The following is a 56,506-nucleotide window of genomic DNA, read 5'->3' as shown; positions in this document are numbered from 1 at the left end:
CCTGGAACGACGTGCGAGTGGATCATCAGCAAGTTGTCCGCGACGTCACCGTCCGTCTGCCGATGGCGTCGACCACGCCGGAAGCCTGTCGGTGGACCGTCACCGCGTTGTCCCGCCACACCTCGGCGACGATCTCCGTGCTGCTCGAAGTCCAGGAGCGGCTGCGCTGCATCGCGGCAACCGGAGCGTGGCAGGTGTTCGCCACCGTGCCGGCCCGCACCGGCATCGTCGGCCGGGTGTACGCAACAGGCGTCACGGCGGTCGTCCCCGACGTCACCGTCGATCCGGACTACCTCCCGGTACGCCCCGACGTGACCGCCGAGCTGTGCGTACCGGTCACCGACCCGGACGGCCGGACCATCGGCGTACTCGACCTGCAGTGGACCGACCCGGTCGACCTGAGCCCGTGGCGGGAGATCGCGCAGCGGTTGGCCGCCCGGCTCGGCGCGCGGATCACCGCCCTCGGCGGCCCGCCGGCGGAGAGCCGCAGTGAGAAGCTGCTCCGGCACGCCGCCGCGCTCTCCTCCGCGCCCACCGAGGGTGACGTGCTGGGCGTGGCCACCTGCGCCGCCCGGGAGGTCTCCACCCTCTCCACGGCAGTGCTGCTGATCGCCGACGCGGGCGAGGTCCGGATCGGGCCGGCGCCGCTGGATCCGAACGGGTTGGAGACCCGGATCCGGGAGGAGCTGACCGAGGCGGAACCCGCGGCGCTCGCCCGGATGATCGAGCGGGCGCACCGGTACGGCGCCGGCTACACCCTCGGTGAGGCGGGGCACCCGCCGACTGAGGACTACCAGCCGCTGACCCGGGCCGGGGTACGCACACTTGTCGCCGTCCCGGTCGGGCCACCCGGCGCCGGCGGGGTGCTGCTGGTCGCCGACGAACGGTCCCTGCGCCCGGACCCGACAACCGTCAGCCTCATGGAGCTGCTGGCCGGGCAGGCCTGGACGACCCTGGACCGGCTGCGCACCCTCGCCCGCCTGCGGGAACAGGCCAGCTCGGACCCGTTGACCGGGCTGCGGCACACCGGCCCGTTCGGGCAGCGGATCGCGGCGGCCACCCCGGGGCGTACGGCTCTGCTGGCGATCGACGTGGACGGCTTCAAGACGGTGAACGACACGTACGGCCACCAAGCCGGCGACCAGGTGCTGGTCGGGTTGGCCCGGGCCCTGGAGGGCGCGCTGCGGCACGGCGACGAGCTGTACCGGATCGGCGGGGACGAGTTCGTCGCGGTGATCGAGGTGAGCCGCCCGGAGGAGGCGGTCCGGATCGCGGAGCGGCTCACCGAGGCGGCCCGGCGCGTCGGCCGCACCATCAGCGTGGGTGTCGCGCTGCCCCGTCCGGGCGAGTCACCCGATCGCACGCTCCGCAGGGCGGACCAGGCCCTCTACGCGGTGAAACGCCAGGGCAGGGACGGCGTGCAGTTGTCCGCCGCCTGACCCCGCCTCTCGGGTCAGGAGGTCTTCAACTCCTTGGCCAGCAGCTCGGCGATCTGGGCGGTGTTGAGGGCCGCGCCCTTGCGCAGGTTGTCGCCGGTGACGAAGAAGTCAAGCGCGCGGGGGTCGTCCAGGGCGCGGCGGATCCGGCCGACCCAGGACGGGTCGGTGCCGACCGCGTCGATCGGCATCGGGAACTCGCCCGCGGCGGGGTCGTCGACGACGATCACCCCGGGGGCGTTACGCAGTGCCTCGCGAGCGCCCTCGGCGTCCACCTCGGTGGCGAAGACCGCGTGTACGGCCACCGAGTGGGCGGTCACCACCGGCACGCGTACGCAGGTGGCGGACACCTTGAGGTCGGGCAGGCCGAGGATCTTGCGAGACTCGTTGCGGATCTTCATCTCCTCGGACGACCAGCCGCTGTCGGCCGCCGAGCCGGCCCAGGGGACCACGTTGAGTGCTAGCGGCGCGGGGAACGGGCCCAGGTCGTCGCCGACCGCCTGCCGCACGTCGCCGGTACGCGAGCCGAGCAGGCGGTCGCCGGCGACCTTGGCGAGCTGGTCGTGCAGGATCTCGACGCCGGCCTGCCCGGAGCCGGAGACCGCCTGGTAGGAGGCGAGGACCAGCTCCCGTAGGCCGTACTCACGGTGCAGCGGAGCCACCGCGATGATCATCGCGAGGGTGGTGCAGTTGGCGTTCGCGATGATGCCCCGGGGCCGGTTGCGGACCTGCTCGGGGTTGATCTCCGGAACGACGAGCGGGACGTCCCGGTCCATCCGGAACGCGCCTGAGTTGTCCACCACTATCGCGCCCCGGCCGACCGCGACAGGTGCCCACTCGGCGGAGACCTCGTCCGGCACGTCGAACATCGCCACATCGACGCCGTCGAACGCCTCCGGGGTCAGCGCCTGGACGACGAGTTCCTCGCCCCGGCAGCGGACCCGCCGCCCGACCGAGCGTTCGGAGGCGAGCAGACGGATCTCACCCCAGACGTTGCGGCGACCGGTGAGCAGCTCACACATCACGGTGCCGACGGCACCTGTCGCTCCGACCACGGCGAGGGTGGGCAGCGCCGTCATCGGCGCTACCTACCCGTCCCCGCGTAGACCACGGCTTCGGTGTCGCCGCCCAACTCGAACTGGTCGTGGATGGCGCGTACGGCGGCGTCGAGGTCGGTGTCGCGGCAGACCACGGAGACCCGGATCTCCGAGGTGGAGATCATCTCGATGTTGACCCCTGCCGCACCGAGGGCGGCGAAGAAGCCGGCGGCCACACCGGGGTGCGAGCGCATGCCGGCGCCGATGAGCGAGACCTTGCCGACGTGGTCGTCGTACAGCAGGCCCTTGAACTTGACCGGCTCCTGGATCTTGCTGAGCGCCGCCATCGCGGTCGGGCCGTCGGCCTTGGGCAGGGTGAAGGAGATGTCCGTGCGGCCGGTGCCCTCGGTGGAGACGTTCTGCACGATCATGTCGATGTTGATCTCGGCGCCGGCGACGGTGTCGAAGATCCGCGCGGCGGCACCCGGCTCGTCGGGCACCCCGACGATCGTGATCTTGGCCTCGCTACGGTCGTGCGCGACCCCGGTGATCAGTGCCTGCTCCACGGAAGGGTCCTCCATCGATCCGGTGACCATCGTGCCGGTGTTGGTCGAGTATGACGAACGGACGTGGATCGGCAACCCCGCCCGCCGGGCGTACTCCACGCTACGCAGGTGCAGCACCTTCGCGCCGCACGCGGCCAGCTCCAGCATCTCCTCGTAGGTGATCTGCTGGATGTGCCGGGCGTTGGGGACGATCCGGGGGTCGGCGGTGAAGATGCCGTCCACGTCGGTGTAGATCTCGCACACGTCGGCGTGCAGCGCGGCGGCGAGCGCCACCGCAGTGGTGTCCGAACCGCCGCGGCCCAGGGTGGTGACGTCCTTGGTGTCCTGCGAGACGCCCTGGAAGCCGGCCACGATGACCACCGAACCCTCGTCCAGCGCGCCCTTGAGCCGCCCCGGGGTGACGTCGATGATCCGTGCGCGGCCGTGCACCGACGTGGTGATCACGCCGGCCTGCGAGCCGGTGAACGAGCGGGCCTCGTACCCCAGGTTGTGGATGGCCATGGCCAGCAGGGCCATCGAGATCCGTTCCCCGGCGGTGAGCAGCATGTCCAGTTCGCGGCCCGGCGGCAGCGGGCTGACCTGGTTGGCCAGGTCGAGCAGTTCGTCGGTGGTGTCACCCATCGCGGAGACCACCACCACCACGTCGTCGCCGGCCTTGCGGGCGGCGACGATGCGCTCGGCCACCCGCTTGATCCGCTCGGCGTTGGCGACGGAGGACCCGCCGTACTTCTGCACCACGAGTGCCACGACGGTGCACTCCCTCCCAGCGACCCTGAGCGTGCCGACGCCGCCGGAACCGGGGCCGGCGGCGCGTGTCAGACCCCTTGAGGGTATCCGGCGGGTAACGACGGCGGGTCAGGTGATCCCACCATCCGGCCCGTCCGGGACGGCGCGGCCCCGCTGGCCAGGGCGGCGGTACGCCGGAGCGGCCCGACCCGACACGCCGGAGCGGGCGCGGCACGTGCCGGTCCCCACCAGCCGCCGTCACCCACCAGAATGAGCCGGTGCCCGTCCTTCTCCGCTCGGCCGGCCGCGTGCTCGGGCCGCTCGTGCTCGCCCTGCCGGCGTGCCTGGTCGCCTGCGCCGATGAGCAGCCCGTGCCCCCGCCGCCCACCGACAGCCCGCCCGCCCAGGTGGACGCCGCCCGGGACGAGTTGGCCGCGCTCGCGGCGGCAGCCCAGGACCGCCGGCTGGTGGCCCAGTACGTGCACAGCCGGGCCGGCCAGCCCGACCGCACGGTCGTGTTCACGAGCGCGAACGACGGCAGTTGGCGGGTCGACGTGCCGGGTGGCGCGCTGGGCGGCACGGTGGACGTCTCGTTGGCAGCCACCGCCGACGGGTTGTTCCAGTGCGCCCTGCCGTCGCCCGGTCGGCCGGAGTCGGCGAGCTGCGTACGTGTCGGCGACCGCGACGAGCCCCTCCCGCGCCGGCTGGACCCTCGGGTCCAGCATCCGTTCACCGACTGGTTGGACGTGCTCACCGACCGGCGGGCCCCGCTCGCCGTCGCCCCCGCCAGTGCACCGAAGGGCCTGACCGGGACCTGCTACTCGGTGGACTCCACGACCGCCTCGCTCAACGCCCCGCTGGACGTGGGCATCTACTGCTACGACCGGGACGGCACACCGACAGGCCTCCGCACCGGTAACGGGACGCTGCGGCTGGCCGCCCCGCCCGGGCCGCCGCCGGCCACCGTCCAGCTGGCCGGCCCGGTAACGGACGGCGAACCGCTCGGGACCGAGGCTCCGCCGACGCCTACCGCTGACCCGTCGGACAGCCCGAGCGCGGGAACGTCCTGATCTTCGTCCCGTTACGGGTGCTCTTGACCACATTTAGACCACCCAAACTGAGCGGCGAATCGCCCATACAGGACGATCTGTCGCATGGCTGACCTCACCCCGCTGCTCGCCTACCGCTGGAGTCCCCGAGCCTTCGACCCGAGCGCCGAACTCACCCCGGACGAGGCGGCCTCACTGCTGGAGGCCGCCCGCTGGGCCCCGTCGACGGAGAACGGGCAGCCCTGGCGGTTCGCCCTGGGTCACCGCGACGACGAGGTCTGGAAGCGGATCCTGATCAACCTCCCCGACGACGACCAGGGCTGGGCCCGCAACGCCGCGACCCTGGTGGTCGGTGCGCACACCGGGCGCGACGCCGAGCGGGCGGCGTACGACCTGGGTCAGGCGATGGCCCACCTCACCGTGCAGGCCACCGCGCTCGGCCTGCACGTGCACCAGCTCACCCGTTTCGATCGGGCCGGCCTCGCCGGCGAACTGGACCTGCCCGACGGCGTCCGCCCGCTTGTGGTCGCCGCCGTGGGCCGCCTCGGGGATCCGTTCGGTCTCCCGGCCGAGCTGCTCGCCCTGGAGGTCGGCCTGCGGCACCGCCACCCGGTCGCCGACCTGCTGCTCCGCTGATCGGGCTCACCCGCCCCGGCTGGCCCGGAGCAGGACGTGCGCGGCGTCGGTGTTGCGGTAGAGGACGTGCCGACCCTGCCGGAACCTGCCGACCAGGCCGGCGGCGTGCAGAGCGGCCAGGTGCTGGGAGACGTTCCCGGCGGACATCCCGGTGAGTCGGGCCAGGTCGGTGGTGGTCGACGACGTGTCGAGCAGGTGCAGCAGCGCGGCCCGGCCTGGGCCGACCACCCGTGCCAGCGGGTCGCCGGGCGGCGTCGCGGTCGCCTCCCAGAGCGTCCCGACCGCCCGGACCGGGTACGCCCCGGCCGGCGCCGAGTCCTCCAGAAGGTTCCACAGCACCCGCCGGTCGGTGAACAGGGCCGGACTCAGCGCCAGCCCACGATCGCGCAGGTCGAAGTCCCGTTCGAACGGGTCGTCGCTGACCACCCGGTCACCGAGCCAACGCAGGCTCGGGTGCAGCTGCTCGAAGAACCGACCGGCGCCGTTCTCGGCGAGCTGGGCGGCCCGGTACGCCACGTCGGCGTCGAGCATCGCGCGTATCCGCGGCCAGTCCGGGGCGATCGCCTCGTCGTACCAGACCCGCACCGCGTCGACGAGCTGCGGCAGCAGCCCGCGAGGGTCGGCCAGAAGCGCCAGCCCGAACGGGCCGAGCGGGCGGCGCGCGGTGGTGGCCAGCAGATCCTTGACCACCACTGCCGGCGGCGTCGCCGCGAGCTGGTCGAGCTGCTCGGCCATCTCCACGTTCGGTCGGGCCGCCGGGGTGAGGAAGTCGGGCAACGGGCAGCCCTGCCACGTCAGCTCCGTCAGCGGTCGCACCGGGGCGGCGACCTCCGGACGGCGCAGCGTCACCCGGGCGCGGTCGATCCAGGGCAGGTGCACCGCGTAGCGGAGCGGGTTGGCAAGCGCCCACATGCTCAGGACGGTCTCGTTGACCGGCGACACGGCGAGCCGGACTCCGGCGACGTCGGTCAGGCTGAACCGCAACTCGGACACACGCACCCCCGCAGGATTCGGTCCAGCCTAAAAGGTTCGACCGGAACCATGGGGACACGATTCACTCACCGCCCATGGGGGCCAGAGACACCATCCGCACAGTTGTCCGACACGTCGTACCGCCGGCCGGACTGACCCGCGCCCTGGCCGTGCAGGCAATGGTGTACGCCGTCGGCAGCGGCCTGTTCCACGCCGGCAGCGCCGTCTTCTTCACCAGGGCGCTCGGGCTCAGCGCCGCCCAGGTCGGGTTGGGGCTGTCCATCGCGGCGGGGGTGTCGCTGCTCGGCACGGTGCCACTGGGTGGCCTCACCGACCGGTACGGGCCGCAGCGGGTCTGGGTGGTGGGGCTGGTGCTGAACGCCGCGCTCTTCGCCACCTACCCGTTCGTGGGCGGCTTCGCGGGATTCCTCGCCGTGGTGGTGGCGTTGGCGGCGGTTGACGCGTCGACAGGTGTGGCCCGTCAGGTCTACTCGATCAACGCGCTCCCGCCTGCCGAACGGGTCACGGCGATGGCCTACCAGCGTTCGTCGCTGAACGTCGGATTCGGGCTGGGAGCCGTGATCAGCGGTCTGGTGCTGGCGGTGGACACGATCGAGGCGTACCGGGGAATGGTCTGGTTCATCTCGACTGTCTTCCTGTTCACGGCGCTGTTCGTACGACGACTGCCCCGGCTGCCTCAGGTGACCCGGCCGGTGGAGCCGATGGGTCGGCTCGCCGTCCTGCGGGACCGGCCGTTCATGGCGGTGTCCCTGCTGTCCGGGCTGCTCACCGCGCACGGGGTGCTCTACCTGACGGTGCTGCCGCTCTGGATCCTCACCCACACCGACGCCCCGAAGACGGTGATCGCCGCGCTGGTGCTGCTCAACACGGTCCTGATCGTGCTGCTCCAGGTACGCGTCAGCCGGGGCGCCGACACCGCCGAGGGCGCGGCGCGGGCCTCCCGCCGTGGTGGCCTGCTGATCGCCCTGGCCTGCCTGGTCCTGCCGATCTCCGGGGTCACCCGGGGCGCGCTCACCATCGTGGTGCTGGTGGCCGCCGCGACGGTGCTGATCCTGGCCGAGCTGATCCAGTCGGCGGGCGCCTGGGGGCTCACCGCCACCCTTCCGCCGGACGACCAGCGCGGCGCGTACGTGGGGGCGCTGCGGCTGGGTGAGCAGGTGCAGTACCTGGTCGCCCCGGCCGGGTTGACAGCGCTCGGCGTGACCACCGGCGGCTGGGGTTGACTGCCGCTGGCAGCGATCTTCGTGCTGCTCGGAGCGGCGATCGTGCCCGCCGTGGCCTGGGCGCAACGGACGCCGAGGCTGGGCGCGGACGCCCCGGGGCGGAGCATGACCCCGGTCCCATAGTCCGGACCTGCCTTCCCACTCCCGATCACATCACGTAGGGTGACGTGGTCATGTGGCAGGCGCTGCTCCTCCTTAGCCGCCGCGACGAGGCCTGACCGGCCGGCACCTCGTCGCGGAGTCGCATCGCGCCGTCCAGCACATCTGAGTTTCCTCTCGGCACCGCCGCGCACCGTCGCCCGGCACCTCGCCGACACCTTCCGATCTGCTGACGCCACATGTTCCAGGGAGCACTCCGAGATGGCTCAACCTGTCACCGACGCTGAGACCGATCCGATCGCCCGGCAACGCCCGAGCCGGATGCCGTACCACCGCTACCAGCCCTACCGGGAGCAGTTCCGGGTGGAGCTGCCGGACCGCACCTGGCCCACCCGTACCGTCGAGGCCGCGCCACGCTGGTGCGCGGTGGATCTCCGGGACGGCAACCAGGCACTGATCGACCCGATGTCGCCCGAGCGTAAGCGCCGGATGTTCCAGCTGCTCGTACAGATGGGTTACAAGGAGATCGAGGTCGGGTTCCCGTCGGCCAGCCAGACCGACTTCGACTTCGTCAGGCAGCTCATCGAACAGGACATGATCCCGGACGACGTCACCATCCAGGTGCTCACGCAGTGCCGGGAGCACCTGATCGAGAGGACGTTCGAGTCGCTGCGCGGCGCCAAGCGGGCAATCGTGCACTTCTACAACTCGACGTCCACGCTCCAGCGTCGGGTGGTCTTCGGCCTGGACAAGGACGGCATCGCCGACATCGCCACCTCCGGCGCTCGGCTCTGCCAGAAGTACGCGGAGATCCACACCCCGGACACCGAGATCTTCTACGAGTACTCGCCGGAGTCCTACACCGGCACGGAGCTGGAGTACGCGCTGGAGGTCTGCTCCCGGGTCATCGACGTGATCGACCCGACGCCGGACCGTCCGCTGATCATCAACCTGCCGGCGACAGTCGAGATGGCCACCCCGAACGTGTACGCGGACTCGATCGAGTGGATGCACAGGCACCTGCCGCGGCGGGACAGCGTGGTGCTGAGCCTGCACCCGCACAACGACAGGGGCACCGGCGTGGCCGCCGCCGAGCTGGGTCTGCTGGCCGGCGCGGACCGCATCGAGGGTTGCCTGTTCGGCAACGGCGAGCGCACCGGCAACGTCGACCTGGTGACGCTGGGGCTCAACCTCTTCTCCCAGGGCATCGACCCGATGATCGACTTTTCGAACATCGACGAGATCCGCCGGGCCGTCGAGTACTGCAACCAGCTGCCGGTGCACGAACGCCACCCGTACGCGGGTGACCTCGTCTACACCGCGTTCTCCGGCTCGCACCAGGACGCCATCAACAAGGGCTTCGACGCCCTCAACGCCGACGCGAAGGCCGCCGGCGTGCCTGTCGACGAGTACACCTGGGCGGTGCCGTACCTGCCGATCGACCCGAAGGACCTGGGCCGCACCTACGAGGCCGTCATCCGGGTCAACTCGCAGTCCGGCAAGGGCGGCGTCGCGTACATCATGAAGAGCGAGCACCAACTGGACCTGCCGCGCCGGCTCCAGATCGAGTTCTCCGGGGTGGTCCAGCAGGTCACCGACCACAACGGCGGCGAGGTCGACCCGGCCGCCATGTGGGAGATCTTCGCGACGCACTACCTGCTCGACCACCAGCCCGACCCGGCGGTCCGGCTGGCCGGCTACACGATCCGCACCACGGACGGCAAGGTCGACATCGAGGCCGAGGTCGGTGTGGGCGGCGACGAGCGGTCGCTCGCCGCGGTCGGCAACGGCCCGATCGACGCGTACGTCAACGCCCTCCAGTCGGTAGGGGTGGCCGTACGGGTGCTCGACTACCACGAGCACGCGCTCTCCTCGGGTGGGGACGCGCAGGCCGCCGCGTACGTGGAGTGCGAGGTGGACGGTCGGACGGTCTGGGGTGTCGGCACCGACGCCAACATCGTCACCGCCTCGATCAAGGCGGTCACCAGCGCCGTCAACCGCGCCCGCCAGTAGACGGCACGCGCCGCGCCCCCGAGGAGGAGCCCTACCTCGGGGGTGTGGCGGCGGGCATCGAGTGGCAGGGCTGGGACGGGGGCGCCTCGCGGGGTGGCCGGTGGACCAGCACGAGGGCCAGCACCGCGCCGGCCAGCAGCAGCCCGGCGCACCAGGCCAGCGAGGCGCGGAACGCGCTCGTCAGCTCCGGCTTCTGCTCGTACCCGCTGCCGGAGAGGCCGACGAGCAACGGCAGCGCGGCCACCGCGAGCAGGCCGCCGGCCCGGGACGCGGCGTTGTTGAAACCGCTTGCCACTCCGGAGAACCGGTCCTGCACGGCGGCCAGCACCGACGCGGTGAGAGGTGCCACCACCAGGGTCAGCCCGATGCCGAAGAGAAGCACCCCGGGCAGGACGTCCCGCCAGTACGACGCGCCCGGTGCCACGCCGCGCAGCAGGAGCAGCCCGGCCGCTGCGATCACCGGCCCGACGGCCAGCGGCAGCCGCGGGCCGATCCGCGCCGAGAGCGCGCCGGCCCGCGCCGAGCCGACCAACAGCAGCAGTGTCATCGGCAGCAACGCGATGCCGGTACGGAACGCCGACCACTCGACGACGTTCTGGAGGTAGACGGCGAAGAAGAAGGTGAACCCGCCGAGCGCCGCGTACACGACCACAGTGAAGATGTTCAGCGCCGAGAAGAGCCGACTGCTGAACAGCCCGGTGGGCAGCATCGCCGTGTCGCCGCGGCGGCGTTCCAGGAGGACGAAGGCCACCGCCGCCAGCACCCCGACGAGCGCCGCCACCAGCACGGGTGCCGAGTCGAACCCGCGGGCCGGCGCGTCGATCAGCGCGTACGTGACGCCGGCGAGCGCGAGCGCCCCGAGCAGCGCCCCGGCCACGTCGAAGCGGCGGCGGGTGCGGCCCGGCCCGTGCGTACGGGAGGCGTTCTCGTCGCGGCTCTCCGGCACCCAGCGCAGCGCGGCCAGCAGGACCAGCGCGGCGATCGGCAGGTTGAGGAAGAAGATCCACCGCCAGGACAGCGCGTCGATCAGCCAGCCGCCGATGAACGGCCCCAACGCCGTCGACACCCCGGAGAGCCCGGCCCACGCGCCTATCGCCCGGCCCCTGTCGTCCGGGTGGAAGCTGGCCTGGAGCACCGACAGCGAGCCGGGGGTGAGCAGCGCGCCGCCCGCGCCCTGGAGGAACCGGGCCGCGATAAGCCAGCCGGTGCCCTGCGACAGCCCGCACAGCGCCGAGGCCACGGTGAACCAGAGCACTCCGATCAGGAAGACCCGCCGTCGACCGAAGCGGTCCCCGAGGGATCCGCCGAGCAGGACGAACGCCGCAAGCGTCAGCAGGTACCCGTTGACGGTCCACTGGAGATCGGCCACGTTCGCCCCGAGGTCCTGGCCGAGTTTCGGCAGCGCCACGTTGACGACGGTGCTGTCCAGGAAGACCATGCCGGAGGCGAGCACCGCCGCGACCAGCGTCCCCCGCCCTGCGGCGGTGCCCATCCTCAAGGCGGGTGACGGTACGGGAGCAGTCATCCCACCAATCTGCCTTGCAGGATGTGGGAGACGCCACGAAACGCCGAAACCATCCCCGGGTACTGTGCGCAATCGCCGGGAGCCCGCAAGCTGGAGAGGTGTCGTCTGTGCGTACCAGATCAGGACAGCGTGCGTCGGTGGCCGCGCTCGTCGCGGCGCTGGCGCTCGGCGTGGCCGGTTGTGTCCCGCCCGAGGAGCCGGAGGCGACGTCGCCACCGGGGGACGGCGGCAACGCCGTCGAACAGTTGAGCCAGTTGACCGTGGCCAGCGCAGGCTCGATGAAGGGTTACAGCCGGGATCGTTTCCCGCACTGGCGGGACACCGGTAAGAACTGCGACGTGCGGGACAGCATCCTGCAACGCGACGGTAAGGACGTGAAGCTCTCCGGCTGCAACGTGGTCGGTGGTCGCTGGGAGAGCGTGTACGACGGCCGCAGCGCGACGGATCCCTCCGATGTGGACATCGACCACACGGTGCCGTTGGCGAACGCCTGGCGCTCCGGCGCCGACGAGTGGGACAACGCTAAGCGCGGCGACTTCGCAAACGACACGACACGTCCGCAGCTCATCGCGGTTTCCGCGTCCTCCAATCGGGCAAAGGGTGACCAGGATCCATCCCAGTGGAAGCCGGCGAACCGGTCGTACTGGTGCCAGTACGCCAAGGACTGGGTGACGGTGAAGCACTACTGGAAGCTGACGGTGACGAGTGCCGAGAAATCGGCACTGACCGACATGCTGGAGGGCTGCTGATGAGTGAGGGAGCTGCGACAGGCGCCGAGGCGAGCGGTGACACCGCCCCGGCCGCCGCGGGGATGACCGCCGACGGCACTGCCGACACGCCGGCCGCGGTGCCGGGGGCAGGCATGGTCGCGGAATCGACAGGTGCCGCCGGCCCGCAGAGCCGGACCGCCGACATCGTTCCCGGGCCGGGTGGGGTCATGACCGACGAGGTGGGGGTCGTCACCGGCGAGTTGACCCTGCGCACCGAGTACGCGGACGGCAAGGCCACCCTGCGGGTGCAGTACAAGGACGCGGACGAGTGGTACGCGGTGACCGGCGGGTCGGTCGCGCTTGCCGACCCGGCGGGCCTGGACGCGGTGCACGGCGTCGCAGTGGCGTTGCTGCACCGCCCGGAGGGCTGAGCCGCCTGCGGCACATGTGGCACCGCGCGGGGGCCGTCCGGTTCGGGACGGCCCCCGGCGGCGTCACGGGGTTGGGATCAGCTCGCCCGGCGGGTCGACCGGGCCGGTGCCGTCCACCGGACGGACCAGCTCGACCTCGACCTCGTGCGGCCGGATCCGGCCGGCGGCGATGTCCTCGGCGAAGTGGCAGGCCACCCGGTGCCCGCCGACCACGTCGCGCAGTTCCGGCCGCTCGTCGGCGCAGCGGGTCGGCTGCGCCCACGGGCACCTGGTGTGGAACCGGCAGCCCGACGGCGGGTTGGTCGGCGACGGCAGGTCACCGGCGAGCAGGATCCGCTCCCGGCGGTCCTCCACCAGCGGGTCGGGCACGGGCACCGCGGACATGAGGGCCCGCGTGTACGGGTGCATTGGCTCGCGGTAGAGGTCGTCGCTGGACGCCTCCTCCACAAGCCCACCCAGGTACATGACACCCACCGTGTCGGCGATGTGCCGGACCACCGCCAGGTCGTGCGCGATGATCAGGTACGTCAGGCCGCGCTCGTTCTGGAGGTCCTCGAGCAGGTTGAGTACCTGCGCCTGGATCGACACGTCCAGCGCGGAGACCGGCTCGTCGGCGACGATCAGGTCCGGGTTGAGCACCAGCGCCCGGGCGATGCCGATGCGCTGGCGCTGGCCGCCGGAGAACTCGTGCGGGTACTTGCCGAGGGCCGACGCGGGCAGGCCCACCGCTTCCAGCGTCTCCCGCAGGCGGCGGTTCGTCTCGACCTTGTCGTCGGCCAACCCGTGCGCCTTGAGCCCCTCCACCAGCAGCGACTCCACCGACTGGCGGGGGTCGAGGCTGGAGAGCGGGTCCTGGAAGATCATCTGCATGCGACGGCGGGCCTTGCGCATCGCCTCGCCCTTGAGCGCGCGGACGTCCGTGCCGTCGAAGATGATCTCGCCGTTGGTGGGTTCGACGAGCCGCAGCAGGCCTCGACCCAGCGTCGACTTGCCGCAGCCCGACTCGCCGACCAGGCCGTACGTCTCGCCCTTGCGGATGCTCAGCGACACGCCGTCCACGGCGTAGACGTATCCGACGGTCCGGTCGAAGAGCAGGCCGCTCTTGATCGGAAAGTGGACCTTGATGTCGCGCAGCTCGATCAGGGCATCGGTCGGTTCGGTCATCGGGCCGCCACCTCCTCGGAGACGGGGTTGTTGCAGCGGAGGTCGCCGCCGGTGGCGGTCGGTTCGAGCGGCGGCGGCCCTTCCAGGCAGGCGTCCACGACGTTGTCGCAGCGCGGTGCGAACGCGCACCCCTCGACCCACGGGATGTTGTCCGAGACGGACCCGCGGATCGCGTGCAGCCGCTCACCGCGCGGCGAGTCGAGCCGGGGCACCGAGTTCAGCAGCCCATGGGTGTACGGGTGCCGGGCGTGCGCGAACAGCTCGTGCCGTGGCGCCCGCTCGACCACCTTGCCGCCGTAGAGCACGTTGACCGTGTCGCAGAGCCCAGCCACCACACCCAGATCGTGAGTGATCATGACGAGCGCGGTGCCGGTCTCGTCGACAAGCTGCTTGAGCAGGGTCAGGATCTGCGCCTGGATGGTCACGTCGAGCGCGGTGGTCGGCTCGTCGGCGATCAGCAGCCGAGGCTTGCAGGCCAGCGCGATGGCGATGAGCGCGCGCTGGCGCATGCCGCCGGAGATCTGGTGCGGATACTCGCTGAGCCGCCTGCTCGGGTCCGGGATGCCTACCGCGTCGAGCAGGTCCCGGGACTCCCGCAGCGCCTGCTTGCGGTCCCGGCCCTGGTGGCGCTCCAGCACCTCGGCCACCTGGACGCCGATCGGGATGACCGGGTTCAGCGAGGACAGCGGGTCCTGGAAGATCATGCTGATCTCCCGGCCGCGCCTGTCGCGCATGTCGTCGGGACGCAGCTTCAGCAGGTCGGTGCCCTCGAACAGCACCTCGCCGGTGACCTTGTTGCCCCGCTTGGGCAGCAGGCCCATGATGGCCAGGCTGGTCACGCTCTTGCCGCAGCCGGACTCGCCGACCAGGCCGACGGTCTGGCCGGGCTCCACGGTGAAGCTGACCTTGTCGACGGCGGTGAAGGACCGCTCGCCGCGCCGCTGGAACACGACGCTCAGGTCACGGACGTCGAGCAGGCTCATCGGGTCACTTCCTCACTGCTGTGGTCCTTCGCCCGCGACTGCGGGGCTCGCAGGCTCACTCCTTGCGCTCGCCCGGGGCGCGGGCCGGCCGTGCTTGTTGCGCGCACCGTGCTCACCGCCGGTTCTTCGGGTCGATCGCCTCGCGCATCGCCTCGCCCAGCAGGGTGAAGCCGAGCGCGACCACGATGATCGCGAGCGCCGGGAAGTACGCCAGCTCCGGGCGGACCTCGAAGTAACGCTGACCGTCCACGCCGAGCATCAGGCCCCACTCGGCCCGGTTGATGTCCGGGTCGCCGAGGCCCAGGAAGGAGAGCGCGGCGGCGTCCAGGATGGCCACCGCGAAGGTCAGCGTGGCCTGCACGATCACAGCGGTCAGCGAGTTGGGCAGCATGTGCCGCAGCACGATGTTGCGCTCCTTGACGCCGAGCGCGCGGGCCGCGAGCACGTGGTCGCTCTCCCGCTGCGCCAGCATCGAGCCGCGCAGCAGCCGGGCGAAGATCGGCACGCTCACGATTGCCACCGCGAAGATGACAGTCCACTGGCTCGACCGGCTCGCCATCGCGACCAGGGTGATCGCGAGCAGCAGGCTCGGCAGGGCCAGCATCACGTCGGTGAGGCGCATCAGCACCACGTCGACCCAGCCGCCGAAGGCACCGGCGATCGCGCCGATCAGGACGCCGATGGCGAGGCCGATGACTGTGGCGAGCACGCCCACGAAGAGCGTCTGCCGCGCGCCGTGGATCATGCGGGACAGGAAGTCCCGACCGAGCGGGTCGGAGCCGAGCGGGAACTCGCTGCTGCTGCCCGGGATGCTGTCCACTGTCAGGTTCTTGGTCAGTTCGTCGAAACGCTGGACCGGGTCGTGCGGGGCGATCAGCGGAGCGAAGATCGCCACCAGGACGAACAGTCCGACGATTGTGGCTCCGACGATGGCGACCGGGTTGCGGCGCAGTCGGCGTACGGCGTCCCGGACGAGGCTGATCCCGCCCCGGTCGGATGCGCTCGCGCGGGCCAGCTCGTCCAGCCGCGCCTTCTTGCGGTCGCCGAGCACGCCGATACTGCGCTCGCTCATGCCGGGACGTGGCTTCTCGTCCCCACTGCGGGGGGCCGGCGTTCCCGGCTGGGTGATCGGGTCACTCATCGCACACGCACCCTCGGGTCGATGAAGGCGTAGGAGAGGTCGACCAGCAGGTTGACCACCACGAAGACCAGCGCGGCGAGCAGGATGATCGCCTGGAGCACCGGGTAGTCCCGGCCGCCGCTGATCGAGTCGGTGATCAGTGTGCCGATGCCGCCCCAGTTGTAGACCTTCTCGGTGAGCACCGCGCCGGAGAGGAGCGCGCCGGTCTGCAGGCCGATGGTGGTGACCACCGGCAGCAGCGCGTTGCGCAGGATGTGGCGGCCGCGGATGGTGCGGTGCCGCAGGCCCTTCGCCTCGGCGGTGCGTACGTAGTCCTCGTTGAGAACGTCGAGCACACTGGCCCGGGTGATCCGCACGATCACCGCCAGCGGGATGGTGGCGAGCGTGATCGCCGGCAGGATCAGGTGCCACAACGCGTCCGCGCTGGCGTCGAACTCCCGGGTCAGCAGGCCGTCGAGCACGAAGAACCCTGTGACGTTCGTGTTGTCCATACCTGTGGTGAGTCGCCCCGACGGCGGGAACCAGTGGATGTTCTGGGTGAACACGTCCTTGAGCAGGTAGCCCAGGAAGAAGATCGGGATCGAGATGCCGAGCAGGGTGCCGGCGATGGTCAGGTTGTCCGGCCAGCGTCCCCGCCAGCGCGCCGCGAGATATCCCAGCGGAATACCGAGACCGACGGCGATGATCATCGCGGCGAGGGCCAGCTCGATGGTGGCCGGGAAGGCGCGGCTGATGACCTCGGTGACCGGGTCGCCGGTCCGGATCGAGTTGCCAAAGTCGCCGGTGACCACCCGCTGCATGAACTTGCCGTACTGCACCAGGATCGGCTGGTCGTAGCCGAGCGCCTTGGTCAGCAGGACGCGGCGCTCGGGCGTGGCCCGTTCGCCGAGCAGTGCCTCGACCGGGCCACCGGGCAGGTTCCGCAGCCAGATGAAGATCAGCGCCGACAGCGCTATGAGGGTCACCACCAGCTGCAGCAGGCGGCGGACTATGACTCGCAACATCTCTTCACACCAGACTCTCGATGATCGCGGAATCGGCCCGGCCGGGGAGAAAGCCCCGGACCGGGCCGATTCACGCCTACTGCGTCAGCCGACGGACGTCACTTGCTGATGCTGACCGTGTTGAATCGCTCGTCGGTCAGCGGGCTGGCCACCAGGCCCTTGACATCCTTGGTGACGACGATCGCCGGCGGCGCGTGCCAGACCGGAACGGCCGGCAGCCACTTGGTGGCGATGTCCCGGTTGACCTGCTCCCAGGCCGCCTTCTTGCCGGCCTCGTCGACGGTGGCGTCAGCCTTGGCGATGGCGTCGAACATCTCGGTCATCGACTGGTCGCCGAACTCGGCCTTGGCCCGGCCGAAGAACGTGCCGACGAAGTTGCCCGGGTCGTTGTAGTCACCGGTCCAGCCGAGGATGTGCAGGTCGTGCTTGCCGAACTGCTGCACGTCGTCCTTGAAGCCACCGTTCCACGGGCGAGGCACACCGTTGACCTTGATGCCGACGGCCTGCAGGTCGTTGGCGAGGACGGTGAAGATCTCCTGCGGGTTCGGCATGTACGGCCGGGTGACGTCCGGCGGGTAGTAGAAGTTCAGCGTCAGACCCTCGGCGCCGGCCTCCTTGAGGAGCTGCTTGGCCTTGTCCGGGTTGTACTCGTACTTCTGCACGTCCGGGGCGTAGCCGAGCACGGTGTCCGGCATGAACTCGTCGGCGACCTTCGCGCCACCCGGGCCCTTGGTCTGCACGAGCTGCTGGCGGTTGAGCGCGTAGGCGATCGCCTGCCGCACCCGCAGGTCCTTGAGCTTCGGGTTCTTCTGGTTGATGCCCAGGTAGAGGATGTTGAACGCCGGGCGGTTGATGACCTGGAAGCCCTCACCCTCGAGCGCCTTGCGGTCGGCCGGGGCCGGGAAGTCGATGCCCTGCACGGTGCCGGCGCGGAGCTCCTGCTTACGGGTGCTCTCGTCCTTGATGACCTTGATGATCATCTTGTCGACCTTGGCCTTCTCGCCAAAGTAGTCCGGGTTGCGGTTCAGGGTGATCTCGTTCTTGGCCTTGTCCCAGCCACCGAAGGTGAACGGGCCGGTGCCGACCGGGTTGGTGGTGGCGAAGGCGCTGTACTCGAACGAGTCGCCGTTCTGCTTCACCGTGTCGGCGTCGTACTTCTTCAGGGCTTCCGGGCTGGCCATCGAGAGCGAGGTCAGCGCGAAGGCACCCGGGAAGGCGCCCTTGTACTGGTTGAGGGTGACGACTGCGGTGCCGTCGTCCTTCGCCTCGCACTTGTTGTAGATCGCCTTGCCGGCGTCCTCGTTGTCGTTCTTGGCGAAGCCCCCGAAGACGTCCATGTAGTAGATCATCTGGGACTGGGCGGCAGCGCCCTTCATGTTGTACCAGCGGTCGAAGTTGTAGCAGACCGCTGCGGAGTTGAACGGCGTACCGTCGTGGAACTTCACGCCCTGGCGGAGCTTGAACGTCCAGACCTTGCCGGTCGGGTCGCTCTCCCAGCTCTCGGCCAGGCCGCCCTGAAGCTCGGCGGTGCCCGGCTTGTGGCTCACCAGGGTGTCGAACATCTGCCGGACCGGCCGGAACGACTCACCGTCATCGTTGAAGATCGGATCGAAGTTCTTCGGGTCACCGGCACCCGCGAAGATGAAGGTGCCGCCAGTCTTGGCCTCGCCACTGTCGCCGTCGCGCTCGCTCTCCGCGCAGCCGGCCGCGCCGACCGCCAGAGCGGCAACGGCCGCGATGGCCACAGCCGATTTAAGCCTTCTCGCCTGCATCTCTCACCTCTGTCATGCGCATGACCACGCCGAGCTGTGGCTCGGTCCGTGTGCGGGAGGCTATGGCATGTCACACCGGAAGCGGAACGGGCGTCATGCAATCGCTACCAAGCCGACACCTTGCGCGGACGTCTGACAGTCGACGGCACACCGAACACATCAAGCGACACATCGATGCGTGCGGCGGCGGGCACGACGAAGGGGTGGCGCCGTCGTCGACGGCACCACCCCCACGGGTACGACTCAGACGGCCCGACGACCCTCGAACGCCCTGCCCAGGGTGATCTCGTCGGCGTACTCCAGGTCGCCGCCGACCGGCAGCCCGCTGGCCAGCCGGGTGACCGAGATGCCCATCGGTTTCACCATCAACGCCAGGTAGGTGGCCGTCGCCTCGCCCTCGGTGTTCGGGTCGGTGGCCAGGATCAACTCCCGCACCGATCCGTCACCGAGCCGGATCAGCAACTCCCGGATGCGCAGATTGTCCGGTCCGATCCCCTCCAGCGGGTTGATCGCCCCGCCGAGCACGTGGTACCGGCCGCGGAACTCACCGGTCCGCTCGATGGCCACCACGTCCTTGGGCTCCTCGACCACGCACAGCACCTCGTTGGTGCGGCGCGGATCGCGGCAGATCCGGCACTGCTCGGACTCGGCCACGTTGTAGCAGGTCGTGCAGAACCGCACCAGCTCCTTGACCTTGCGCAGCGCGCCGGCCAGCCGGTTGACGTCGGCAGGATCCGCCGACAGGACGTGGAACGCGATCCGCTGGGCGCTCTTCGGGCCCACGCCCGGCAACCGGCCCAGCTCGTCGATCAGGTCCTGGATGGCACCTTCGTACATTTGCCGGCTCAGAAACCGGGCAGGCCGAGGCCGCCCATGCCGCCGGCGACCGGGCCCATCTTGCGCTCGGTCAGTTCACGGGCCGCCTCGGCGGCGTTGTGCATGGCCGCGACGACCAGGTCCTCAAGCGTCTCCACGTCGTCCGGGTCGACGGCCTTCGGATCGATCTTGATGCTCTTGAGCTCGCCGGCGCCGGAGACCGTCGCGGTGACCAGCCCACCGCCGGCGGTGCCGGTCAGCTCGGCCTCGGCCAGCTCGGCCTGGGCGGCGGCGATCTGCTGCTGCATCTTCTGCGCCTGCTTCAGCATCTGCTGCATGTTCGGCTGTCCACCTGGGCGCACGGGATGGCTCCTTCTCGCACTCGTCTGCTGGGCCGCCGCCCAGCCTAACCGCTGTGACCGACCCCGCCCCGCCCGGTGGCGCGCGCCCACGCCGGCGCTTCCCCGCTCCCTGTCGGGTACGGCTACCCCTACCCCGAGCTGGCCATCTGCTGGTAGTGCGCCGCGAACCCCCGCGCTGGTGTGCTCGACCGCATGGATCTCAATCGCACCGGCAGGGTCGCCGCGCTGTGCTGGGTCGCCGCGGCGCCCATCTACCTCGTCGCCAGTCTGATCACCGGCCTGCGGTGGCGCGACCCCACCTACAGCTGGGCACTGCACAACATCAGCGACCTCGGCAACGTCCACTGCGGCATCTGGGACACCACCAGGCCCCGCTACGTCTGCTCGCCCTGGCATCCACTGTTTAACGCCGCGGCACTACTCGCCGCCGTGCTGCTCGCCGTCGGGCTCCTGCTGACCTGGCGACACCTCGGTCGCGGCGGTGTAGTGCGCTCGGCCCAGACGCTCCTGCTGCTGTCCACCGTCGGGTTCGCCCTGGTGGCCATCTACCCGGCCGACGTCGACGAGAACATGCACGTCCTCGGCGCAGTCATGATCATGGGTCTGGGAAACATCGGCCTGCTGCTCGCCGGCTTCGCGCCGGGCAGCACGACGCTCGACCGGTGGCGACCGCTCACCCGCACCGCCGGGGTGATCGCCCTGGTCGGGACTGTGCTGTTCTTCGCCCAGCAGGGCCTCGGGATCGGGGTGGGCGGCATGGAACGCGTCGCCGTACTGCCCTTCCCCCTCTGGGCCTGCTGCCTGGGAGTCCTGCTGGCCGAGGCGCCAACTAGCGCGCGTCGACCTCGTCGATCTTCTCCGCGCCGAAGGTCTCCCGAAGCAGCCGTACCGCCTGCTCCTCGCTCGACTCCCTGGCGGTCTTCTCGTCGATGACCTCGTCGAGCGGCTCGTCACCGGGGTCGAACCCCTCGTAGACGGGGGCCGCCAGCGCCGCGCCACCCGGCCGACCACCGCGCAGCGGGCCGTCGAAGTCCGGGTCGTAGGGCGGTTCGCCCGCCCATTCGGCGTCCGCGGTGGGCCGGGCCGCCGCGGGGGTACGCGCACCGCGCCCCGCCGCCGCCGCGCGGGCCGCGGCGATGGCGCTGCTCACCGGGGCGCCACCGGCTGCCGCCGGCTGCCGGGCCGCCGGTGTCGGGTTGCCCCGCCCACCCGGCCTGTCGCCGTTGTGCGCCGCGCCGGGGCCGCCAGGGCCACCCGGTGCGCCGCCGCCGTTCGACGCGCCGCCGTTGGGTCCGCTGCCGTTCGTGCCGTTCGGCGTCGGCGTCGAGCCGTGGCCGGGCTGGCTTCCGGCCGACGCGCCTCCTGGGCGGGCCGCCTCCGGCCAGTCCTCGTCGTCGGTCGCCTCGGAGGCTGCGGAACCACCGCCGGGGCGGGCCGCCTCCGGCCAGTCGTCCTCGGCGACGGCAGGCGTGTTCGCTGATCCGACGACAGCGCCCCCGTTCCGCACCCCGGCAGCACCGCTGCCGCTCGGCGCGGTGGTAGCGCTGCCGTTCGGCGCGACAGCAGCAGCGTTGCCGTTCGGTGCGGCAGCGGCGTTGCCGTTCCGGGCGGTGGCAGCGGCGTTCGGCGCGGCCACCGGCGAACCGGCAACGGCACCGCCAGTCGGCGTGGTGCTCGCCGGGCGGGCGACAGCACTGCTGTTCGGCGCCGCGCTCGTCGAGCCGGAAGCTGCGGTGCCGCTCGCCCGGGCCGCCGGGTCGGCGTCGGTGCTCGGCGTACCCGTCGGGCCGCCGCTGGTCGGGCTGCCGCTGGTCGGGCTCGCGCTGGTCGGGCTCGCGCTGGTCGGGCTCGCGCTGGTCGGGCTCGCGCTGCTCGGACCGCCGGTGCTCGGGTTCGGCGGGTTGGCCGGGTTCGCGTTAGGCAGGGCGGCCGGGGTGCCAGCGCTCGGGTTCGGCGGGGCGGCGGCGTCGGGTGCCGGGGCGGCGGGACGGGCCGGCTGGGAGCGCGGCGGGCCGGACAGCGGCACGCCACCCCGCTCACCGGCCACCTCGCAGCGGATCTGCCAGCGCCCGCCCAACTCCTCGTACAGCGCGTCGGTGAGCACCGCCGCGTGGTCGGCCATCATCTTGGCCAGCACCGTCGACTTCACCGTCAGCACCAGCATGTCGCCGTCGAGTTCACGTACCACCGCGTCGCGCATCAGGGCCGCGATCCGCTTGTTGGTCCGGTTGACCTTGCCCACCACGTCGGGCCAGACCCGGCGGACCGCGACAGCGTCCAGCGCGGCGGCCGGCGCACCAGGTCGGGGCGGCTCCGGTGTTGCCGGATCGGGCAGCACCGCCGACGGCGGCACCGCGCGGCGCTGGACCGGCGAGCCGCCGGCCGCACCGGGACCAGTCGCGCCGGGGCCGGCTGGGGAGACGGGGGCCGGCCCGGCGATGCTCGCCGACGCACCGGGAGACGCCGGAATCGGCGAGTCGGTGGTCGAGGCACCCGACGCCGGAACACCCGAGGTCGGAGCACCCGAGGTCGGAACACTCCGGGTCGTCGGGGACGTCGCCGGGTCGACGTTCCACGGCGGTGCGGAGGTCGGGGCGGCAGCGGGCGCCGGGGCTGCGGCAGCCGGGACCGGGGTCGCCGGCTGCGGGCGTACCCCTGGGGTGGTGGTCTGGGTGTCGCCACCGCCCAGGGTGAGCCGGCGTTCCATGCGTTCCAGGCGCTGGAGCAGGCCGCCTGTGGAGTCGTCGGCGCCGGGCAGCAGCATCCTGGCGCAGATCAGCTCCAGCAGCAGGCGGGGCGCTGTGGTGCCGCGCATCTCCACCAGGCCGTCGTGCACGATGTCGGCGCAGCGGGACAGCGTGCCCGGGCCGAGTTGGGAGGCCTGCGCGGCCATCCGCTCGATCTGGTCGGCGGGGCCGTCGATGAGACCCTTCGCGGCGGCGTCCGGGACCTGCTGGAGGACGATCAGGTCGCGCAGCCGCTCCAGCAGGTCGGAGGCGAACCGACGCAGGTCGTGCCCTGCCTCGGCGACCCGGTCGACGGTGGCGTACGCGGCGGCGCCGTCCCCGGCGGCCAGCGCGTCGCACATCTCGTCGATCAACGCGGCGTCGGTCACGCCGAGCAGAGCGGCGGCCCGCGCATAGCTGATCCCCTCGGGGCCGGCGCCCGCGATGAGCTGGTCGAGCACGGAGAGGCTGTCCCGCATGCTGCCGCCACCGGCGCGCACCACAAGCGGAAAGACCGCCGGCTCGGCCTTGATCCCCTCCGCCTCGCAGAGCTGCTCCAGGTACGGCCGGACCACCTTCGGCGGGAACAGCCGGAACGGGTAGTGGTGGGTCCGCGACCGGATCGTGCCGAGGACCTTCTCCGGTTCGGTGGTGGCGAAGATGAACTTGACGTACTCCGGTGGCTCCTCGACGAGCTTGAGCAGGGCGTTGAAGCCCTGCGTCGAGACCATGTGCGCCTCGTCGATGATGTAGATCTTGAAGCGGCTGCGGGCCGGCGCGAAGAACGCCTTCTCGCGCAGCTCGCGGGCGTCGTCCACACCACCGTGGCTGGCCGCGTCGATCTCGATGACGTCGATCGACCCGGCGCCGTCGGTGGACAGCGAGCGGCACGACTCGCACTTGCCGCACGGCTCGGGAGTGGGGCCCTGCTCACAGTTGAGCGAACGGGCCAGGATCCGGGCGCTCGAGGTCTTGCCGCAGCCGCGCGGGCCGGAGAAGAGGTAGGCGTGGTTGAGTCGGCCGCTCCGCAGCGCCTGTGACAGCGGCTCGGTGACCTGCTCCTGGCCGATCATCTCGGCGAAGGTACGTGGCCGGTACTTGCGGTACAGCGCCAGCGTCACTCGTCCCGCCTCCTCTCGACCGAGCCATTCTGCGCCGGTCCGGCGCGGGTGACCACCCACCCCGCCGAACACGGGGGTGACGCACACCGCCTCGCCCGGCCTCCGCGCGTTGATCGACGCCGCCGCGCGTTGATCGACTCCGTGTCGGCGATCCGGCGGTGTCAACCGCCCCGGGACAACCCCACATCGCCGACCTGGAGTGGATCGAGGGCTCCGGAGACAAAAAGGCCTCCCGTGCACCCGGCAGAGCTCGCTTATCCTTGCTGCCTTCCGGCCCTGGGGAGGTTCACGAGATACCGCCGCACGGGAGGTGACGCCCAGCCTACCCGACAGCCCGTCGATCTTCAGGGGGTGGTGGGGTGGCCCGGCCGACGGAGGCCTGTATCCTGGCTCGCGGAGGATTCGCCTAGAGGCCTAGGGCGCACGCTTGGAAAGCGTGTTGGGTTTACACCCTCACGAGTTCGAATCTCGTATCCTCCGCTCGCAGAGCAGCGGCAACGCCCAGCAGACCGATAACCGGTCGGCTGGGCGTTTTTGCTGTGGTCTGATCGACGCCATGACGGACGCGGCATGGGAGTGGGACGAGTCGTTGTACGCGGGCAGCGCCGGCCACTACAGCGTCGGAAGGTGGCACTACCCGCCGGAACTCGCCGAGGCCGTCGACACCGCGCTCGACCTTGACGGCACCGGCCGGCTCCTCGACGTCGGCTGCGGGCCGGGCTCGTTGACCTTGCTGCTCGCGCCCCTGTTCGAGGCGGCGGTGGGTGTCGACGCCGACCGGGACATGCTTGTGGAGGCGCAGCGCCAGGCCGGTGAGGCAGGGGTCACGAACGTCGGGTGGCGGCACCTGCGCGCCGAGGATCTGCCGGCCGACCTGGGTACGTTCCGGGTGGCCACGTTCGCCCAGTCGTTCCACTGGATGGACCGGCCGCTGGTGGCCCGGCGGGTCCGCGACCTGCTCACGCCCGACGGGGCCTGGGTCCACGTCGGCGCCAACACGCATCGGGGTGTGGCCGGGGACGACCCGCTGCCGTACCCCCGGCCGCCCTGGTCCCGGATCGACGAGCTGGTCGCCAGCTACCTGGGACCGACCCGCCGGGCTGGGCAGGGGCGGCTGCCCGGTGGCACCGCCGGAGGTGAGGAAGAGGTCATGCGCGAGGCGGGTTTCACCGGCCCCACCCGCATCACTGTCGAGCAGGGCATGGTCGTGGAACGCTCGGTGGATGAGGTCGCCTCGGCGGTGTTCTCGCTGTCCAGTTCGGCGCCGCACCTGTTCGCCGACCGGCTCCCGGCCTTCGACGCGGATCTGCGCGGCCTGTTGACGGCGGCGGCCGACGATTGCCGCTTCGCGGAGCGGCGGCGCGACATCGAGGTCGTGATCTGGCGACCCTGATCCAGGCACAGGATCAGCCGCGGGCGCGGGCCCAGGAGAGGAAGCGGTCGGTCAACCGGGCCGGGTCGACGTCGGTGAGCTGCGCGCTCGCCTCGGCCTGGAGCGTCGCCAGGTAGACGGTCAACGCCAGCCGGTCGTGCCGGTACTCGCCGAGCAGCCGCAGCTTCGCCGCCGAGCACGGCCAGGCGATGCCGCACGCCCGACAGCGCCAGGTGGGTCGGGTGGGCAGGTGGTCCCGGTAACGACGGCGGGGCATTGTCGGGGCTCCTTCGCGGTGGAAGAGGGCCGCCCCGCCCTCCCCGCCGGGGCGGCCCTCTGACTGACGCCGACCGCCGGGCTGCTGCGCCTCCACCGGTCACGCCGTCTTCTGTGGACCACCCTCTGGCGCGTCACCGGACAGGTACACCGCGTAACGATATGGTCCCCAGATATTCGAGACATCCGATGGAGGGGCCGTGAACGACGCGTTGCGGGTGGCGCTCAGCGACACCGGGCACACCACCGAATCCCTCGCCGAGACCGTCGGCGTCGACCCGAAGACCGTCGGGCGCTGGTTGACGGAGGGGCGCATCCCACATCCTCGGCACCGCCTGGCGGCAGCGGAAGCCCTTCACAAGGACGTGTCGGACATCTGGCCAGACACTTCGAGACGTCGTGACCCCATCTGGTTTCGTCCGTGGCAGGAGATCGAGCGCGAGGCCGTGTCGCTGCGGTGGTACGAATCGACTGTCCTGCCGGGGCTGCTCCAGACCGAGGCGTACGCCCGCGCCGTGCTCGCCGGCGCGGGCCTGATCCCCCGGGGCGAGATCGAGCGGCACCTCGCCGTCCGGCTCAACCGGCAGGGCGTGCTCAAGCGGGACGACCCGCCGCAGTTCACGGCGGTGATCGACGAGGCGATCCTCCGCCGGCCGGTCGGCGGCCGGTCGGCCATGCGCGAGCAGTTGCTAGCCCTCGTCACGGCGTGCGCCGAGCCGCACATCCGGGTGCACGTGGTGCCCGGCACGGTCGGCGCGTACGCCGGTCTGAACGGGCCGTTCGTGATCGCGCACAGCCACGACCACCGGGTCGCCGGCTACCTGGACAACCAACTCCAGGGACAAGTCGCTAGCGACCCGGAGGACATCGCGGCCATGATGGCGGCATGGGAGAACGTGCGCGGCGAGGCGCTGTCGCACCGGCAGTCGATCGAGTTGATGACGGAAGTGGCGGAGTCATGGAGCTGAACGGCGCGCGGTGGCGCAAGAGCAGCCGCAGCAGCGGCAACGGCGGCGCATGTGTCGAGGTCGCCGACAACCTGCCCGGTGTGGTCGGCGTACGGGATTCCAAGGACCCGACCGGCCCGGCGCTCGTCTTCGCGCCGGCGGCCTGGCGGGCGTTCGTCGCACAGCTCACCCCGAGGGTGTGAGCGGACGCCCACCGGCATTGATCAGCCGGCGGGTACGTCCTAGCGTGGCCGGATGCGACGGCGACGTATTGCGGGCACTCCGGTCGAGGTGACGGAGCTGGGCTTCGGCGGTGCCGCGATCGGCAACCTCTACCACGCGGTGGACGACGACGATGCCGTTGCGGCAGTCGACGCGGCGTGGGATCGCGGCATCCGCTACTTCGACACCGCTCCCTACTACGGGCTGGGGATGTCCGAACGTCGTCTGGGCCGCGCTCTGCGGGGTCGACCCCGGGACGAGTCCGTTGTCTCGTCGAAGGTGGGCCGCCTCCTGGTGCCCAACGCCCGGCCGTCCGGCCAGGGCGTGGACGTCTTCGACGTTCCCGACGCCGTACGTCCCGAGCGCGACTACAGCCGCGACGGCGTGCTGCGGTCGATCGACGCGACTCTGGAGCGCACCGGGCTCGACCGACTCGACGTCGTGTTCGTGCACGACCCGGACGACCACTGGCCGCAGGCCGCCGACGAGGCCATGCCGGCCCTGGCGGAGCTACGGGACCAGGGTGTCGTCGGGGCCATCGGGGCGGGGATGAACCAGTCGGCGATGCTCGCGCGTTTCCTGCGGGAGACGGCGGCGGACGTCGTCATGCTGGCGGGCCGGTACACGCTGCTGGAGCAGGACGCCCTCGACGATGTCCTGCCTGCCGCCGTCGAGCACGGCAAGAGTGTCATCGCGGTGGGGGTCTTCAACTCGGGGCTGCTGGCCCGTGAGCGGCCTGGCCCGGACGCGAGGTACAACTACGCGGAGGCCCCGCCGGAGGTGGTGGCACGGGCCACCCGGATCGCCGAGGTGTGCGAGCGGCACGGCACCACACTTCCCGCGGCAGCCATCGCCTTTCCGTTCGGGCATCCGGCGGTTGTCAACGTGACGCTTGGCGTACGCACCGCCGACGAGGTCGCGCGCAACGTCGACCTGCGCGCCGGCGATGTCCCGGCCGGGCTGTGGGAACAGCTCCGCGCCGACGGGTTGCTGCGCGCAGACGCCCCCGTACCGTCGCCCTGAGCACCGGTACCGTCTCAGGGGCCGGCGGACCCGGAGCCCGTCGTACACATGTTCTATCCACAGGCTGTGGACGGCGGAGGGCGTCATGAGTTACCAGCTCAGCGCGGTGGTAGCGGACGCGGACCTGCTCCGCGAGCAGACCGCCGAGCTGGATCACGCGGTCCTCGGTGAGCTGCGCCAGGATTTCGCGCTGCTGCCTGTCACCCCGCAGCTGGTGGCCGAGCTGACCGGTTCACTGCCGGACTACGCGGTGGACGACCGCAGCGCCGAGCAGCCATTCGGGTTGGTGTTGTCGCCGCCGCTTGTCGAGGTGCTGGCCGGCTGGTCGCGGTCGGGGCCTGTGGCGTACGTGGAGGCGGAGTTCGGCGGCGGCGCCGGCCACCAGTCGGCAGCGGTGTGGCTGGGCGGGGCGCTGTCCTGGGGTCCAGGTTTCGACGACGTGTTCGACGCGCCGCGCGAGCAGTGGCCGATCAACTCGGCGCTGACCCGGCTCGGCGTGGAGCGGGGTGCGTGGCTCGACCCGTTCGCCGAGTTGGGGTTGCACCTGGAGCGGAACACCGCCGGCTGGCTGGCGCACGGGCGCCGTCGACTGAGCGCCGACTACTGGGACGAGCTGGTCGAGCAGTGGGAAAACCAGTAATCCGTCGCCGGGCAGCAACCTGAACGCTCCCGTCCCGTTGGGGACTGGGGGATTCCATGAAATTGCGACAATTCGCGTTTATTGCGGCGTTGATGACTGCTGCCTCGATCGCCGGCAGCGGCGTACCGTCGACCGGGCCCGGCCCGGACGGCCGGCCCGCCGGCAGCGTCGAGACCATCGACCTGAACGGTCTGAGCAACATCGAGTTCGGTGACACCGAGGACGAGCTGACCCGTCGCGGCGTCCTGCGTGCCGGCCTGGACACGTGCGGGCCGATGCTCACCGGGCACGACACCGTCAGCCCGGTCTTCATCGAAGACCGACTGGTCCTGCTCTGGGTCGGCGCCCCGATGCGCACACCGGAGGGCATCGCGGCGGGCTCACCCGTCGACCAGGTCTGGGCCCGCTACCGGTCGGTCACCCGCCTGCGCGCTCCACACGGGACACAACGCCTCGACGGGCTGCTGGCGCGCAGCGGCGACCGCGCGTACCTGTTCCTGCACGACGGGCGCACGGTCCGGAAAACCATCGCGGGGTACGCCGACTGGGCGCGCCGCCTCTTCGACGAGGGCGTCGGTCCGTGCTGATCGACCCGTCCCCGGTCGACAAACACGGGGGAGACATCGTGCCTACGACCGTGCCCGAGCAGCAGATCCGAACAGCGAAACGCCCGGCCGATCCTCGCGGATCAACCGGGCGTTTCTGCACTACAGAGCGGTGGCGGCGGGATTTGAACCCGCGGAGGGCGTAAACCCTCACACGCTTTCGAGGCGTGCTCCTTAGGCCACTCGGACACGCCACCGCCGACGAGGGTACAGGACCGCCGGTTCGGACGCCGAACCGGTATCGCCCGAGCCGGCCTGGCAGGATCTTTGCCATGAGTACGCACATCGGCGCGAAGCCGGGCGAGATCGCCGAGCGGGTCCTGATGCCGGGTGACCCCCTGCGGGCCAAGTGGATCGCGGAGACCTACCTCGAGGGCGCCACCTGCTACTCGACGGTTCGGGGCATGCTGGGTTTCACCGGCCGCTGGAACGGCGTCGAGGTTTCCGTCCAGGGCTCCGGCATGGGCATGCCGTCCGCCTCCATCTACGCCCACGAGCTGATCAACGAGTACGGGGTGAAGACGCTGATCCGCGTCGGCTCCTGCGGTGCGCTGAGCACCGACCTGCAACTGCGGGACGTGGTGGCCGCGATCGGGTCGTCGACCGACTCGAACATGAACCGGATGCGCTTCGACGGGCTGATCGACTACGCCCCGGTGGCCGACTTCGGGCTGCTGCGTACGTCGGTCGAGGTGGCCGAGCGGCGCGGCATCACCATGCACGTCGGGCCGATCCTGGCGGCGGACGCCTTCTACACGGACCGACCGGACCTGTACGACACGCTCGCCGACTACGGCGTGCTGGCCGTGGAGATGGAGTCGGCGGCGCTCTACACGATCGCGGCCCGGTTCAAGGCTCGGGCGTTGACCGTGCTGACCGTCAGCGACCACATCAAGACCGGCGAGAAGACCACGTCGGAGGAGCGTGAGCAGACCTTCAGCCAGATGGTCGAGATCGCCCTCGACACGATCATCGCCTGACCCGTTCTGCGGGGCGGTGTCACCACCGAGAGCGGTATGACTCTGAGGCATATTTATGACTCAGAGTCATACCGCTCTTTCGCAGCATGCGGTCCCCAGGCCGCCACGCCGAGCGGGCCGGGCGGGTTCAGCGGAAAAAGGCGCGCAGGACGGCGGCGGTCTCGGCCTCCAGCACCCCGCCGTAGACCTCGGGCCGGTGGTTGAGCCGGCGGTCCCGCAGGACGTCCCAGAGTGATCCGGCCGCCCCGGTCTTGGGTTCCCACGCGCCGAAGACGACAGTGGAGACGCGGGCCAGGACCAGCGCACCCGCGCACATCGTGCACGGTTCGAGGGTGACCACGAGGGTGCAGCCGTCCAGCCGCCAGGCACCGGCCCGCTCGGCGCCCCGGCGCAGGGCCAGCACCTCGGCGTGGGCGGTCGGGTCGCCTGTCAACTCCCGCTCGTTACGCCCGACGGCGAGTTCGGTGCCGTCCGGCCCGTAGAGCACCGCGCCCACCGGGATGTCGTCGATAGCCGTGGAGGGGGCGGAGGTGGCCGGGTCGGTGACGGCTACCTCCAGCGCCCGCCGCATCCACAGCTCGTGCCGTTGCCGTCGCCCGACCTCGCCGAGGTCGGCAAGCCCTTCGTGGGCGCCCGGCCCGGCGCGGCCCACCGCACCGGGAGTGGGTTGGCCCGGCCGGATCGACTCCAGCGACGGGTCGGTGGCGTCGGCCGGCTCAGACCTCACGCAGCTCCTCGACCTCGTCGACGCAGCCCAGCACCTCGCAGATCTCGGCGGTGACGTCCGCCGGGAGCATCCCCTCGTGCGTGCAGAGGGTCAGCAGCTTCTGCGCGGAGATACCCAGGTTGGCCAGCAGGTCGGCGTCCCCCACCGGGTCGGCCTCCGGGTCGACGACCGGTTGTTCGGTTTCGTCGTCACCGCCGGCAGCCGGGCGGGGTTCCTCGTCGCCGTCGAGGCCGGTGACCGAGGTCTTCAGGTCGCCGACAAGCAGCGAACCCAGCCGGGACTCCTCGGCGAACGCCGAGTCCGACCCGAACACCCGCAGGTCCTCACCCTCGTCGAGGCGCAGGATCACCAGGTACGCGTCGTCGGCCTCGACGAAGAGCAGCGAGACGTCGGCCTCCTGGTCGACGTCACGCAGCCGGTCGGCGACCTCGTCGATGTCGGTGGCGCCGCGCAGGCTGACCTCGGCGGCGGTCCAGCCACTGTCGTCGCGCACCACGGCCGCAGCGAAGTACGACACGGTCCCCCCAATAGCCCCTCGGCACAGCGCCGACTCGTTACGCGTGCACGTTAGCCGGTCGGCTGGGCAGGCGACCGGTCAACGCCCCGACGGGCCGGTCATTCCTGACAAAGTCGGATCAGCCGGCTACCCGACGGCGCGTGGCGATGAGCTGGCGCAGACGCTCGGTGCGCTGTCGCTGCGGCCGACTGCGCTGGCGTACCGCCCGGGCACCCGCCAACTCGGCGAGCAACTGCAGGCGGCGGCGGCTGCGATCCGGGTCCTGCCGCAGGGTGGTCCAGGCCATAGTGCCGAGCGTGCCGAGTCTCGACGGCCACGTCAAGACGGCGTTCGCTACGCAGCCAACCGGGCACTGCGCGCAGTCAACAGCGCGGTCACCACAGCGGCCAGTCGCCACTGGTGGCCCACCGGACCGCCACCACGGCGGCGGCGATGCTCCAACCACCGGCGGTCACGATGGCCACCCCCGTTGCCACTCCCCGGTCGCCGTGACGGACCAGCACCAGGGCGGTTACCCAGGCCAGCAGGCCGGCGAAGATCGTCCACCACGCGTAGCTCGGCACGTCGGTGCCGAGCAGGCCGAACAGGAGCAGCCAACCGGCCGCCGCACCACCGCCGGCGGCGACACCACCGCCGGTGACCGGGTGCGGTTCGCGGTAGGTGGGTCGGGCCGGCGGCCCGGCCGGGAAGAGCCCCGACGGGGCACGGGGCACCGGGCGGGCGGCACCGGGATCCGGGACGGGGTCGGGTCGGGCGATGGTCACCGTCGCTGCCCTCCGTTACGCGCGCCGTTCGTGCCCACGGTACCGGCTCTGCCAGGATGACCGGATGCCCTCGCCGACGTTCGGTCGCCGCGCGCGTTCCGCGTACCCCGTCCTGCTGTTGCTCGCCCCGGTGCTCGCCGCCGGCTGCGCGACCACCCGGCCGGGGGTGCCGCCGGAGGGCGCCGCGCCGACGCCGCCGGCGATCTGGTCGACGGGCGAGCAGCCGCCCGCGCCGTCTGCCACGCCGACGGCGAGCGTCCCGGCGCGCCCGGCGCCGTCGTCCGGCGGGCCGTCGGCGGGCGCACCCCGCGCCGGGCTGCGGCATGTCTTCCCGGTACGCGCCGACAACGTGGACTACCACCCGACGCACGGCGCGTACCCGGCCACCGACCTCTTCGCCGACTGCGGTGAGCCGTTCGTCGCGGTGACCGACGGGACGGTGCTGGAGGTGAGTCGCGTCGACAGGTACTCCAAGCGGGGGCCGCAGGGCCCGGAGAACGGCGGCCTGTCCGTCTCCCTGCTCGGCGACGACGGGGTGCGCTACTACGGTTCGCACCTGAGCGTGGTGTCCGCAGGTGTCGACGCCGGGGTACGGGTCCGCGCCGGGCAGCAGCTCGGCAAGGTGGGCCGCACCGGCAACGCGAACAACGTATGCCACGTGCACTTCGGCATCTCGCCGCCGTGTACCGGCAAGGACGGCTGGTGGATCCGGCGCGGCGTGCTCTGGCCGGCGCGTTACCTGGACTCGTGGCGGCGCGGCGGCAATCGCGAACCGGCCGCCGAGGTCACCGCGTGGCAGCGCACACACGGCTGCCCGAAGGCTCCCTGACCGGTGCCGCATCGACTAGGTTCGGTCAAATGAGCGCCCGGGACCCCATCGCCGACCTGCGCCGGATCGCGTTCCTGCTGGAGCGGGCCAACGAGGCCACGTACCGGGTCCGGGCGTTCCGCTCGGCGGCGAAGGCGCTGGCCGGCCTGCCGGCGGCCGAGGTGGCCGAACGGGCCGGCAACGGGACACTCACCGAGCTGACAGGTGTCGGCGACGTGACGGCCCGGTGTGTGGCGGAGTCGCTCGCCGGTGAGGAACCTGTCTACCTGCGCCGGCTTGTCGCGACCGAGGGCAGCGACCTCGACGCCGAGGCCACGGCGCTGCGTACCGCGCTGCGCGGCGACTGCCACACCCACTCGGACTGGTCCGACGGCGGCTCGCCCATCGAGGAGATGGCGTTGGCCGCGGTGGAACTGGGCCACGAATACCTGGTGTTGACCGACCACTCGCCCCGACTGACAGTGGCGCGGGGGCTGACGGCCGCCCGGCTGCGCAAACAGCTCGACCACGTGGAGCAGGTGAACGCGGCGCTGCCGGAGGGCTTCCGCATCCTCACCGGGATCGAGGTGGACATCCTCGCCGACGGTTCGCTCGACCAGGACGAGGAGTTGCTGGCCCGGCTGGACGTGGTGGTCGGTTCGGTGCACAGCGGCCTGAAGGACGAGCGGGCGAAGATGACCCGGCGGATGCTGACCGCCGTCGCCAACCCGCACCTGGACATCCTCGGGCACTGCACCGGCCGGATGGTGTCGTCCCGCCCGGCGGGGGTGACCGGTCCCGGCGACCGGGCGCACCGTCCCCGGACCCGCGCGGAGAGCGACTTCGACGCGGACGCCGTCTTCGCCGCCTGCGCCGAGCACGACACCGCCGTCGAGATCAACTCGCGGCCGGAGCGGCAGGACCCGCCGAAGCGGCTGATCCGCCGCGCCCTGGAGGCCGGCTGCCGGTTCGCGATCAACACGGACGCGCACGCGCCCGGCCAGCTCGACTGGCAGCGGTTCGGCTGCGAGCGGGCCGCTCTCTGCGGCGTCCCCGCCGACCGGGTGGTCAACACCTGGTCGGCGGAGCAGCTGGTCGAGTGGACGAGCACCCGGGCCTGAGCCCGACTCAACGGTGGGCGGGCTCGGCCGCGGGCACGGGCACGCCGGCATCGACCACCGGCCGTGGCCTGCGGCGGCCGACCACACCCTGCGCGACCGCGACACCCAGCAGCACGATGAGCGCGCCGACCGGCTGGTGCCAGTTGAGCCGCTCGTCGAGCACCACGGCACCGATCAGCACCGCGAAGATCGGAATCAGGTACGTGACAGTGGAGGCGGTGCTCGCACCGGCCACCCGGATGTTGCGCATGTTGATGACGAAGGCGAGCCCGGTGCCGAGCGCCCCGAGCGTCAGGACGCTGGCCACCACCTTCGCCGACAGCTCGGTGGGCAGCGGCGGCGCGCCCGCGACGAACGGGGTGACGATGGCCAGCTGCCCGGCCGCGAGCAGCAGTTGCGCGGTCGAGAGCGACAGGCCCGAGTGGGCGCTGCCGGCGACGAACCGCTTCTGGTACGGGATGGCGACGCCGTAGCAGGCCGCCGCGCCGAAGCACATCAACTGCCCGACGAAGTGTGCTCCGCCGACGCCCTCCCAGACACCGAGCACCACGAGCACACCGAGGAAGCCCAGCCCGAGACCGATCGCGCTGCGCGCGGTCAACCGCTCGGTGCGGAACACCAGCACCGCCAGCGGCAGCACGATCAGCGGGGTGGTCGCGTTCCAGATGCCTGCCAGCATCGACTCGACCCGCTGCTCGCCGTACCCGAAGAGGGTGAACGGCACTGCCACGCCGAACGCGGCCACGACTGTCAGGTGGGCCCACACCCGGGGCTCGCGGGGCAGCCGGTCGCGCAGCATCGCGAGGACGACGAGCAGGGTCAGGGCACCGGTGCCGACCCGGTAGAGCGTGAGCTGGACCGGGTGCAGCTCGGCCACGCCGATCTTGATGAAGAGGAAGCTGGAACCCCAGATCGCGGCGAGGGCGAGGAAGCCCGGCAGCCAGGCGCGGACCGGCGCTTTGTCAGGAGTGGTATCGGTGGTCACCCCTGACACTCTGCCGCAACCGTACGACAAAGTCGCGTGCCTTTCGGACGTCACACCTGTCGGGCGGGTGAGCCGATCACGGCAAGCGGCGACGACACCGAGGGGCCGAACTCACGTAGGGTCGGCGTGTGGGACAAATCGATAAACTCGCGAACCGCTACGTGGCCGAGTGGGCGCCGTTGAGCCCCACCGACGCGACATTTGTCGGCATCGCCGGCCATGACGACGAACTCGACGACCTGTCGCCCGAGGGTTACCGGGCGCGCGCCGACCTGACCCGGCGGACCCTCGCCGAGCTGGAGGTCACCGAACCGGACACCGAGACGGAACGGATCGCCAAGGAGGCGATGCAGGAACGGCTCGGCCTGGAGCTGGCCAGGTACGACGCCGGCGAAACCACAAGCGAGGTCAGCGTCATCACCAGCGGACTGCACGCGATCCGCATGGTGTTCGACCTGATGCCGACCGCCACGGAAGAGGCGCAGGCAAACATCGCCTCCCGGCTCAACGGGCTCGCCGGCGCGCTCGAGGGCTACAAGACCACCCTGCGCGAGGCGCTCGCCACCGGCCACGTCAGCTCGAAGGTGCAGCTGGTCGAGGTCGCCAAGCAGTGCGACATCTGGACCGACCCGACGGGTGACAACTTCTTCCACGGGCTTGTCGAACGACTGGACGCCGACGGCACGCTCGGATCGGAGCTGCGCCGGGGCGCGGCGGCGGCGACCGCGGCGACCGCCGAGTTCGGTCAGTTCCTGCGTACCGAACTGGCCCCGCACGGTCGGGACAAGCAGGCCGCCGGTCGGGAACGGTACGAACTCGCCTCGCAGTACTTCCTCGGCGCGAAGGTCGACCTGGACGAGACGTACGCCTGGGGTTTCGCGGAGCTGGCCCGCCTCGAGGCGGAGATGCGGGTCGTCGCCGGGCGGATCGCCGGCTCGGGTGCCACAGTCGACGAGGCGGTCGCCGCGTTGGACGCCGACCCGGCGCGGACCATCCACGGCAAGGAGGCGTTCCGCGACTGGATGCAGGCCCTCGCCGACAAGGCGCTCGACGAGCTGAACGACACCCACTTCGACATTCCGGAGGTGGTCCGCCGCATCGAGTGCTGCCTCGCCCCGACCAGCGACGGCGCCATCTACTACACGGGGCCGAGCGAGAACTTCGCCCGCCCCGGCCGGATGTGGTGGGCGGTGCCGCAGGGCATCACCGAGTTCTCCACCTGGCGGGAGGTGACCACCGTCTACCACGAGGGCGTGCCGGGTCACCACCTTCAGGTGGCACAGACCGCCGTACGGGCCGACGTGCTCAACCGCTGGCAGCGGCTGCTCTGCTGGGTGTCCGGGCACGGTGAGGGCTGGGCGCTCTACGCGGAGCGGTTGATGGACGAGCTGGGCTACCTGGAGGACCCGGGCGACAAGCTGGGCATGCTCGACGGCCAGGCGATGCGTGCCGCCCGTGTGATCGTCGACATCGGCATGCACCTGGAGTTGGAGATTCCGCGGGACAATCCGTTCGGTTTCCACCCGGGCGAGCGGTGGACGCCGGAACTGGGCTGGGAGTTCATGCGGGCGCACTGCCGGGTGCCGGACGAGAACCTGCGCTTCGAGCTGAACCGCTACCTGGGCTGGCCGGGGCAGGCCCCGTCGTACAAGGTCGGCGAGCGGATCTGGCTCCAGGCCCGCGAGGACGCCAAGGCCCGCAAGGGCGCCGACTTCGACCTGCGGGAGTTCCACAGGCAGGCGTTGGACCTGGGGGCCCTGGGTCTCGACCCTCTGCGGCGGGCGCTGGCCCGGATCTGAGGTGACGAAGGCCCCGGGTGCCGGCGGGACGACCGCCCGACGCCCGGGGCCTCGGCACCGCGCTGATCAGGCCAGACTCAGCGCCAAATTCGGCTCGGCGGTCAGTGTGTTGCTTGTGACGTACGCCAAATCGATGACCGGGTCGGTGAACGTGACCGAGATGGGCAATGTCACCGGGATGCCGTCCGGCAACGGCAGATCAGGCGTCAAGGTGATCTTGATGCCGAGCAGCTTGCCGACGAACCGGGTGGAGTAGAAGGCCACGTCACCGCTGACGGTCAGCGTCCGTGTCGCGTACCGCTGGTTGCGCCCAGAAGGTCCGTCGGCGACCAGCAGGAAGTCCTTGGTCTCCGCCTCCTGCATGCTGAACTTCAGCACCTTGAGGTCGCCCTTCTCGGTGCGCAGGTCGGTGATCCCGTCGAACCGCAGGCCTGTCATCTTGACCGAGGAGCCGGTGAGCTTGGACGGCGTCTGCGCCACCTTCGGCAGATTCGGGTCGGCGGCGATACGCGGCAGCATTCTGCCCGGTTCCACAGTGCCCGGCTTGTCGGGCGTTCCCGGCTTGCCCGGCTTGGCGGGGGGCGACGGTGGGCAGGTGCCGGGGGCGGGGCGGGTCGTCGGTGTCCCGCTCGGCTGGACGGTCGGGCTCGGCGACGGCGACGCGCTCTCCGCACGGTTTCCGCCGGTGAACAGGTCACCGATCCCGTCCAGGATGTCGCCGATCAGGTTGCCCCGGCGCTCGGGACTCGGCGTCGGCGTCGGGGTCGGGGTCGCCGTGGTGCGGCTGGGCGACGGGGTGACGGTCCGGGACGGGGCGGGGCAGGCGGTGGTGGGGCGGTTCGGCGCGGCCTGCACGGCCCTGGGCTGGGCGGCCAGACCGACGACGGCCAGGCCGAGCACCACCAGGACGACGCCGAGGGTACGCGGATCGACAGACCGTCCCGGCCACTCGGGCGGCGGGCCGCCGTCGGCCAACCCTCGCTCCGGAACGGGCTGCTTCCGGACGACCTGCTCGGGAGCGACCTGCTCCCGGACGACGACCCGCTCGGGGGCGACCTGGTCAGGAGCGACCTGGTCGGGGGCGACCTGGTCGGGGGCGACCTGGTCAGGGGCGACCTGGTCGGGGGCGACCTGGTCGGGGACAGGCTGCTCGTGGGAGTCGTGTTCATCGTCGGCGTGTTCGGCGTCCTGCTCGGCGACGGGCAGCTCGGTTGTCGGCTCGTCGGCCTGGTCCGGCGCCGGCGGAGCCGGGCTGGCCGGCGTCCAGGCGAAGGCGAGCGCGCTGCCGACGATGCCGAGCAGCAGGCCGACGAAGAAGCCGCCGAGGTTGAGCCCGATCAGCGAGTAGACAGCCGTGAACGCCGCGACGATCGAGTAGAAGGGTCGCTGCGCCGGGCTGAGCCAGAGCAGCAGGCCACAGGCCACCAGGATGACAGGGATCAGCAGGGAGAGCAGGCCGGTGGCGCCGCTGTGGAAGCTCAGCCCGTTGACCGTCATCCGGGTGGAGGCGAACATCTCCACCCCGGCCAGGGCGGTGAGAAGGCCACCCCAGAACGGGCGGCTACGCCGCCAGCGGCGGAAGCTCTGCCACACCTGCGCCGGACCGCCGGGCCGGGCGTGGGCCGGGTTGGTGGTTGTCACGTACTCCTCCTGGCGGAGCGGGGACAGGGACACGGGCTGGCCCGCGGTGGTCGACCACCGCGGGCCTCACCTCAGAAGCACTCCTTGCCCTCGGCGGCGTCGCCCACGTTGACCTTCAGCCGCAGCCCGACCAGGTTGAAGGTGGCCGCCGTGGTGTAGCGGGACACCTGCTCGAGGTTGGTGATGGTGACGTGTTCGGAGTTCTGGCCGAACGATCCCGCCTGCGCCGTCGGGTTGAGGTCGGTGGCGTCCCGGCCGATCTTGATGTTGGTGAATGTCGCGTTGCCGTTAAGCGAGTCCATCGCGATGAGCAGGTCCTTGGCCCGGGCGGGCTCCTTGCCGTCACCGGCGTTGATGGTGAGCACCACCGGCAGGCCGGGCAGGTCCGCGCGGACCGACTGGCAGAGCTTGTACAGCTCGGCGCTGCTGATCTCGGAGAGGGCGATGGGGTGGACCTTGCCGTCCTTGCCCTTCTCCCGGACGATGCCGCCGTACTGCTTGAAGCCCTCGCCCTCCAGCCGCTCAGCGCCGATCTTGAAGGTCTGTCCGGAGACCGTGATGTCGGACGCGATGGCGCCGGTCGACATGCCGAACAGGATGGCACCGGCGGCCGCCGTGGCGGGCACCATCATGGCGGCGAACCGCCGCCAGCGGGTAGTGCCCTGATTGTCCAACCGCTTCTGCACGGGTTCCTCCTTATTGGACGCGGGCGGGTGGCCGGGCCCGACTGGCGGCCCCGCACCGGCCCGTCATCTGTTACCGGCGGGTAACGACCGAGGTTGATGGTGCACCCGGTGCGGCGCAGGTCACAACCCCCCAATTACCTGCTGGTAATACATGCGTCACCGATCGATGCCATGACCTCACGAAGTGTTGATCCACTGGTGACGAAAATCAGACCGGGAGTGGACAAGAGCGACACAACTTCCTGCGTGCGCCACGAAGAGTGAGGAAGAATCGACCAATTACAATCGGGTAACAAATGTAAAGTGTCCAGGTCGTCGCAGCACTGAGGGGTGGACCGCAGCGCGGTCCACCCCTCAGGTCGTACAGCCGGTCGTACGCGCGTCAGCGCTGCTCCACCTCGCCGGGGGCCGGGCGCTGCGTCGGCACGGTCGGGTCGTCGGACTTCCAGTTCGTCGACGCCGGCGGGATCTCGTCGGTCAGCGGACCACCCACAGGCTGGGGCCTGGGCTGCTCGACGGTGTCCGTGTCGCGTACCGGCTCCTGGTCCACCCGGGTCGGAGTGGAGTCGGCGGCGGGTGCGACAGGAGCCGGCTCGGCGCGGTGCCGGGCGGCGGCGCCGCCACCGTCGTTCCGCCGCGTCACCAGCCACACGCCGGCGACGAGGGCGAGCAGACCGAGGACACCTGCGGCGATCGGACCCCAGAGACTGATCAGGCCGATCTTGAAACGGTTGTCCTTGGCCGTGTCGGCGCTGCGGGTCACCGTCTCGTCGGTGTAGTTGAAGTCCGCGTCCAGCAGCACGGTCGGGGTGCCGGTGTTCGGGCGCAACTCCTTGTGCTGCTGCTCCCGGACGTTGATGTAGGAGCCGGTCACCGGGTCGACCCAGACCGTCCGGGTGTTGCTGTAGACGATCTGACCGCTTGTCGCGCCGGGGGCGAACTTGCCGACAAGCGTCTGGATGCTGGCCTCCGGAGTCGCCAGCACCTCGTTCTCGATCCGCTGCTCGAAGCGGTACGTCTCGATGCCCTTGATCTTCTCGGTGCCGGTGAACCTCGCCGGGAGCGCCCGCTTCAGGTCACGGTCGAACACCTGGTAGTCCCGCTTGCCGGTGCCGAACGGGAACTTGTAGAGCTGACCGGAGTAGTTAACGTTGCCGACCGGGGTCTCGTTCGCCCCGCTCTCGTTGAGCCACTGGTCCTTCCACGGGGCGGCCGCGCCCGAGATCCGGTAGAGAGCGAACTCGGTGCTGTACTGGCTGACCACCTCCTCGGTGTCGACACGCTTGACGGTCTGGAAGACGTCCCAGACCACCGCGTCGCCCTTGAGCTCCTTCGGGAGCCGGTTCTTCGTGTCGTCGGGTTGCGGAATGACCTCGACACTGGACCGCAGGTTGCCCTGCGGGACCTCGATGCTCACCGAGCTTCCGGTAGCGGTGATCTTCAAAAACTTCGCGTCCTTCGCCTCGGCGATGGACGTCGTTGGTTCGAGGTCATAGGGGAGCTTGGACACGGCGGGCGCGACGTAGAACGGCAGCCCAGCCGCGAAGACCAGCAACAAGACGCCGAGCCCAAAGAGCGCGGCGCCCACGCGTAGCTTCACTCATCCTCCTGTAACCTGCCGCCCTACGACCTGTTGTCCGGGGCTCCCGATCCTTAACATGGCGGGAGGTTACTCCCCAGTCACCTTCAAAGCGACCCCCTGGATGTCCAGATGTCCGCAGCCGCCGCGCCAACAGTTTCGGAGCCTTCGGTAGCCGGCCGACTCCCCGCCCTCGACGCGCTGCGAGCGATCGGCGCCGTGGCGGTCGTCGGCCACCACGTCGGGTTCCAGACCGCCGTCACCATGAACACCACCTGGGGCGGCTGGTTGGCACGCCTCGACGTAGGCGTCGCCATCTTCTTCGTACTCTCCGGGTTTCTGCTGTTCCGGCCATGGGCGCTGAGTGCCGCGACGGGCCGACCCCGGCCGCGCGCCGGCCGCTACCTCTGGCGCCGCGCCCTGCGGATCCTGCCCGCCTACTGGCTGGCGGTGCTGGTCTGCCTCGTCGTCCTGCCGCAGAACCGGCCGGCGTCCGCCGGCGACTGGATCCGCCACCTCACCTTCACGCAGATCTACCAGCCCGGCGAGCTGCGGTACGGGCTCAGCCAGACCTGGAGCCTCGCCACCGAGGTCGCGTTCTACCTGCTCCTGCCGCTGGTCGCAGTCCTCGCCGTCGGTCGGTCCTGGCGTCCCGTCCGCACCATCGCGATCGTCAGCACGGGGGCGCTGCTGACCGCGGGCTGGCTCACCATGATGGGGTTCGGCCTGCTCGACAACGCGCTGCACACCATGTGGCTCCCGTCGTACGGCGGGTGGTTCGGCGCCGGCATGGCCCTGGGCGCGGCGCACGTCGCCCTACGCACGGGGACCGCTCCCGCCGCCTTCCGCGTGCTGGACGACCTCGCCTCCGCGCCGCTCGCCTGCTGGGCCGCGGCCGTCGCCCTCATGGCGATAGCGACGACGCCAGTCGCCGGTCCCCGCGACCTCGCCGGTCCCACGGCAGCCGAGTTCGCCGTCAAGCTGGCCCTGTACCTCGCGATCGCGGTGCTGATCCTGATCCCTGTGGCGTTCGGTGGGCCGAGTCGGGTCAAGGAGCTCTTCGCCAGCTCCTCCGCCCGGTGGCTCGGCGCCGTCTCGTACGGCCTGTTCCTGTGGCATCCGCTGGTCATCGAACTCATCTACCTGCTCGACGACAGGCCGTTGTTCAGCGGCGGACTGCTCAACACCTTCGCCCTGACCATGGCCTTCGGCCTGGTGTACGCGGCGGTCAGCTACTACGGAGTCGAACGTCCACTGCAACTTCTCGGTACGCAGCGGCGGCGCCGACGGACCGCGCCGGCGCCGGTCGCCGGGCCGCCGGTCGAAGCGGCACCCGCTCCACCGGTCGAGGCGGCACCCGTTCCACCGGTCGAGGCGGCACCCGTTCCGCCGGCCGTCGCCGCGGGCGCCCCGGTGCCGACGGCCGGCGCGTAGCGGAGTAGGCAAGCGCTGGTCCGTCGGGCATTGCCGGGCGGCAGCCCCAACCCCTAGTGTGACGCGCGTCCCTAAATTACTTGAGAGTAGGGTTCGCGTGGAGCGTAGCTTCGGCATGCCCGGACACGTGCTGTTCCTCAACTGGCGGGACACCCGTAACCCCGAGGGCGGCGGTTCCGAGGTGTACGTGGAACGGATCGCCGCCGAGCTGGTGGCGCGTGGTTTCCGCGCCACCCTCTTCTGCGCCGCGCACAGCGAGGCGCCCGCCGACGAGGTCAACGAAGCGGGCGTCCGGGTGGTACGGCGCGGTGGGCGGCACACCGTCTACCTGTGGGCGGCGCTCTGCTACCTGGCCGGCGCGCTCGGTGCCGGCCCGCTCGCGGCGCGACGCGGCGGCCGGCCCGACATCCTCGTTGACGTCTGCAACGGGTTGCCGTTCCTGGCCCCGCTCTGGGCACGACGGCCGGTGGTCAAGCTGATCCACCACGTGCACCGCGAGCAGTGGCCTGTGGTTCTTCCACAGTGGGCCGCCCGGTTCGGCTGGTGGATCGAGTCGTCCCTCGCCGTACGCGTCTACCGGCGGTGCCGTTACGTCACGGTCTCCGAGGCCACCCGCCGGGAGCTGGCCACCCTCGGCGTGCCGCCCGAGCAGGTGGCAGTCGTGCACAACGGCACTCCGGAGCTGCCCCCAACCGACGTCGAGCGGGCGCCGTTCCCGCTGCTCGTGACGTTGAACCGCCTGGTGCCGCACAAGCGGGTCGAGGTGGCGTTGCGGGCCGTCGCGGCGCTCGCCGACGAGCTGCCCCAACTGCGGCTGGTGGTCGCCGGCCAGGGCTGGTGGGAGCCGCACCTGCGGGAGATGGCCGCGGAGCTGGACATCACCGAGCGGGTGGACTTCCGGGGCTTCGTGACCGAGGAGGAGAAGGCAGCCCTGCTCGCCTCGGCCTGGGTAGCCCTGACCCCGTCGCTGAAGGAGGGCTGGGGGCTGACGATCGTGGAGGCCGGCGCGGCGGGTACGCCAACTGTGGCGTTCCGGGAGGCCGGGGGCGTGGCCGAGGCGGTAGTCGACGGGCGTACCGGCCTGCTGGCCGACGGCATCGACGACTATCTGATGAAGGTGCGCACGCTTCTGCAGGACGACGAGATGCGACGCGAGATGGGCGCGCAGGCCCGGGAGCACGCGGCGAGTTTCACCTGGCAGGTCGCGGGTGGACGCTTCGCGGCCCTGCTGGAGAGTGCGGAGTCGCCCCGCCCGGTGCAGCAGCGGGGCGAGCCGTCCTACCTGTTGCCGTAGACCTCGGGGGCGTACGGGTCCTGCTTTCCGTTGCGCTTGGCCGCTTCCGAGACGTTCTTGGCCTCGGTGGCGGCCTCCTCGTCGGTGGCGGTCGCGGCGGCCGAGAGCCCACCGAGGGCCAGGATCCCCAGCAACGCCGCCACCAGGCCGGACACGGCCAGGGTCAGTGCTCTACGCATGCCAATCCTCCAATGGCGAGACGTGCGAGCGGACGTTACCACGCGGTAGCTCGCCGGTGTAGCGCCGAAAAGCTGGCAGCCACGACCACCAGAAGGGCCATGCTGAGCGCCACGACGACGGCCAGTCGGGCCGGTCCCGACGCCTCCGGCCCCGGCACGATCGTCGGATTGCGGTACAGGCTCAGGACCCGACCCCGATGGATGAGTTCCAGGCCGTCGAGGGCGCCGGGCGGCAGGTCACCGGAGACCTGGTGCTGCACGAGGACCCAGCGCACCCCCGTGGTCCAGACCGGCCGGTCCTCGGCCATCGCCCGGCGCACCTCGCGGACGCGGGGATTCTCCCCGGCCACGGCGACGTCGCCGACCCGGAGCGTGTCGTCGATCAGGACCGTGCCCGGCAGGTAGCGGGGCGCCGGGTCCAGGACCACCCGGTCGGGATTCCACGGGTACGCCCGGTAGGCGTTCAACGGCAGCGACAGGATCTCCCCCGGCTCCTCCTCGATGATCGTGGCCACCGTCCGCCAGTCCGCCGGATAACTCACCGGCCGGACGCGTCCGGCGCCGCCGAACGCGAGGTCCGGCATGACCGCCACCGGCAGGAGCAGCAGCCCGGCCAGCACCACCCCGGCCACCTCCCGGTCGAGCCGGGCCACCAGCCGCTCGGCGCCCAGCGCCGCGCACACCACGAGCAGCAGCGCGTACGGGGCCAGGAACTTCTGGCCGTCCCGCAGCAGCCCCGCACCGGGCAGGTGCACCACGGCCCAGCGCAGCACCGCGTCCCCGCCGGGCAGTACGGCGAACGCCGCCAGAAGAAAGCTGACCCCGGCCAGCACGCCCAGCCGCAACGGCGTACCCGCCGGCAGCCGACGCCGCAGCAGCCCGACACCGACACCGGCGAGGACCAGCAGCACCAGAGTCGCCAACGGCACCAACGGCCCGGTGCGGCTGCCCGGCGTGGCCTGCGCGTTCCAGATCCCGCCGGTCCCGGCCAGCGCCACCAACGGGCCGGCCCAGTTCTCGGCGCGCGCCGCGAACGCCCCCACCCCGGCCGGATCGGAGGACCCACCGGCGCCGGTGACCAGGGCCGCCACCACCCAGGGGGCGTTGAGCAGCGTCAGACCTGCCACCGCGTACCTCATCTCGCGCGCCCGTTTGGCGCTCAGGAGAACAGGTCGGGTCAGCGGGCGGCCCGGAATGCGGCGCTGCGGCACCAGCAGGACCACCACGCCCAGCGCGATGAGCCCGCCGGTCGGCGTTATCGCGGCGGGAGCCGCGGCGAGCACCACCCGGGCCAGCGCGCCGTCCCGCCCCTCCCGCAGCGCCAGCGCCGCCCGCACCAACCAGGGCAGCGCGGCGTACGCGAGCAGCAGCCCCCACTGCCCGATCAGCAGCCGCTCGGCGAGGTACGGCGTCCACGCGTACGCCACGGCGGCGAACAACCGGACGGCGAGGCTGTCGGTCGGCACCAGCCGACCGGCACCGATCGCGGCCAGCAGGAACACCCCGACGAGCACCACCCGCTGCACCAGCCACCCCGGCACGACCTGCGTGACCAGGGAGACGAGCGCATCCATCGGCACCGCGCGGGGCAGGCTCTGCGCCGGGGCGACGAGATCCCAGGTCAACGGCTGCCGGGGTACGAACACCATGTCGTACAGCAGCGCGTACCCGGGTGCGGCCAGCGGAGCGAGCACCAGCACCGTGACTGTCACCGCCGCGGCGTACAGCGGAAGGGTGTCCCGAGCCCACCGCCGCAGGGCGTCCCGGCGAGCGGGTCGGTCAACCATTCACGCCGCCGGTACCGCCCGGCCGACGGTGATCAGTTGGGTGCACACCCCTACCCCCGGGGTGGCCACGGTGATCCGGACGGAGTCTCCGCCGCCCTCCATCAGGAAGAACACCTCGTTCAGGCCACGCCGCAGGGTGATCTCCCGGGTGGCGTCGCCGAGCTGGAACAGCGCCGTCGAGTCCCCCGAGCTGAGGTAACCGAACTGCACCACGTACGGCCACTCCTCCAGGTAGCCGTCCATCATGATCCGGGTGGTCCGCCCGCCCTCGGCCAGGTGCCCGCAGTCGGCCACCGGGCCCGGCACGATCTTGCGCCCCTCGACGGCTACCGGACGGATCCGGCCGGACTCGTCGAACGTCGACGGCCTCTCGGCCAGCTCGACGAACGTGGGCCTGCGCTCCGCCGGCCGGAAGAAGTGCGACTGGAGGTTGTCCGGCCAGAAGTACCCAGCCACCACCCGCTCCGGGACGGTGGTGTCGAAGAAGACGGTGCCCGGCCGGGCGGCGGCCAACTCGGCCTGCGCCGTGGCGAGGTAGTCCCGCCCGTGCTTGGTGCTCCAGTTGTCCCCGAAACGGGCAGTGCTCCACAGCGTGCCCACCCCGATGCCGGCCAGCAGGACGACGATCGCGACCAGGCCGACCGCGAAGGCCCCCGGCTCCCGCAGGACCGTCGGCACCGGCCACGCGGAGACGTCGTCCTCGTCGGCGTCCTTCGTGCCCAGCAGAGCCGCGCCCACACAGATCGCGGCGACGAGCACCACGTCGGCGACGTACCGGGGGATCACGCCCACCAGCGGGCCGAGCGGCCCACCGAGCCGGGTCACCGCGAAGAGCGCCGCGACCAGGCCGAGGTAGCACACGAGCAGCAGCCAGGCCCGCCCGGCCGACGGGCGTCGCCGCACCGTGACCACGACCAGCGTCACCAGCACCGCCCAGGACAACCACTTGGCGACCTCGTACGGATCCACAAGCGGTGGACCGTCACCGGCGTACGCCCACCGCCAGGGCCCACCGAGCAGACCCGGTACGACAGTGTCGCCGACCAGGTCACCGAGGAACGTGAGGACCTGACCGACCGACGTGGGTTCGTCCAGCTCGCGAGCCGGGCGGGTCAGATAGAACGCCACGTACGCCCCGGAGAGCACACCGAGCACCAGCCACGCCGGCCAGTACCGACGCACTGTCGTCACCAGGCTGCGCCATGCCCGCCCCGACGTGAACAGGAAGGCGGTGAGCAGGAACAGCAGCGGCACGATCAGCAGGGCCTTGGTGTCGAAGAGCAGCCCGAACACCACCCAGACGGCGACCGTGACGAGGTGCCGCAGGCGGCCCGTCCGCACGTACCGCACCTGGGCCGACACCGCCAGGACCAGCGCCAGCTGTGTCGGCAACACGAGCAGGCCGACCAGCCACAGCGACGACACCTCGAGCGTCAGCGGGCTGAACACGAACAGGCACAGCGGGATCAGCAGCCCCCAGCCCGGCCGGAGCAGGTCCCGCAGCAGCCGGTACAGGGCGAAGCCGACAGCCGCCTGACCGAACGCGAGCAGCAGCACCCACGGCCAGCTGGCGAAGCCGGCCAACCGCACCATCGCCCACGCCACCAGCAGACCGCCCGGCATGAGGTGGTTGTTGAACGTCCGCAGCAGGTAGTCCACGTCCAGCTTGGTGTCCAGGACCTGCGCGGCGATGACGAACTCGTCCTGGGAGAACCAGCCACGGGCGGCGAGGCCGGCACGCCAGGCGACGGACACGACGATGAGGGCGACCGCGACCGCGCGAACCCGGTCGGCCCGGAGCCATCGGCCGACCGGCCCCGGCCCGTCGCCGTCGCCGTCGACACCCCCCGGACGCGTCTCGGCCTCAGCTTCTGGCATTGACATGGTCGGCAGCCTGCCACACGCTTACACGCCGTGGGGACGGCCGTTCTCCCGATAACGCCACCGCAGCGCCCCAGGTCGCCAGTCCGTGCCCGGTCCGGATAACGTCGCGCGACATATGTCGGCTGCGCGTGCGTGTCCGGCCGGCGGAGACAGGAGCCGAAATGCGTGCAGAGGTGACAGGTGACGTCACTCCGGCGTCCAGTCGTACCCGGCGTACCGCCCGGCGTTTCCGGCACCTGACCATCTGCATCGCGCTCACCGCCCTCGCCTTCCAGCAGGCCCCGGGGCAGGTCGTCCCCGACACCAAGGTCGACCTGAACGTGAACCCGGCCGGGTGGCTGCTGCGCTCGCTGCACCTGTGGGACCCGACCGGCACGTTCGGTCAGCTCCAGAACCAGGCGTACGGATATCTCTGGCCGATGGGTCCGTTCTTCCTGCTCGGGTCGGAACTGGGTCTCGCGCCGTGGGTGGTCCAGCGGCTGTGGTGGGCACTGCTCTTCTGCGTCGCGTACCTGGGTGCGGTGCGGCTCGCGGGCCGGCTCGGCATCGGCACACCCGCCGGACGCATGATCGCGGGTGTCGCCTTCGCGCTGTCGCCCCGGATCCTCACCCAGCTCGGCTGGTCGTCGGTGGAGGCGTGGCCGAGCGCCATCGCCCCGTGGGTGCTCATCCCGCTCGTGGGTCTGGCCAAGGGCACCACCCCGCTGCGGCGTGCCGTCGCCGGGTCGGCCGTCGCCGTGGCCTGCGCCGGCGGCGTCAACGCCACGGCCGTGGCCGCGGTGGTGCCGCTCGCCCTGCTCTGGCTCGTCACCCTCACGCCGGTACGCCGTCGCGTCACCGCGCTGGCCGCCTGGTGCGGCGCGGTCGCGCTGGCCACGGCGTGGTGGCTGGTGCCGCTGCTGGTCCTGGGGCGGTACAGCCCACCGTTCCTCGACTACATCGAGACCGCCCGGAACACCACCAGCGTCACCGACGCGGTGACGACGTTGCGCGGCGCCTCCTACTGGGTGGCGTACCTGGGCTCCGCGTTCGGTCCGACGATCCCGTCCGGCTCACGGCTCGGCAACGAGCCGCTGCTGGTCGCCGCCACCCTGACGGTCGCCGCCCTCGGCATCCTCGGGCTGTCCCGCCGCGGCATGCCGCACCGCCGGTTCCTCGTCACCGGTCTGGTGCTCGGCGCCGCGCTCGTCGGTCTCGGGCACGTCGGCGACCTGCCGAACGTCCTCGCCGGGCCGCAGCAGGAGTTCCTCGACGGCGTCGGCGCGCCACTGCGCAACGTGCACAAGTTCGACGTCCTGCTGCGACTGCCGCTGGCGCTCGGCATGGCGCACCTGATCGGCCTTGCCGTCCGGACGGCCCGCACGGCACCCGAACGGCAGCGCCCGCGTACCGTCGCGCGCGCCTGGCTCACCGCCGGCGTGGCGATGGTCGCCGTGGCGGGGGTCGCCACGCCCGCGCTCGCCGGTGGTCTCGCCACGCCGGGCAGCGTGAAGAACGTGCCCGGCTACTGGCACGAGGCCACCGACTGGCTCGACGCGAACACGGGCCGCGGCCGGGTCCTCGTCGTTCCCGGGGCGCGCTTCCCGTCGTACGACTGGGGCAGCACCACGGACGAGATCACCCAGCCGCTGCTGGACAGCCGGTGGGCCGTCCGCAACGCCATCCCGTTCACCCCGCCCACCACGATCCGGCTGCTGGACGCCATCGAGGCGACGCTCGCCACCGGCGCCGGCTCGACCGGTCTGGCCGACCTGCTCGCCCGATCCGGGATCAGCCACGTCCTGTTCCGCGCCGACCTCGACCACGGCCGCTCCGACACGGCCCGCCCGGCGGTGGTCCGGCAGGCCCTGGACCGCTCACCGGGGCTGACCCTCGTCACCTCGTTCGGCCCGGTACGCGGCGGCCCGTCGTCTCCCGACGAGTTCCGCGACCAGGGCCTCGACGTGCCGGTACGCGCGCTGGAGGTCTACCGGGTCGACCGGGCCGTCGATCCGGTGGTCGCCTACGACCGGGACGACGTGACAACAGTCGTCGGCGGCCCCGAGTCGCTTCTCGACCTCGCCGCAGCGGGTCAACTGAGCGCGGCGCCCACGGTCCTGGCCGGCGACGCGCCGCCCGGTGACGCCGGGTCGGTCGCCATGACCGACGGGCTGCGCAGGCGGGACGTGTCGTTCGGCCGGCTGCGCGACAACTCCTCGCAGACCCTGACCGCCGACGACACCTTCGACGTGTCGGCGCCGGCGCACGACTACCTGCCCGAGTGGGGCGAGGAGCGATCCACCGTGGCCCGCTTCGAGGGCATCAGCGCGGTCCGCGCCTCGACGGCGAGGTCGCAGGTCGACTCGCCCGGCGGCACCCGTCCGGAGCACCAGCCGTACGCGGCGATGGACGGCAACCCGGCGACCTCCTGGCAGTCCGCCCCGTACGCGCCGAGCGACAGGCAGTGGATCGAGGTGGCCCTCGCGAACGCGACACGGGTCACGAGGGTTGAGGTGTGGTTCGACCTGAAGGCCGACGCGCTGCCCACGACGGTGACAGTCACCGCCGGGTACGAGAGCCGCACGATCGAGCAGTTCACCGACCACATGGTCTTCGAACTGCCAGGCGTGCACGCCACCCGCGATGTCCAGGTCTCGGTCGACGGCGCGTACGACCTCCGCCCGTTCGGCAACGGGTCGGTGGGCATCGCCGAGATCAAGATTCCCGGGATCAAGACCAGCCGGACCCTCGTGCTTCCCGCCGCACCGGCCACCACCCGACCGGCGACGGTGGTGATGTCGGCGGCCCCCAGCACACCTGCCTGCTTCTCGGTCGACGGGCGGCCCCGCTGCTCCACCGACGCCGTCCGCGGCTCCGAGGACGCGTCCACTGTCGACCGGACCCTGACCCTGCCCAGCCCCGGCGCGTACGACGCCCGGCTGTGGGCGCGGCCGACACCCGGCCCGGACCTGGACGCGACAGTCGACAAGCTGGTGGCCGACGCGCAGCCGCTGCGCCTCGCGCCGCAGGTCAGCGCCTCCTCGACGTCGGTGCCCGACCCGACCGGCCGGGCCGGGGTGGTGCTCGACGGCAACCCGGCGACCAGCTGGTCGCCGGCGGCCAACGACGAGGCACCGATCCTGCGCCTCAAGTGGCTCAAGCCGCAGACCATCAGTGGGCTCCGCTTCTCCGTCGACGACGAGGCGGCAGCCACCCGCATCGGCAGTGTCCGGGTGGTCGGCGACGACGGTTTCCGCAGCAGCCTGGTCGGCGACGACGGCCTGCTCCGCCTGGACCCGCCGATGCGCACCGACGAGATCACCATCCAGTTCCTCGACAAGCCGTCCGCCACCAGCACCGACCCGTACAAGCTGCGGCTGCCGGAGACGCTGCCCGTCGCGGTCGGTGAGGTGACAGTGCTGCCCGGGGCGTCCACCGTCACGCCGCGCCTCGACACGCCCCTGAAGCTGGCCTGCGGATCGGGGCCGACGCTCGCCGTCGGCACGGCCCGGGTCACCACCACCCTCAGCGGCACCCTGCGCGACCTGCTCGAACTGCGCGACATGCCGGTCACCCCGTGCGGCAGGGAGACACCCAGGCGCCTGGACCTGGACCGCGGCGAGCACCGCGTCGTCGCCACCGCCGGCACGCTTGCCGCACCGACCCTTGTCGCCCTCGTGCCGCAGAGGGCCGCGCCCGCCCCGGCGGTGGCCGCCAGTCCCGTCCAGGTCGAGTCGTGGGCAGCCACCGAACGACGGGTACGGGTGGACGAGCGCCCCGTCGACCGGGTGCTCGCCGTGCGGGAGAACACAAACACCGGCTGGCAGGCGACAATCGGCGGGCGGACGCTCACGCCACTTGTGGTGGACGGCTGGCAGCAGGGCTGGGTCCTCCCCGCCGGCGTCTCCGGCGAGGTGGTGCTGCGCTTCGCCCCGGACACCACGTACCGGGCGGGTCTGCTGCTCGGCGGCATCCTGCTGGCGGTGGTGGTCCTCCTCGCGGTGCTGCCGCAGCGCACGCCGGCCGGGAGCACCGCCGTACCGCGCGGCAGGCGCCGACTCACCCGGTCCCTGCCGCTGCTGGCCGTGGGCGCCGGCGCGCTGGTGCTGTCCAGCGGGCTCATCGGTGGCCTGCTCGTGGCGGCCGGGTTCATGCTTGCCGTACCCGGACCGCGCCGCCTGCCCTGGACGACCGATCCCCGGCGGGCCCGGATGATCAGCCGGGCTGTCGAGACCTGGCTCCCCGGTGGGCTCGTCGTGCTCGCCGGATGGCTCTATCTCGAATCGGCGCACCGGCACACCGACGCCGCCTCGCAGCTCGCGATCGTCGTCGCGTTGGGTGCCCTCTGGATCTCCACCGCCGCCCGCCGACGACCCGTACGCCGGATCAGGCCGACCGCGGCACCCGCCGCTCCCGCCCAGCGCACCGCCCCGGACGAGCAGCCGGAGCCGACCGCGCCCGCCCTCAGCGAAATCACATGAGCCGTCCCGAGCCGACGACGGAGACGGCCCCGACGGGCGGACGGAGTACCGGCCTGGGCGCGGCCGGAGCCGCAGTCACCCTGGCCGGCGTCCTCGTCAACGGCCTGGCCTACCTGGTGCCGGTCCTCGCCGCCCGTCGGCTCGATCCGGCCGGTCTCAGCGCGCTCGCCACAGCCCTGGGTCTCGTGGCGATCGCCGCCGTACCCGGCCTCGGCCTGCAGCTGGCCGTGGCCGTGCACCACGCCCGGCACGGTTCGTCCGACACGAGGCGACTCACCGCGGTGACCGCCGCCGTGAGCGCCGCGGCGCTGATCCTGGCGACGCCGCTGCTGGTCACCTCCCTCGACCTGCCCGTCGAGGTACCCGCACTGCTGGCGGTCACCACCGCCGCGGTCGTGTTGTCGTCCCGTTCGCTCGGCGAGTTGCAGGGCAGCCAACGGTTCCTGCGCCTGGCCGCCGCGATGGCCCTGCTCGCCGCCGGCCGGTACGGCGGAGTGATCGCCGGACTGCTGCTCGGCACCGGGCTCACCGGCGCGCTCACGGCCGGCGCGCTGACCGCCGCGCTCACCCCTGTCGTGCTGGCCCGGATCGCCCGCACACCCGACCGGTCGACCACCGCGCCACGACTGACAGTCGCCCAGGTGACCGCCGGCTGCGGCGCGACCCTGGCGATGCTCGTCGTCTCCTACGCCGACCTGCTCCTGGCCCGGCAACTACTTCCCCCGTCCGGGTCCGGGGCGTACGCGGTGGGCACCGTCCTGAGCAAGGGCGCGCTGTGGGCGCCGCAGGTCGCCGCCGTCCTCGCCCTGCCACGTCTGGCGCGCGGCGACCGCCGCAGCCGTACCGTGGCTCTCGCCGTGACCGGTGGGTGCGGTCTGGTGCTGGTGCTCGCGTCGACGCTCGCCGGCGGGCTGGCCTTCCGGCTCGCCGGTGGACCGGACTACACCCACCTGGGCCGGTACGCGCCGGTCTTCGCCGCGGTCGGTGGGCTCTACGCGGTGACGTTCGTGCTGCTCAACGACCGTCTCGCGGCCGGCGTACGGTGGCCCGCGGCACCCCTGTGGGTGGGCACGGCCGGGCTCTTCACCGTCGCGGCGATCATGCGACCCCGCACCGTCTCCGATCTCCTCCTGCTCGCCTTCGGCACGGCCCTCGTGACCACTGTGCTGATGGCGCTGCCCGCCCGCCGATCCGTCTAGCTCCCCGCGAGCCAGTCGTGCAGCAGGCGGTGGTCGATCGCGTCGACCCGGCCGAGCGTACGACCGGAGGCCACCCGCTCCCGCAGGTCCGCCCGGGTGAACCAGCGTGCCTCCAGCAGTTCCTCGCCGTCGACACGTACCTCCTCGGACGTGGCGGTGGCCCGGAAGCCCACCATCAGGCCGGCGGGGAACGGCCACGCCTGCGAGCCCTGGTAGGTCACGTCGGTGACGGTGATCCCGGCCTCCTCGGCCATCTCGCGACGGACCGCGTCCTCCAGGCTCTCACCGACCTCGACGAAGCCGGCCAACGTCGAGTACGCGTCGGGGGCCGCACCGGCGTGCCTGGCCAGCAGGCAGCGCCCCGGCCGGCCGGGTGCCTCGACCAGCACGATGATCGCCGGTTCGATGCGGGGGAACAGCAGCCGTCCGCACTCCGCGCCGGTGCACGTCCGGACGTGTCCGCCGCCGCCGATCACCGCCGTCGCGCCGCAGGTGCCGCAGTACCGCTGCTGCCGGTGCCAGTGCAGCAACCCCCGGGCGTACGCCTGCACGGCCGCGCCGTCCGCGTCGAGCCGACCGACAAGCGCCCGTACGTCTGTGGACCGCACCGCACCTGCCATCTCGACGGCGGACCGCTCGTCGAGCCCGGACAGGTCCACGGCGAACACGGCGGCGTCACCGTCGAGGCCCAGGAAGACCGTCTCACCGGCGGCGGACCGGGCGAGCGACGCCCGCTCGGCGGTCAACCGGACCGGACCGTCCCCGTCGACGAGACAGCGGTCCCGCCACAGCGGCAGGACGACGGTGTCCGACTCGTCGAGCAGCGCGTCCAGCCGGGTCGCGTCGGTGCGCAGAGCACCCGCCCGGTCCAACCGGCCACCGCCGTACGCCAGCACCCGCTCCGCGATACCCACCCCGTCACCGTGCCAGGTCGGCGGCACGTCACCGGCACCGCCCCCGGCACGACACGCCGGCCGACACGCCGTACCCGCGCGGGTGGGCGCAGCCCACGACCACGGCTCGCCATTGGCTACCGTAGGTGTCCTCCGGGAGGGTGGACCTCCCGCGACATCCTGGCGATCGAGGTTGTAGTGACGCTGTACGGCGAAAAAAGTCCACCCGCCGACGACCGGCCCACCGTGCAGGTCACCGCGGTCACCTGGCCCGACGACGGCCCGGCGACAGTGCCCGCGCCAGCCGTCGGTGAGCCGGAGGACACCCCACGCCGTGGCCGCCGGATGCGGATCCTCCTCGCGGCCGGCGTGACAGGTGGTGTGTTCGCCGCCGTGGCGGGCGCCGGCGCCTGGGCGTACGCCGGAGACGTCCCCAGGGGCACCACGGTGCTCGGCGCCGAGCTGGGCGGCCGGAGCCGTACCGACGCGGACCGCGCGTTGCGCGCGGAGCTAGACCGGCGCGCGGCGGCCCTCGCCGCGCCGCTGCGGATCACCGTCGGGCAGCGCACCGCCGAGATCAACCCGGCGGACGTGGGGCTGGCCATCGACGTACCCGCCACCGTCGCGGCGGCGGCCGAGGCCGACGCGCACCCGGTCAGTCGACTGGTCGGCTCCCGCACCGTCGACCCGGTGGTCACCATCGACGTGAACCGGCTGGACGCGGCGCTGGGCAAGGCAGTCGGCGACGAGGCCCGTGGGATGACCATGCCGGCGATCACCTTCAAGGGCACCACACCGAAGGTCGTGCAGCCCAAGCCGGGGCTGGCACTCGACCCGCAGCGCTCCGCCGACCTGGTCCGCGCCGGCTGGCTGGCCGGTGACCCGATCACCGTGCCGCTCGTGGAGAGCCACCCGGCGACCACTGCGGAGGAGCTGGACAAGCTCGTCACCGAACTGGCGAAGCCGGCGGTGGCAGCGCCGGTCACGCTGCGTACCGACAAGGGCTCGGTGAAGGTACCGCCCGCCGCCATCGCGAAGAGTCTGCGGTTCACCGCCGACAAGACCGGCAAGCTGACCCCGAGCGTGGACGTCAAGCGGCTGCGCACGGCACTCGGCGACGACCTGAACGCCATCGAGGTGCCGCCGAAGGACGCCACGATGACCATTTCCGGCGGCCAGCCGAAGGTCGTCGAGGGCCGGCCCGGCCAGCAGCTCGACACGGCCGATCTGGGACGCGACCTGCTGGCGGTGCTGCCGAAGTCGGAGGGACGCGAGGTCACCGGCGAGCTGAAGCCGACACCGCCGGCGCTGACCGCCGAGAAACTGGCCGGCCTGGGCATCAAGGAGCGGGTTTCCACATTCACCACCCGGTTCACCGGCGGCATGGCGTCGTCGCGCAGCCAGAACATCGCCACCATCGCCAAGGAGGTGGACGGCACAGTCGTCCTGCCCGGCAAGACGTTCTCGCTGAACGGCCACACCGGCGAACGGGGCTACGCGCAGGGCTACCGGGACGCCCCGGTGATCCTGGACGGCAAGTTGGTGCCAGGCGTCGGCGGCGGCACCTCGCAGTTCACCACGACGCTGTTCAACGCCACCTACTACGCAGGCCTGGAGGACGTCGAGCACAAGCCGCACTCGTACTGGTTCGACAGGTACCCGGCGGTCATCGAGTCGACGATCTTCTGGCCGGACCTGGACTTCAAGTTTCGCAACAACACCGAGTACGGCCTGCTCATCGACACGTCGTTCACGTCGAGTTCGGTGACCGTGTCGATCTGGAGCACGAAGATCTACGACAGCGTGAAGACCGAGTACGGCCCGCGCCGCAACATCACCACGCCGAAGGTGATCCACCTCGAACCCGGTCCGTCGTGCATTCCGAGCAACGGCATCAACGGTTTCACCCAGGACGCCTTCCGGGTCATCAAGAAGGGCGGCGTGGTGGTCAAGCGGGAGAAGTTCAGCTGGCGCTACGACGCCGAACCCCGCTACGTCTGCGGCCCGAAGCCGTCCTGAGGTCAGAAGGTGGCGATCGGGTTGACCGGGCTGCCGGACGTGCCGGCGAAGCGGACCGGCGCGACCGCGAGCTGGAAGTCCCACTGGCCAAGTTCGGCAGCGGTTGCCGCGCACGCCTCCAGGTCGCAGTTGTCGAGCAGCCAGAGGCCCATCGCGACGAGGCTCACGGCGTGCACGGGCATCAACACGTCGTCGTACCCCGACGGCTGGACGTCCTGGGGGGTGTCGGCGCCGATCAGCGCGACGTCGCGTTCGTGGAGCCACGGCAGGCAGGACGCGTGCCAGCCGGCCTGGGTGAAACCGCCTGCCGGCCCGCTCTCGTGCCGGGAGCGGCCGTAGCCGGTGCGCAGGAGCACCGCGTCGCCTGGTCGCACACGTACGCCCTGGCGGCGTTCGGCCTCCTCGAGATCGTCGGGAAACACACCCTGTCCCGGTTCCAGCCACGGCACACCGCGGGCCCCGGCCACGTCCAGCAGTACGCCGCGCGTGATGATCCCGTTCGCCGCCGCCGTGACCGCCGCCCAGGCCGATCCCGTTGCCGCGTCGACAAGCGAGGACGACCGCCCGTTGTACATGCTGCCGTCCCAGAAGATGTGAGCCGGCGAGTCGACGTGGGTGAGGGTGTTGCCGTGGAACATGAGGCCGAGCCGCTCCGACGAGAAGCCCCAGCGCCGGTCGGCGTGGAACGCGGGCGGCATGTTCTCGGCACCCGGCATCTCGACGGCGCGCGGGCACGTGGTCGTGGACAGCTCCATGTCGTCCGGTCCGGCAACCTCCCACGCGCAGGACACGCTCCTGCCGTGGCGTACGGCCCGCGCCGCCGCCAGCCGGACCTCGTCGGTGATGTGGTTCAGGGTGCCGAGTTCGTCGTCGTCGCCCCAGCGTCCCCAGTTCGACAACGTGTCGAAGTACCGGAGCACGTCGTCCTGCGTCGGCAGCTGCCGCCCCGCGGTCATCCGGCCATCAACTCCTCCGACTGCGAAATGGGTGCGGGAAATGCAGAACGGGTCACCCGTGAGGGTGACCCGTTCTGGAATGATTGTCCGGCGGCGTCCTACTCTCCCACACCCTCACGAGTGCAGTACCATCGGCGCTGGAGGGCTTAGCTTCCGGGTTCGGAATGTAACCGGGC

48 protein-coding genes, 2 tRNA genes, 1 rRNA gene, 1 other RNA gene and 1 pseudogene are annotated in these 56,506 nt (G+C 71.5%); 24 read left to right on the top strand and 29 right to left on the bottom strand.

What is annotated here, in order from left to right; translation table 11 throughout:
- Positions 1 to 17 precede the first annotated feature (17 nt).
- Complete coding sequence (locus AB0N27_RS21075; RefSeq protein WP_364372300.1) at positions 18 to 1,439, top strand: diguanylate cyclase; 1,422 nt, start codon at positions 18 to 20, stop codon at positions 1,437 to 1,439.
- 14 nt (positions 1,440 to 1,453) lie between these two features.
- On the opposite strand, the gene AB0N27_RS21070 is transcribed toward AB0N27_RS21075, so the two are convergent.
- A complete protein-coding gene (locus AB0N27_RS21070) occupies positions 1,454 to 2,515 on the bottom strand; it encodes an aspartate-semialdehyde dehydrogenase (protein ID WP_364372297.1) in 1,062 nt (353 codons plus the stop codon).
- A gap of 5 nt (positions 2,516 to 2,520) precedes the next feature.
- Positions 2,521 to 3,786 (bottom strand): aspartate kinase, encoded by a 1,266-nt coding sequence (locus tag AB0N27_RS21065; protein WP_364372294.1) that lies wholly within the window; start codon positions 3,784 to 3,786, stop codon positions 2,521 to 2,523.
- A gap of 257 nt (positions 3,787 to 4,043) precedes the next feature.
- On the opposite strand from AB0N27_RS21065, the gene AB0N27_RS21060 reads away from it, so the two are divergent.
- On the top strand, positions 4,044 to 4,835 hold the full coding sequence (locus AB0N27_RS21060) for a hypothetical protein (RefSeq protein WP_364372291.1): 792 nt from the start codon (positions 4,044 to 4,046) through the stop codon (positions 4,833 to 4,835).
- Between the two features lie 84 nt (positions 4,836 to 4,919).
- Positions 4,920 to 5,450 carry a nitroreductase family protein gene (locus AB0N27_RS21055; protein ID WP_364372288.1) on the top strand — a complete coding sequence of 177 codons (531 nt, stop codon included), beginning with the start codon at positions 4,920 to 4,922 and terminating at the stop codon, positions 5,448 to 5,450.
- 6 nt (positions 5,451 to 5,456) lie between these two features.
- Here the strand turns inward: AB0N27_RS21055 and AB0N27_RS21050 are convergent, their stop codons facing one another.
- The gene (locus tag AB0N27_RS21050; protein ID WP_364372285.1) at positions 5,457 to 6,449 is read right to left on the bottom strand and encodes an ArsR family transcriptional regulator; all 993 of its coding nucleotides are present in this window, start codon (positions 6,447 to 6,449) and stop codon (positions 5,457 to 5,459) included.
- Between the two features lie 68 nt (positions 6,450 to 6,517).
- Here AB0N27_RS21050 and AB0N27_RS21045 point away from each other — a divergent pair, with 68 nt between their 5' ends.
- Positions 6,518 to 7,666 carry an MFS transporter gene (locus AB0N27_RS21045; protein ID WP_364372281.1) on the top strand — a complete coding sequence of 383 codons (1,149 nt, stop codon included), beginning with the start codon at positions 6,518 to 6,520 and terminating at the stop codon, positions 7,664 to 7,666.
- A 360-nt stretch (positions 7,667 to 8,026) separates the two neighbouring features.
- Positions 8,027 to 9,778: a 2-isopropylmalate synthase gene (leuA, locus tag AB0N27_RS21040; RefSeq protein WP_364372278.1), complete on the top strand. Its 1,752-nt coding sequence runs from the start codon at positions 8,027 to 8,029 to the stop codon at positions 9,776 to 9,778.
- A 31-nt stretch (positions 9,779 to 9,809) separates the two neighbouring features.
- On the opposite strand, the gene AB0N27_RS21035 is transcribed toward leuA, so the two are convergent.
- A complete protein-coding gene (locus AB0N27_RS21035; protein WP_364372275.1) occupies positions 9,810 to 11,303 on the bottom strand; it encodes an MFS transporter in 1,494 nt (497 codons plus the stop codon).
- A gap of 107 nt (positions 11,304 to 11,410) precedes the next feature.
- Here AB0N27_RS21035 and AB0N27_RS21030 point away from each other — a divergent pair, with 107 nt between their 5' ends.
- Both AB0N27_RS21030 and AB0N27_RS21025 read left to right on the top strand, forming a co-directional pair.
- The gene (locus tag AB0N27_RS21030) at positions 11,411 to 12,052 is read left to right on the top strand and encodes an HNH endonuclease family protein (protein ID WP_364372272.1); all 642 of its coding nucleotides are present in this window, start codon (positions 11,411 to 11,413) and stop codon (positions 12,050 to 12,052) included.
- The gene (locus tag AB0N27_RS21025; RefSeq protein ID WP_364372270.1) at positions 12,052 to 12,444 is read left to right on the top strand and encodes a hypothetical protein; all 393 of its coding nucleotides are present in this window, start codon (positions 12,052 to 12,054) and stop codon (positions 12,442 to 12,444) included. The genes AB0N27_RS21030 and AB0N27_RS21025 overlap by 1 nt, the downstream gene beginning before the upstream one ends.
- Before the next feature lie 63 nt (positions 12,445 to 12,507).
- On the opposite strand, the gene AB0N27_RS21020 is transcribed toward AB0N27_RS21025, so the two are convergent.
- From AB0N27_RS21020 to AB0N27_RS20990, 7 genes are all read right to left on the bottom strand, one after another.
- Positions 12,508 to 13,608 (bottom strand): oligopeptide/dipeptide ABC transporter ATP-binding protein, encoded by a 1,101-nt coding sequence (locus AB0N27_RS21020; RefSeq protein WP_357989289.1) that lies wholly within the window; start codon positions 13,606 to 13,608, stop codon positions 12,508 to 12,510.
- The gene (locus AB0N27_RS21015) at positions 13,605 to 14,591 is read right to left on the bottom strand and encodes an ABC transporter ATP-binding protein (protein WP_364372266.1); all 987 of its coding nucleotides are present in this window, start codon (positions 14,589 to 14,591) and stop codon (positions 13,605 to 13,607) included. Before AB0N27_RS21015 ends, AB0N27_RS21020 begins: the two co-directional genes overlap by 4 nt.
- Before the next feature lie 112 nt (positions 14,592 to 14,703).
- The gene (locus AB0N27_RS21010; protein WP_364372263.1) at positions 14,704 to 15,663 is read right to left on the bottom strand and encodes an ABC transporter permease; all 960 of its coding nucleotides are present in this window, start codon (positions 15,661 to 15,663) and stop codon (positions 14,704 to 14,706) included.
- A gap of 65 nt (positions 15,664 to 15,728) precedes the next feature.
- Positions 15,729 to 16,736 (bottom strand): ABC transporter permease, encoded by a 1,008-nt coding sequence (locus AB0N27_RS21005; RefSeq protein WP_364372260.1) that lies wholly within the window; start codon positions 16,734 to 16,736, stop codon positions 15,729 to 15,731.
- A gap of 98 nt (positions 16,737 to 16,834) precedes the next feature.
- A complete protein-coding gene (locus tag AB0N27_RS21000) occupies positions 16,835 to 18,508 on the bottom strand; it encodes an ABC transporter substrate-binding protein (RefSeq protein WP_364372257.1) in 1,674 nt (557 codons plus the stop codon).
- A 243-nt stretch (positions 18,509 to 18,751) separates the two neighbouring features.
- Positions 18,752 to 19,345, bottom strand: a complete 594-nt coding sequence (recR, locus tag AB0N27_RS20995; protein WP_357989293.1) for a recombination mediator RecR — start codon at positions 19,343 to 19,345, stop codon at positions 18,752 to 18,754.
- 8 nt (positions 19,346 to 19,353) lie between these two features.
- A complete protein-coding gene (locus AB0N27_RS20990) occupies positions 19,354 to 19,662 on the bottom strand; it encodes a YbaB/EbfC family nucleoid-associated protein (RefSeq protein ID WP_244296072.1) in 309 nt (102 codons plus the stop codon).
- 216 nt (positions 19,663 to 19,878) lie between these two features.
- Here AB0N27_RS20990 and AB0N27_RS20985 point away from each other — a divergent pair, with 216 nt between their 5' ends.
- A complete protein-coding gene (locus AB0N27_RS20985; RefSeq protein ID WP_364372253.1) occupies positions 19,879 to 20,619 on the top strand; it encodes a DUF998 domain-containing protein in 741 nt (246 codons plus the stop codon).
- Here the strand turns inward: AB0N27_RS20985 and AB0N27_RS20980 are convergent.
- Positions 20,516 to 23,533 (bottom strand): DNA polymerase III subunit gamma and tau, encoded by a 3,018-nt coding sequence (locus AB0N27_RS20980; protein ID WP_364372250.1) that lies wholly within the window; start codon positions 23,531 to 23,533, stop codon positions 20,516 to 20,518. The genes AB0N27_RS20985 and AB0N27_RS20980 overlap by 104 nt on opposite strands.
- Before the next feature lie 223 nt (positions 23,534 to 23,756).
- An RNA gene (gene ffs / locus AB0N27_RS20975) (signal recognition particle sRNA small type) lies at positions 23,757 to 23,846 on the bottom strand.
- Positions 23,847 to 23,928: 82 nt separating this feature from the next.
- Between ffs and AB0N27_RS20970 the strand changes: the two genes are divergently transcribed.
- Both AB0N27_RS20970 and AB0N27_RS20965 read left to right on the top strand, forming a co-directional pair.
- Positions 23,929 to 24,013 (top strand) — tRNA-Ser (locus tag AB0N27_RS20970).
- 76 nt (positions 24,014 to 24,089) lie between these two features.
- A complete protein-coding gene (locus AB0N27_RS20965) occupies positions 24,090 to 24,926 on the top strand; it encodes a class I SAM-dependent methyltransferase (protein ID WP_364372247.1) in 837 nt (278 codons plus the stop codon).
- Positions 24,927 to 24,939: 13 nt separating this feature from the next.
- On the opposite strand, the gene AB0N27_RS20960 is transcribed toward AB0N27_RS20965, so the two are convergent.
- Positions 24,940 to 25,182 (bottom strand): flavin reductase, encoded by a 243-nt coding sequence (locus tag AB0N27_RS20960; protein ID WP_364372244.1) that lies wholly within the window; start codon positions 25,180 to 25,182, stop codon positions 24,940 to 24,942.
- Between the two features lie 199 nt (positions 25,183 to 25,381).
- Between AB0N27_RS20960 and AB0N27_RS20955 the strand changes: the two genes are divergently transcribed.
- From AB0N27_RS20955 to AB0N27_RS20935, 5 genes are all read left to right on the top strand, one after another.
- Positions 25,382 to 26,149 carry a helix-turn-helix transcriptional regulator gene (locus tag AB0N27_RS20955; RefSeq protein WP_364372242.1) on the top strand — a complete coding sequence of 256 codons (768 nt, stop codon included), beginning with the start codon at positions 25,382 to 25,384 and terminating at the stop codon, positions 26,147 to 26,149.
- Entirely contained in the window at positions 26,140 to 26,331 is a 192-nt protein-coding gene (locus AB0N27_RS20950; RefSeq protein WP_364372239.1) for a DUF397 domain-containing protein, read from the top strand. Before AB0N27_RS20955 ends, AB0N27_RS20950 begins: the two co-directional genes overlap by 10 nt.
- A gap of 52 nt (positions 26,332 to 26,383) precedes the next feature.
- Entirely contained in the window at positions 26,384 to 27,373 is a 990-nt protein-coding gene (locus AB0N27_RS20945; RefSeq protein ID WP_364372236.1) for an aldo/keto reductase, read from the top strand.
- 85 nt (positions 27,374 to 27,458) lie between these two features.
- Entirely contained in the window at positions 27,459 to 28,013 is a 555-nt protein-coding gene (locus AB0N27_RS20940; RefSeq protein WP_364372233.1) for a hypothetical protein, read from the top strand.
- A gap of 92 nt (positions 28,014 to 28,105) precedes the next feature.
- Positions 28,106 to 28,600 carry a hypothetical protein gene (locus AB0N27_RS20935; RefSeq protein ID WP_364372230.1) on the top strand — a complete coding sequence of 165 codons (495 nt, stop codon included), beginning with the start codon at positions 28,106 to 28,108 and terminating at the stop codon, positions 28,598 to 28,600.
- A gap of 128 nt (positions 28,601 to 28,728) precedes the next feature.
- Here the strand turns inward: AB0N27_RS20935 and AB0N27_RS20930 are convergent.
- Positions 28,729 to 28,815: transfer RNA gene (locus AB0N27_RS20930), tRNA-Ser, on the bottom strand.
- Between the two features lie 75 nt (positions 28,816 to 28,890).
- On the opposite strand from AB0N27_RS20930, the gene deoD reads away from it, so the two are divergent.
- Entirely contained in the window at positions 28,891 to 29,598 is a 708-nt protein-coding gene (gene deoD, locus AB0N27_RS20925; RefSeq protein WP_074315244.1) for a purine-nucleoside phosphorylase, read from the top strand.
- A 127-nt stretch (positions 29,599 to 29,725) separates the two neighbouring features.
- Here the strand turns inward: deoD and AB0N27_RS20920 are convergent, their stop codons facing one another.
- The 4 genes from AB0N27_RS20920 to AB0N27_RS20905 form a co-directional block, all read right to left on the bottom strand.
- On the bottom strand, positions 29,726 to 30,169 hold the full coding sequence (locus AB0N27_RS20920; RefSeq protein WP_364373350.1) for a nucleoside deaminase: 444 nt from the start codon (positions 30,167 to 30,169) through the stop codon (positions 29,726 to 29,728).
- 145 nt (positions 30,170 to 30,314) lie between these two features.
- On the bottom strand, positions 30,315 to 30,842 hold the full coding sequence (locus tag AB0N27_RS20915; RefSeq protein WP_139587623.1) for a tRNA adenosine deaminase-associated protein: 528 nt from the start codon (positions 30,840 to 30,842) through the stop codon (positions 30,315 to 30,317).
- A gap of 118 nt (positions 30,843 to 30,960) precedes the next feature.
- A complete protein-coding gene (locus AB0N27_RS20910) occupies positions 30,961 to 31,128 on the bottom strand; it encodes a hypothetical protein (protein WP_364372225.1) in 168 nt (55 codons plus the stop codon).
- 88 nt (positions 31,129 to 31,216) lie between these two features.
- Positions 31,217 to 31,606: a hypothetical protein gene (locus tag AB0N27_RS20905; protein ID WP_364372222.1), complete on the bottom strand. Its 390-nt coding sequence runs from the start codon at positions 31,604 to 31,606 to the stop codon at positions 31,217 to 31,219.
- Between the two features lie 64 nt (positions 31,607 to 31,670).
- Between AB0N27_RS20905 and AB0N27_RS20900 the strand changes: the two genes are divergently transcribed.
- Together AB0N27_RS20900 and AB0N27_RS20895 are read left to right on the top strand one after the other, a co-directional pair.
- Positions 31,671 to 32,435, top strand: coding sequence for a peptidoglycan DD-metalloendopeptidase family protein (locus tag AB0N27_RS20900; protein WP_364372219.1), 765 nt, complete (start codon positions 31,671 to 31,673; stop codon positions 32,433 to 32,435).
- Between the two features lie 29 nt (positions 32,436 to 32,464).
- Positions 32,465 to 33,535, top strand: coding sequence for a PHP domain-containing protein (locus tag AB0N27_RS20895; protein ID WP_364372216.1), 1,071 nt, complete (start codon positions 32,465 to 32,467; stop codon positions 33,533 to 33,535).
- Here AB0N27_RS20895 and AB0N27_RS20890 read toward each other — a convergent pair.
- A pseudogene (locus AB0N27_RS20890) lies at positions 33,418 to 34,520 on the bottom strand (DMT family transporter); the annotation flags it as partial. The gene AB0N27_RS20895 and the pseudogene AB0N27_RS20890 overlap by 118 nt on opposite strands.
- A gap of 128 nt (positions 34,521 to 34,648) precedes the next feature.
- Between AB0N27_RS20890 and AB0N27_RS20885 the strand changes: the two are divergent.
- On the top strand, positions 34,649 to 36,319 hold the full coding sequence (locus AB0N27_RS20885; protein WP_364372213.1) for a DUF885 domain-containing protein: 1,671 nt from the start codon (positions 34,649 to 34,651) through the stop codon (positions 36,317 to 36,319).
- 66 nt (positions 36,320 to 36,385) lie between these two features.
- On the opposite strand, the gene AB0N27_RS20880 is transcribed toward AB0N27_RS20885, so the two are convergent.
- From AB0N27_RS20880 to AB0N27_RS20870, 3 genes are all read right to left on the bottom strand, one after another.
- Entirely contained in the window at positions 36,386 to 37,960 is a 1,575-nt protein-coding gene (locus AB0N27_RS20880) for a DUF6114 domain-containing protein (RefSeq protein ID WP_364372210.1), read from the bottom strand.
- Positions 37,961 to 38,031: 71 nt separating this feature from the next.
- On the bottom strand, positions 38,032 to 38,646 hold the full coding sequence (locus tag AB0N27_RS20875; protein WP_364372208.1) for a DUF6230 family protein: 615 nt from the start codon (positions 38,644 to 38,646) through the stop codon (positions 38,032 to 38,034).
- A 382-nt stretch (positions 38,647 to 39,028) separates the two neighbouring features.
- Positions 39,029 to 40,246, bottom strand: a complete 1,218-nt coding sequence (locus AB0N27_RS20870; RefSeq protein WP_364372205.1) for a DUF3068 domain-containing protein — start codon at positions 40,244 to 40,246, stop codon at positions 39,029 to 39,031.
- Positions 40,247 to 40,357: 111 nt separating this feature from the next.
- Here AB0N27_RS20870 and AB0N27_RS20865 point away from each other — a divergent pair, with 111 nt between their 5' ends.
- Positions 40,358 to 41,659: an acyltransferase gene (locus tag AB0N27_RS20865; protein WP_364372202.1), complete on the top strand. Its 1,302-nt coding sequence runs from the start codon at positions 40,358 to 40,360 to the stop codon at positions 41,657 to 41,659.
- Between the two features lie 115 nt (positions 41,660 to 41,774).
- Entirely contained in the window at positions 41,775 to 42,953 is a 1,179-nt protein-coding gene (locus AB0N27_RS20860) for a glycosyltransferase family 4 protein (protein ID WP_364373347.1), read from the top strand.
- Here the strand turns inward: AB0N27_RS20860 and AB0N27_RS20855 are convergent.
- Genes AB0N27_RS20855 through AB0N27_RS20845 form a run of 3 tightly spaced genes read right to left on the bottom strand, consistent with a single transcriptional unit; the run spans position 42,938 to position 46,803 of the window.
- Positions 42,938 to 43,132 carry a hypothetical protein gene (locus AB0N27_RS20855; protein ID WP_364372199.1) on the bottom strand — a complete coding sequence of 65 codons (195 nt, stop codon included), beginning with the start codon at positions 43,130 to 43,132 and terminating at the stop codon, positions 42,938 to 42,940. The two genes, AB0N27_RS20860 and AB0N27_RS20855, sit on opposite strands and share 16 nt — an antisense overlap.
- Before the next feature lie 35 nt (positions 43,133 to 43,167).
- Positions 43,168 to 44,919 carry a hypothetical protein gene (locus tag AB0N27_RS20850; RefSeq protein WP_364372196.1) on the bottom strand — a complete coding sequence of 584 codons (1,752 nt, stop codon included), beginning with the start codon at positions 44,917 to 44,919 and terminating at the stop codon, positions 43,168 to 43,170.
- Positions 44,920 to 46,803: a hypothetical protein gene (locus tag AB0N27_RS20845; RefSeq protein ID WP_364372193.1), complete on the bottom strand. Its 1,884-nt coding sequence runs from the start codon at positions 46,801 to 46,803 to the stop codon at positions 44,920 to 44,922.
- A 161-nt stretch (positions 46,804 to 46,964) separates the two neighbouring features.
- On the opposite strand from AB0N27_RS20845, the gene AB0N27_RS20840 reads away from it, so the two are divergent.
- Together AB0N27_RS20840 and AB0N27_RS20835 are read left to right on the top strand one after the other, a co-directional pair.
- Positions 46,965 to 51,263, top strand: a complete 4,299-nt coding sequence (locus tag AB0N27_RS20840; protein ID WP_364372190.1) for an alpha-(1->3)-arabinofuranosyltransferase — start codon at positions 46,965 to 46,967, stop codon at positions 51,261 to 51,263.
- Positions 51,260 to 52,462 (top strand): polysaccharide biosynthesis protein, encoded by a 1,203-nt coding sequence (locus tag AB0N27_RS20835; RefSeq protein ID WP_364372187.1) that lies wholly within the window; start codon positions 51,260 to 51,262, stop codon positions 52,460 to 52,462. The genes AB0N27_RS20840 and AB0N27_RS20835 overlap by 4 nt, the downstream gene beginning before the upstream one ends.
- Here the strand turns inward: AB0N27_RS20835 and nudC are convergent.
- Positions 52,459 to 53,376 carry an NAD(+) diphosphatase gene (gene nudC / locus AB0N27_RS20830; RefSeq protein WP_364372184.1) on the bottom strand — a complete coding sequence of 306 codons (918 nt, stop codon included), beginning with the start codon at positions 53,374 to 53,376 and terminating at the stop codon, positions 52,459 to 52,461. The two genes, AB0N27_RS20835 and nudC, sit on opposite strands and share 4 nt — an antisense overlap.
- 177 nt (positions 53,377 to 53,553) lie before the next feature.
- Here nudC and AB0N27_RS20825 point away from each other — a divergent pair, with 177 nt between their 5' ends.
- Positions 53,554 to 55,374 carry a VanW family protein gene (locus tag AB0N27_RS20825; RefSeq protein ID WP_364372181.1) on the top strand — a complete coding sequence of 607 codons (1,821 nt, stop codon included), beginning with the start codon at positions 53,554 to 53,556 and terminating at the stop codon, positions 55,372 to 55,374.
- Between the two features lie 2 nt (positions 55,375 to 55,376).
- Here AB0N27_RS20825 and AB0N27_RS20820 read toward each other — a convergent pair whose 3' ends face one another.
- Together AB0N27_RS20820 and rrf are read right to left on the bottom strand one after the other, a co-directional pair.
- Positions 55,377 to 56,330 (bottom strand): cyclase family protein, encoded by a 954-nt coding sequence (locus AB0N27_RS20820; RefSeq protein ID WP_364372178.1) that lies wholly within the window; start codon positions 56,328 to 56,330, stop codon positions 55,377 to 55,379.
- A gap of 85 nt (positions 56,331 to 56,415) precedes the next feature.
- A 5S ribosomal RNA gene (gene rrf, locus AB0N27_RS20815) occupies positions 56,416 to 56,506 on the bottom strand; the annotation flags it as partial.

The sequence above is a fragment of the Micromonospora sp. NPDC093244 genome (genome assembly GCF_040683695.1).
GTDB lineage: Bacteria > Actinomycetota > Actinomycetes > Mycobacteriales > Micromonosporaceae > Micromonospora.
This window is presented reverse-complemented; position numbering and strand designations above follow the sequence as displayed.

Excerpts from the sequence above, each read along its gene's own strand:
- AB0N27_RS21070 (WP_364372297.1), bottom strand. The coding sequence starts at position 2,515 with ATGACGGCGCTGCCCACCCTCGCCGTGGTCGGAGCGACAGGTGCCGTC.
- AB0N27_RS21055 (WP_364372288.1), top strand. The coding sequence starts at position 4,920 with ATGGCTGACCTCACCCCGCTGCTCGCCTACCGCTGGAGTCCCCGAGCC.
- AB0N27_RS21045 (WP_364372281.1), top strand. The coding sequence starts at position 6,518 with ATGGGGGCCAGAGACACCATCCGCACAGTTGTCCGACACGTCGTACCG.
- leuA (WP_364372278.1), top strand. The coding sequence starts at position 8,027 with ATGGCTCAACCTGTCACCGACGCTGAGACCGATCCGATCGCCCGGCAA.
- AB0N27_RS21035 (WP_364372275.1), bottom strand. The coding sequence starts at position 11,303 with ATGACTGCTCCCGTACCGTCACCCGCCTTGAGGATGGGCACCGCCGCA.
- AB0N27_RS21025 (WP_364372270.1), top strand. The coding sequence starts at position 12,052 with ATGAGTGAGGGAGCTGCGACAGGCGCCGAGGCGAGCGGTGACACCGCC.
- AB0N27_RS21020 (WP_357989289.1), bottom strand. The coding sequence starts at position 13,608 with ATGACCGAACCGACCGATGCCCTGATCGAGCTGCGCGACATCAAGGTC.
- AB0N27_RS21015 (WP_364372266.1), bottom strand. The coding sequence starts at position 14,591 with ATGAGCCTGCTCGACGTCCGTGACCTGAGCGTCGTGTTCCAGCGGCGC.
- AB0N27_RS21010 (WP_364372263.1), bottom strand. The coding sequence starts at position 15,663 with ATGAGCGAGCGCAGTATCGGCGTGCTCGGCGACCGCAAGAAGGCGCGG.
- AB0N27_RS21005 (WP_364372260.1), bottom strand. The coding sequence starts at position 16,736 with ATGTTGCGAGTCATAGTCCGCCGCCTGCTGCAGCTGGTGGTGACCCTC.
- AB0N27_RS21000 (WP_364372257.1), bottom strand. The coding sequence starts at position 18,508 with ATGCAGGCGAGAAGGCTTAAATCGGCTGTGGCCATCGCGGCCGTTGCC.
- recR (WP_357989293.1), bottom strand. The coding sequence starts at position 19,345 with ATGTACGAAGGTGCCATCCAGGACCTGATCGACGAGCTGGGCCGGTTG.
- AB0N27_RS20990 (WP_244296072.1), bottom strand. The coding sequence starts at position 19,662 with ATGCAGCAGATGCTGAAGCAGGCGCAGAAGATGCAGCAGCAGATCGCC.
- AB0N27_RS20985 (WP_364372253.1), top strand. The coding sequence starts at position 19,879 with ATGGATCTCAATCGCACCGGCAGGGTCGCCGCGCTGTGCTGGGTCGCC.
- AB0N27_RS20965 (WP_364372247.1), top strand. The coding sequence starts at position 24,090 with ATGACGGACGCGGCATGGGAGTGGGACGAGTCGTTGTACGCGGGCAGC.
- AB0N27_RS20960 (WP_364372244.1), bottom strand. The coding sequence starts at position 25,182 with ATGCCCCGCCGTCGTTACCGGGACCACCTGCCCACCCGACCCACCTGG.
- AB0N27_RS20950 (WP_364372239.1), top strand. The coding sequence starts at position 26,140 with ATGGAGCTGAACGGCGCGCGGTGGCGCAAGAGCAGCCGCAGCAGCGGC.
- AB0N27_RS20945 (WP_364372236.1), top strand. The coding sequence starts at position 26,384 with ATGCGACGGCGACGTATTGCGGGCACTCCGGTCGAGGTGACGGAGCTG.
- AB0N27_RS20940 (WP_364372233.1), top strand. The coding sequence starts at position 27,459 with ATGAGTTACCAGCTCAGCGCGGTGGTAGCGGACGCGGACCTGCTCCGC.
- AB0N27_RS20935 (WP_364372230.1), top strand. The coding sequence starts at position 28,106 with ATGACTGCTGCCTCGATCGCCGGCAGCGGCGTACCGTCGACCGGGCCC.
- deoD (WP_074315244.1), top strand. The coding sequence starts at position 28,891 with ATGAGTACGCACATCGGCGCGAAGCCGGGCGAGATCGCCGAGCGGGTC.
- AB0N27_RS20920 (WP_364373350.1), bottom strand. The coding sequence starts at position 30,169 with ATGCGGCGGGCGCTGGAGGTAGCCGTCACCGACCCGGCCACCTCCGCC.
- AB0N27_RS20910 (WP_364372225.1), bottom strand. The coding sequence starts at position 31,128 with ATGGCCTGGACCACCCTGCGGCAGGACCCGGATCGCAGCCGCCGCCGC.
- AB0N27_RS20900 (WP_364372219.1), top strand. The coding sequence starts at position 31,671 with ATGCCCTCGCCGACGTTCGGTCGCCGCGCGCGTTCCGCGTACCCCGTC.
- AB0N27_RS20895 (WP_364372216.1), top strand. The coding sequence starts at position 32,465 with ATGAGCGCCCGGGACCCCATCGCCGACCTGCGCCGGATCGCGTTCCTG.
- AB0N27_RS20865 (WP_364372202.1), top strand. The coding sequence starts at position 40,358 with ATGTCCGCAGCCGCCGCGCCAACAGTTTCGGAGCCTTCGGTAGCCGGC.
- AB0N27_RS20860 (WP_364373347.1), top strand. The coding sequence starts at position 41,775 with ATGCCCGGACACGTGCTGTTCCTCAACTGGCGGGACACCCGTAACCCC.
- AB0N27_RS20855 (WP_364372199.1), bottom strand. The coding sequence starts at position 43,132 with ATGCGTAGAGCACTGACCCTGGCCGTGTCCGGCCTGGTGGCGGCGTTG.
- AB0N27_RS20850 (WP_364372196.1), bottom strand. The coding sequence starts at position 44,919 with ATGGTTGACCGACCCGCTCGCCGGGACGCCCTGCGGCGGTGGGCTCGG.
- AB0N27_RS20845 (WP_364372193.1), bottom strand. The coding sequence starts at position 46,803 with ATGTCAATGCCAGAAGCTGAGGCCGAGACGCGTCCGGGGGGTGTCGAC.
- AB0N27_RS20840 (WP_364372190.1), top strand. The coding sequence starts at position 46,965 with ATGCGTGCAGAGGTGACAGGTGACGTCACTCCGGCGTCCAGTCGTACC.
- AB0N27_RS20835 (WP_364372187.1), top strand. The coding sequence starts at position 51,260 with ATGAGCCGTCCCGAGCCGACGACGGAGACGGCCCCGACGGGCGGACGG.
- AB0N27_RS20820 (WP_364372178.1), bottom strand. The coding sequence starts at position 56,330 with ATGACCGCGGGGCGGCAGCTGCCGACGCAGGACGACGTGCTCCGGTAC.